The organism is Shewanella sp. KJ2020, assembly GCF_024197625.1.
GTDB lineage: Bacteria > Pseudomonadota > Gammaproteobacteria > Enterobacterales > Shewanellaceae > Shewanella.
On record NZ_JAKUKD010000013.1, the window covers coordinates 57,672 to 115,342 of the forward strand.

Here is a 57,671-nt window from a genome sequence, read left to right on the forward strand (position 1 = left end):
CAACCACTCGGGGATCGCCTTAGCTAACGGGCTATCCCTGAGATATGGGGGCACTTTTTTAATTATCAACTGCTGGTAACGAATTGTCAGTTCTAATCCCAGTTGACGTATTAAGGTCTCGTGCTCATCAATTAATGACTGCCACTCAGAGTCGGCAGCGACCGATATCGGCATCAATAAAGGCTGCCCAATCAACCCTGTGGCCAGTTTCATTTCAATTTCATGGCAGCGGATCGCTAATGCCGCAGACTCAATACGTAATAAACTTAATTTTGGCCCATCAGTAAATACCCAATAGTGACCATCAAGTATCGCAGGCATAGGTTGCGCTGGTTGATACACCTTATCCTGTACGCTGTAGGATGGGGTTTGCAATAACGCACCATAGCTTGCAATTGCGGCTTTTGAAGGCAGCTCAGTACGCGGGCGAACTCCCCCAGCCGCACCACTTCTAGCCTCCCTTGGCACAGCCATGCTGCCAAAGGCGTTGCTATGAATCGCAGTTCCAGAACGAGATCCAGCTAATGCCGTTTCAGTTTGACTCTCCCTAGACGTATCAACCCAGGCGAGGCTGTCTTTCGCATCTGAAGATTTAAGCTCGAAAGCAGAATGCGCTGGCTGGCTAACATGAAGATTATCTTCTAGTTGTGGCGAGTTTGGTTCAAAACTGAACTCGCCAGCTTCCTCTAGTGCCGATAGCAACGCCTGCAAAATATAATCATGCACATAACGGCTCTGATGGAACCTGACTTCATGCTTAGCGGGGTGCACATTGACATCCACTTGATGGGGGTCGATGTTCAACATCAGCACATAACCTGGCTGTTCAAGTTCAGCTTTTTGCGCAAAGGCTTGGCGCACTGCATGATTCACAAGACGGTCACGCACCAGTCGTCCATTCACATAAAAATAATGGGTGTCGGTTAACACGGTTGACCAAGGCGACTGCAAATAACCACTTAGGCGCAGATCATCATGCTGGCATTCAACCCGCAGCGCCTCATCGGCAAATTGCCGCCCGGCGACCTGCGTCAGCCGCTGTAAATATTGAGGCTCATTCATCGCGGGGCGATAGTTACGCACCGTTTTACCATTGTGAGTCAAGGTAAAATGGATATCTCCCCGTACGAGTGCGATACGTTTTAACCATTCATCGATATGGGTAAATTCGGTTTTATCACTCTTTAAAAAGCGTCTACGAGCTGGGGTATTGAAAAATAGATCCATCACTTCAATGGTCGAGCCCACAGGATGAGCGGCGGGCATCACCTTAACCGCCATATCGGCCCCTTCGGCCTGGGCTTGCCAAGCTTCGGTTTGTTCAACAGTGCGTGAGGTTAAGGTTAAGCGAGACACTGAGCTAATACTGGCGAGCGCTTCCCCACGAAAGCCAAAACTTAAGATAGCTTCGAGATCGTCCAGCGTATGTAATTTGGATGTCGCATGGCGCGATAATGCTAGGGCAAGTTCGTCCTTTGGGATCCCCGAACCATTGTCACGGATCTTTATAAGCTTACTGCCACCCCTATCGATTTCGATATCGATGCGCGTCGCCCCCGCATCTAAGCTGTTCTCGACGAGCTCTTTGACGACTGAAGCAGGCCTTTCAACGACTTCGCCGGCGGCAATCTGGTTTGCTAGTTGTGGAGGAAGGATCTGAATACCCATAGGTTTTTCCATGTTAGCTCTCAGGGATCACTAGGGTTTGGCCTAACTGCACCACATCGGATTTCATTCCATTGGCGCGTTTGATACTGGCCATTGAAACTTGGTATCTGAGTGCGATGGCTGAAAGCGATTCACCGCGACGGACCTTATGCTTAACCTTTGTCGGAGCAGTATCATCAACATAGGCTGTAGGGGTTCTTTCCGTCGACGTTTTTTCAGCTGATGCTTTTGTAGTTGTTTTTACTGGCTTAGCACCGCTGGAACTTCCACCCCGCCTTTGGGCAAGCAAGGTGTCCGCAGGTGGATTATTATGATAGTAACGACTCACACCCTTATAAATAGCATTGGCGATGCTCTCTTGATGACGACTACTCGACAACAAACGTTCTTCTTTGGGATTTGAAATAAAACCTGTTTCCACCAAGATTGAAGGAATATCCGGCGACTTTAACACGGCTAAACTCGCGGACTCGGGGCGACTCTTATGCAATTCTGTCACGCCGCCTAGATCTTTTAAAATATCCCCCGCAACAGAGTGGCCAATGGCCATGGAACTGTTCATGGACATATCGAGCAATGTCATTGCAAGATATTGTTCATTATCGGTATTTTGGATAATTTCCCCCGCGCCCCCAAGCAGTTCTGAATGCTTTTCTTTTTGCTCTAACCAACGACCAATTTCACTATTGGCACGACGCATGGAGAGCACCCATACGGAGGCACCACGGGGATTGGGTGAAGTAAAAGCATCCGCATGGATAGAAATCAAGAGATCCGCCTTACTGTTACGGGCCAGCTCCGAGCGTTTATTTAAATTCACAAAATAATCGCCGGTGCGGATCATCACAGCACGCATTCCAGGCGTGTCATTAATTTTACTCGAAACCCGCCGCGCAATTTCAAGGGCGACCTTCTTCTCGTATACCCCAGAAGGACCAATTGAACCGGGATCGTCACCACCGTGGCCAGCGTCTATGGCAATCACAATATCACGGGAGGATTGCGCCGCTTGGGTCACCGTTTTAACCGGGGTTGATGACACGATTGCCGTTGCCGTAGTGACTGTTTTATCTTCGAGGTCTACCACCAAACGATTGCCGTAAGGCGCGGTAACGGGCAGGGAAAATAAGTTGGCGTTTAACGGTTTAACCAGATCGATCACTAAGCGTAAATCACCTTTGGTCGGGGATTTACTCACCCGGATCCCTTTCACCAACTTGCTATTATTATCGATATTTTTAAGGTTTAGCTTAGTCGATGCCTTTTTAAGATCGACCACTAAGCGATTCGGACCATCGATGGAAAAGTGTGTGTAGTTTGGTGCTTCACTTAAGTCGAATACGACGCGGGTCGATTCAGGGGCGGCCCAAATACGTACGCCTTCTAACTGATTTGCCGCATGGGCAGACACAGTAAAAAAGGCACACAATAAAACAGTAATAATTTGAAAGTAATGCTTATTTTTAGTCATTGTTGTTTTTATTTTATCGCGGCTAATAGCTTTTTACCTGATTCTGATAAAGCTTGGATTTGGATTTCACGCCCAGTATTGGCATAACTTAAATGCAGGTGGATATCGGCATCGGGCAACAAACCTTCTCCTTTATCAGGCCATTCCACTATACACAGGCTCTTATGGGTAAAATAATCGCGGATCCCCATAAACTCGAGTTCTTCAGGATCGTTTAAACGATACAAATCAAAATGATAAACTTCGACACCATCAAGCTCATAAGGTTCAACTAAAGTGTAAGTCGGGCTTTTAACTGCACCTTTATGACCCAACCCCTGAATTAAGCCGCGACTCAAAGTCGTCTTACCGGCACCCAAATCACCCGTAAAATACAGAGTCAAAGGCGCTTGAACATGGCGAGCCAATTTTTGCCCTACCGCAATGGTGTCGTCTTCGTTTTTTAAAAAAAAGGTTAACTCTGTCATTTCTACTTATATCACTACTATTGTTGATGGCTGAAGTTGCTCAAGCATAAAAAACCAGCAATGGCCTATGCTTGAGTCTCACATACCGCCTAGAGTAAATCACTATTCACTAATTGGCGAATAAAAGGCATTAAATCACTCGCTAACATGCCCCGTTCACCTTGTACTGCGGCAAGATCCGCAGCGCAGCCATGGACGACAACCCCAACAACGGTTGCCTGCATATTATCCATTCCCTGCGCCATGAGCGCACCTATAATACCAGATAACACATCCCCACACCCACCACTGGCAAGCCCAGGGTTACCCACAGGTGCGACAATCATTTGCTTACCGTCAAAAATCACAGTGCCCGCGCCCTTTAAAAGCACTACACCACCATACTTCTGCTGCATTGCGCGCACGGCGGCAAATCTGTCCTGCTCAATCTCAGCGACAGAGCACCCCAACAAACGGGCGGCTTCCCCAGGATGGGGTGTTAATACCCAATTTGTTTGCCTGCGAGGTTCATTACTGAGCAAATTCAACGCATCTGCATCTAATACACAGGGTTTATCACTCAGGCCCACCGCTTTAAATAAGTTATAACCCCAATCATGTTTACCCAGCCCAGGCCCAAGCACTATAACTTGGGCCCAGCCAAGACGCAGATACACCTCCATATCCACGAGATCGCAGCCCCAAAACATCAATTCAGGACGGGAAACATTAACTGTCAGTTGATGTTCTGGGCGACTGATGACTGTGACCAACCCAGCACCTGCACGTAAACAGGCTTCACTGGCAAGACGTATAGCACCAGCCATACCGATATCACCACCAATCAGAGTCACTTTGCCCGATTGCCCCTTATGACTATCCCTCGCACGGGCGGCAAAATAGTCTTTTAGCATTTCTCTGCCAACACGTAAGGCGTTGCAATCTCTAAAGAATGGCGTTAAACCTAGATCGGCAAATTCAATAAAACCGCTATGGTGCCGCGCCTTGCTGGTGAGTAATCCCTGTTTTATACCACCAAAACAGAGGGTCACATCTGCCATAACAGCAACCCCCGCAACAGTCCCCGTATCGGCAATAATTCCCGACGGGAGATCTAGGCTCAATACCCAGGCAGCACTTTGGTTAACGGCGTGGATCAACTCTGCCATTTCCTCCCGAACACTGCCCTGCACGCCAGTCCCAAGCAGGCCATCAACTATGATCTCTGCCTGTAGAATATCTTCAGTTTTAATGGATTGAGCCGTACCACCTTGATTAAGGTAAGCCGTTAATGCCTGTTCAAACTCGTCACTGCCCGTGGTTTTGAGCAACATGACGCAAACCGAAATCCCCGCCTCAAGCAAAAGCCGAGCACAGACTAAGGCATCGGCACCGTTATTACCGCTGCCGGCGAGGATTGAGACTCTTTGGGATTGAATACCGACCCGCTCAGCACAATGTTTAACCAAACATTGAAAAGCAGCACTACCAGCCCGCTCGACCAAGCCATAAAATGTCGACTCACCTTGAGTCACTGCGAGCAACTCAGCTTCCCTAATTTGCTGCTGGGTATAAAGCGCCGTGGGTAATCTTGATAAATCTTGTGCCATAGATAAGCTCCTGCGCCACCAAAGAATAAATATCTTGCTTCATCGCTCAACCCATTGAACGCATTGATTCAATCGTCTTACTGATAAAGGACTAAACACCGTTCATTAGATCAAGAAAGTAGCAAAAACCGCTCCGCCAAATTATGACGTAAATCAGTTGCTGAGCGAAAATATCCACGGGATAGCAATAAAAAAGCAGCGATAGAAACAACAAAACCAGCAATCAGCTGGCTTTGTTAGAAGGAATGGCAATTTAAGCTAGATATCATCCATCCGAATGGTGCTATGGACTAAGCGTTGTTGCTGCGTTTTCTCCACCCGGATTAAGTCAGCCAATGCGCTACGGGCATCCTCTGCCGTAGTCGAATTAACGGTTTTCTCCAATAGGCCAATGAGGCGATTTTCCAAGTCGAGATGCAAATTAAGCACATCTTCCTCATTCATATTTGCGGGCAACATAGTGTCTTGGCAACGCTTAGTAAAATCTTCAAATACAAAGTCTTTATACCAAGTATCTAGGATGCGGTGAGGAGCATCATCCATATAATCACGCAGGTTCTCCGCCACCTTCTTTTGATGGGACTCAAAATATTCCAACATCATTTTCACTCGAGCCGAATCGGCTTGATTCATCAGTCGGCCATAGAGTTGCGCCATATCTAAGCGACAATTTGCCACATACTCGAGTAGATCACGCAATTGTTGAATACGCATATAATGCACTCCACTGTCAGGCCAACAACTTGGCGCTATTAACTTTGTCTGTGTTCATTATGTGAGTAAAAGCGCTAAGAATATTTGAACAAGGTCATAATTTAACTTTCGCAACGCTATCTAATTTAGGGAAACTTGAAGAAACAAGGCGCAGATCACGCATTAGCCTGGCTGTTTTAATTATCACAAAATGAAAAACATAGCCGAAAACAGCAACTGAGCTAATGTCAATTGAGTAATTTGATAATGGAAGATTCAGGGAATTTGGAGCGACATGATTTTAATCAAGAGCGGTTCGAACCGATGACCTATACCTTGACTAATTTAACAATCACAAAGGTATAGCCATATTAAGAGCGCAACTGAGCTAATGTTAATTGAGTAATTTGATAATGGAGGATTCAGGGAATTTGGAGCGACGTGATTTTAATCAAGAGCGGTTCGAACCGATGACCTATACCTTGGCAAGGTATTGCTCTACCAACTGAGCTAATGTCGCATAATTTGGAGCGACATATCGGGTTCGAACCGATGACCTATACCTTGGCAAGGTATCGCTCTACCAACTGAGCTAATGTCGCATAATCTGTATTAATGACTTGGTAAATCATTAAATTTTAATTTGGAGCGACATATCGGGTTCGAACCGATGACCTATACCTTGGCAAGGTATCGCTCTACCAACTGAGCTAATGTCGCATTTCACATTTTAAGACTGTGACAGTCTAGAATTTGGAGCGACATATCGGGTTCGAACCGATGACCTATACCTTGGCAAGGTATCGCTCTACCAACTGAGCTAATGTCGCATTTTTTATCGCTGCTACATTTGTCTTCAACATTAACAAAGGTATCGTCTTTCAACCTTTGCCAACTGAGCTAATGTCGCATAATTTTGTATTTAATGACTTGGTAAATCACTAAAATTGTATTTGGAGCGACATATCGGGTTCGAACCGATGACCTATACCTTGGCAAGGTATCGCTCTACCAACTGAGCTAATGTCGCCTTTTGTATCGCTGCTATATTTGCCTTCAACATTACCAAAGGTATCGTCTTTCAACCTTTGCCAACTGAGCTAATGTCGCCTTTTGTATCGCTGCTACATTTGCCTTCAACATTACCAAAGGTATCTCTTTCAACCTTTGCCAACTGAGCTAATGTCGCAATCACTTATATGTTCGGCGCTTCATGTCCGCATCAAAAAGTTGAGGCCGCATTATATGAAAAATTCATGCGGCTGCAACCCCTTCTTGCAGATTTATCTGCTGATCGGTCAAATTTTAAATACTTTGCTGCGATAATATTGTAATTCTGCGATCGATTCTTGAATGTCCTGCAGTGCTTGATGGGTTCCTTGCTTCTTAAAACCCGCCATAGTCTCGGGACTCCAGCGTCTCACCAGCTCTTTTATCGTACTGACATCAATGTTGCGATAATGGAAGTAATCCTCCAATTCACGCATATAACGATTTAAGAAGCGCCTATCTTGGCCAACACTGTTGCCACACATAGGGGAAGCGCCTTTGGGCACATATTGCTCTAAAAAAGCAATCGTCTTAGCAATGGCTTGTGCTTCGTTATCTTGGCTTGCACGCACACGATCAATCAGCCCAGATTCGCCATGGTGCTTTTGATTCCAATCATCCATGGCAGCCAGTACATCATCCGACTGATGAATGGCGATCACAGGGCCTTGACCGATAATATTGAGTTCTTGGTCCGTTACTAATGTGGCAATTTCAATGATCCTGTCTACATCGGGCTCTAGTCCCGTCATCTCTAGGTCAATCCAAATGAGATTATTTGCATCTGCCGCCATAAATCTGCCTTATTGTGTCAGTTAGCCTAAATTCAGGCATTTTTATTCAAGAGCGTGTATCATACTGCTTTTTTCCAACACAAAAAATCACCTAATTGACGAAGACGAATCAGTGAGTAAAAAGAAACCCCTAAGCCAAGGTCAATTACGCCGTATGCGTGCCAATCACGAGAAACGACTCAATCGTGACAACGGCGAAAAAAACACGCCAGAGTTACAGGATAGTTCACTCGGAGCCGAACAGAGCGGCACAGTGATTTCCCGTTTTGGCCAACATGCCGATATCGAAACCGAAGACGGCCAGATAGTACGTTGCAATATTCGCCGAACCATTAATAGTCTAGTCACTGGCGACAAGGTTGTTGTGCGTTTAGCCATTGAGAGCCAAGCCAACAGCGGTATCGCGGGTATCGTTGAAGCCGTTCACCCTAGACGCTCTTCGCTAACACGCCCAGATTTATACGATGGCGTTAAGATTATCGCCTCGAATATCGACCAGATTTTAATTGTGTCCTCGGTATTACCCAGCTTTACCACCCAAATTATCGACCGCTACCTTGTCGCCGCCGAAGATACCGACATTCCGCCTATCATCATTTTAAATAAAATTGACTTACTCAACCCAGATGAAGCCCAGGCAATAGATGAAGCGCTACAGCGCTATAAAGATATTGGCTATCCGGTTTATAAGGTCAGCAGCAAGTTAGGCGAAGGTATCGATACCATTAAGGGCTTACTTAAGGATAAAGTCAGCGTATTTGCGGGTCAGTCTGGTGTAGGTAAATCCTCTATCATCAATGCGCTCTTGCCAGATGCGGATCTCTTAGTGGGTGATGTTTCCGATAACTCGGGTTTAGGTCAGCACACGACTACCACGGCCAAACTACTGCATTTACCCAGCGGCGGCGATTTGATTGACTCCCCCGGCGTACGTGAATTTGCCCTATGGCACTTACCCGCACAGCGTGTAGGCTGGTGCTTTATCGAATTCCGTGACTTTTTAGGTGGCTGTAAATTCCGCGACTGCAAGCACGGTGATGACCCAGGTTGCGCATTAAAAGCCGCGGTGAATGAAGGTAAAATTAGTGAAGATCGCTTCAACAATTACCACCGTATTATTGCCAGCCTAGATGAGCAACGCCATGCGCGGCATTTCCGCGCGGCCACTGACGAATAACTATTTAGTGATAAATAACAACGGTCTCAGCACAGATTGAGCGGTAAGAAAAGGAATTAAAATTGGATAAAGTCAAAATTGCCCTGCAGTACATGCTGCCAAAACACTTATTATCACGTTTAGTGGGTAAGCTCGCCGCAGCGCAAGCTGGCGCCTTGACCACAGCCGCCATAAAGTGGTTTATCAAACAATATAAAATTGATATGAGCGAAGCGGCCCAGAGCGAGCCTGAGGCTTACAAAAGCTTCAATGACTTCTTTACCCGAGCCTTAAAATCGGGGATCCGCCCCATAAACCCAAATCCCCACGTTATGGTGCATCCGGTGGACGGCGCGGTGAGCCAATTGGGGCCAATCAAAGATGGACGTATTTTCCAGGCTAAAGGCCACCACTACTCTTCGCTCACCTTACTAGGCGATCAAGCCGAAGATGCCAAGCGCTTCGAAGGCGGTGATTTCGCGACTATCTACTTAGCGCCTAAGGATTATCACCGTATCCATATGCCAATCAAAGGCACATTATCGAAGATGACCTATGTGCCCGGCGAGTTATTTTCGGTCAATCCATTAACCGCAAGACACGTTCCCGGTCTTTTCGCCCGTAACGAACGTGTGGTGGCGATTTTTGAAACCGAGCTAGGCCCCCTAGCCATGGTATTAGTCGGTGCGACTATCGTTGCCAGTATTGAAACCGTCTGGGCCGGCACCATCACGCCGCCTACGGGTAAGCAAGTGTTTACTTGGGAATACCCAACTGTGGGGCCCGATGCCCTTACCTTAGAAAAAGGCGATGAAATGGGCCGCTTTAAATTGGGCAGTACTGTGGTGATGTTATTTGCTAAAGATGCGATTGACACCTTTGCCGAAGGGGTTGAAGCCGAGGCGGTAACCCGTATGGGCCAAGCCTTTGCCAACCTTCAAGATATCAAATCAGCGGACTAAGCATTTTTGAGTGCATCGAATGTGAATGCTGCTAAATCCTCGGGATTAATCGAGTTACATATTGCTGTGCTGATGTTTGGCGGCACAGCATTGTTCTCAAAACTCATTCCCTTAAGTGCACTCGATATCACCCTCTTGCGCTGCTGCGTCGCCTCTGTGGTTTTAGGCCTATTGGTAAAATTTCGTCGTCAGCACTTAACCTTAGCGAGCAAGCAAGATTATCTAGTGGCTATCGGTTTAGGCGTGATTGTGAGCCTACATTGGGTCACCTACTTTGCCGCTATGCAACTCTCCTCCGTTGCCATAGGCATGATTGCCTTTTTTACCTATCCTGTGATGACAGTGATTGCCGAGCCCCTGCTGACGGGGCATAAAATCAAATCCCAGGATATTGCTAGCGGCGTATTAGTGCTCATCGGGGTGATTTTATTGATCCCCGAGGCCAATCTTGGCAATGATACCACCCTAGGGATCGCTATCGGCATTCTCTCGGCCATGCTATTTACCGCCAGAAATTTGCTGCAAAAACGCTACTTTACCCAATACTCTGGCCCCCATGCGATGTTTTACCAGACCCTAGTAGCAGTGGTTTTTTTGTTGCCTTGGCATGAGGCCGAGCTTAACAGTATTCCATTAGATGTCTGGGGATTAATCATCCTGCTTGGTGTGGTATTTACCGCTGCACCCCACGCATTGTTTACCTCGGCACTGCGGCACTTAAGTGCAAAAACCGTCGGACTCGTCTCCTGTTTGCAACCCTTTTATGGTGCCATGCTGGCGCTGGTGATTTTGGGTGAAGAATTGAGTCTCACAACCCTGATTGGCGGCACGATAATCGTTGCCACGGCAATTTTTGAAACCCACCAGTCGCATCAATCACAGCGGTAAAAAAAGAAGCGCTGAAACATACCAATCTCAGCCTAAGTTGGCTAAGATGAGTGCGCCATTTTCCCCGAGTTGTTTTTAGTCGATATGCTACGTATTTTATTGTTCGTTATTGCTTTTTTCTCTTTCCACTCCTTAGCCAATTCGCCCTTGCAGTTGGATAAACGTCTTGGTTTAAACAACCAAAATCAGCAACAAGCCATTAGCATTGATGAACAAATTGCTGAGCTAAAAAACAACATAGATAGACTGGCGGCGGAGGCGGCAAGTTTCCAGCAGGCTCAACTGGATTTTGAAAAAAATAAAAAGACCATTAATCAAGATCTCAAAGAAGCAGCAGTACAACTTAAACTGAAAAAAGGCACAGATCTCAGCCAACAGGCATCGATGGCCTATTTACGCTTGTCGGAATTAAAGGAAAATGAGTCTACCTTAGGCAATCAAGTCAATGAGTTATTGCAGCGCCATAATCTTTTACCTTCTGTAATTGCCACGGCAAGGCAGAATGTACTGCAAAGCAAGAAGTCTGAACTTGCGCCCTTAGATACCCCAACGGGGGAATTGCAGCAAACCCAGCGGATCTTCTTAGAACAGACCCTAACGACCAATGAAGCGGAACTCGCCAGCAGCCAAAAGCGTATCGAACTGGCCCAATTACAATTGCAGTTAGTACGGCAGCAATTGATCCAACAGGAAGCCTTGATTGAAGCCATCAACAAGGCCATGAATAAACAGCGCCAACAGCAAACCGATGCAACCTTAGCCAAAAATCTGGTTGCGACGGATAAAGTCGTCGATCCTGTGACGCGCAATATTATCGATACCAACCAGATCTATGGCCAAAAACTGCAAACCTTAACCTTGCAAATCAACAATGTTATTGAGCAGCAGGAACAAGCTGAGATCCAATACCAATCCCAAGCTAAGCAACTGGCGAATATTCAAGAACAAATTACTTGGGTAAAAATGAATTCCGCCTTCGGTGAACGCTTCTTGCAAATGCTGCAATCACTGCCTAAGCCACCCAACCACGAAAAACTGCAAACGCTTATCGCCGATGCGCGCTTGGACAGATATCACCTAGAGCAACAACAAGCGCTTAATGAACAGGAATTAGAGCAGCCAAGCCACTACACTGAAGCCCAAATTAAGTTGCTTAATTCTCAGCAAGTGCTGCTTACGCAGTTAATGCAAGGTTATGATCAATATCTGAGTGAACTTGGTAAGCTTAAGGTAAATTATCAACAACTTAGCCAGCAAAACCTCACACTTAAAAATACCCTTAACGAACATTTATTCTGGGTGCCTAATGCGGCCAGTATCAATAAATTATGGCTGACAGATGTCCAGCGCAGCACCCTATGGCTAGTGCAACAAGCGCAGTGGGGGCAACTGAATGAAGCCTGGCAAGAGCAAAACGACTATTGGTCATGGTGGATCATTCTGTTAGTGCTGTGTCTCGTTATCCAAGATCTCGTGACACCTAAATTTAATCGGCTACTCACCTATTACGCCACCTATGTGGGTAACGTGACCCAAGATAAGTTTATTTACACCCTAAAAGCACTTATTTGCAGCATTGGCTATGCCTTAATAAAACCTCTGCCTGTGGTCATTGCCGGGTGGATTTTCTACCAATCCGACCGCAACTTCGTGCAGGCCGTGGGTATGGGGATTTTGGCCATTGGCCTAGTGTATTTATTGTATCGGTTGATTTTTATCTTGGCCCTCAATAAGGGCGTTTTGGTTGGACACTTTAAGCGTCCCTCAAAACTTATCCAAGCCGGCCAATTTAGGCTAAAGCACTTTGTGTTAGTCGTGAGCCCCCTACTGGGATTAATGGGGTTTACCGAAGTATTAGACGCCTCTTTAGTGCGTAACAGCATAGGCCGAGGCGCATTTATCCTCTTTTGTATTATGTTGTTCTTGCTCTACAAGGATATTCTCATTCTGAGCCGTCAAAATATCGATAGTCAAAAGGAGGGTAAGAATAAGAAACTGCTGCAAAAAATGCTCTGGGCCCTATTGATTTCGGTGCCGCTACTGAGTGCTGGGCTTGCCTTCAGGGGATACTACTTTACCGCCTTCCAGATGCTGCTACAGCTGCAACTGTCTTTAATATTAGGCCTAGGCTTTTTACTGCTATATCAACTCATTAAACGTTGGATGTTGATAGAACGCCGACGTATTGCCTTCGACCGTGCTAAGGCCAAACGTGCCGAACGACTAGCCCAACGGGAAAAAGGGGAAACACACCATCCATCCAATGATGGCCTAGACACCTACGAGGAACCCGTTGTCGACCTCGAAACTATTTCGAGCCAATCCCTAGGCTTAGTGCGATCTCTGTTGCTGCTCGCATTTTTAGCCAGCTTAATTGGTCTATGGACTCAAACCCACACGGCGCTGTTTTCCTTCCTCGATGGCATCACCCTATGGACCACTAACACTAGCATTAATGGTTTAGAACAACAGTTACCTATCACCATGAAATCCCTGATGTTTGGATTAATCATCGTAGGGTTCTCTTTAATGATAGCGACCAATCTTCCCGGGTTATTAGAGCTGATGATCCTCCAACGGCTCGACCTTACGCCCGGCACCGGATTTGCGATTACCACGGTGAGTCGCTACTTAGTGGTCTTTTTAGGCTTATTGATTGGCTTTTCAAACCTTGGGATGGAATGGTCCAAACTGCAGTGGTTGATTGCCGCGTTATCACTCGGTCTAGGTTTTGGTTTGCAGGAGATTTTTGCCAACTTTATCTCGGGTCTGATTATTCTGTTTGAAAAACCCGTGCGCATTGGCGATACGGTCACTATCCGCGATCTCACCGGCACTGTGAGTAAAATTCAGATCCGCGCCACGACGATTATCGACTGGGATAGAAAGGAAATTATTATTCCCAATAAAGCCTTTATCACCGAACAGCTGATCAACTGGTCGCTATCCGATCCTATTACTCGGGTGATAGTGTATGTCGCGGTTGCAAGGGACTCGGATCCCGCAAAAGTCGAGGCGACCCTCTATCAAGCGGTGCAGGAATGTGAAGATGCGCTGCCAAATCCAGAGCCAGAGGTTTGGTTTGCAGGTTTTGGTAAGCACACCCAAGATTACGAGGTGCGTGCCTACGCCAAAGATATGTCGGCTCGCTGGCCACTGCGCCATGATCTTCATAAACGTATCACTAAAAAGCTCAAAGAAAACAATTTAGAACTCGCCTATCCGCAGATGGAAATCCATATCAAAAATGGCCAGAATCGCGATCAGGTCGGCATTATTCGAAGTTAACAGGATTGTAGAACATGCTTATTTTTGCTCACCGCGGCGCCAGCGGTTACGAGGTCGAAAACACCTTAGCCGCCATGGCTAAAGCACTGCAATTAGGTGTTCAAGCTATTGAGCTTGATGTCCATAATGTCGAAGGCGAGCTGGTCGTATTCCATGACAGGCGGCTCGATCACAAAAGCTCAGGCACTGGCATCATCCATTTAATCGATCGCACCTACCTTGAAAGCATTAATGTGAAGGGTGAGCCAATCCCAACACTCTGGCAAGTGCTTGAACTGGTTGCGGGTCGCTGCATAGTCAATATTGAGTTGAAGGGCATAAATACCGTTGCACCTTTGCTCGACTTATATCCTAAGGCATTAAACGAACTCGGTTTTACGCCTGAGCAATTGCTGCTTTCCTCCTTTAATCACCCCTATCTGCAGGCAGTAAAGCAGGCATTGCCCGGGGCCCTAGTCGCACCACTCCTTGCCAGTATTCCCTTAGATGGCGCGGCGGTAGTCAGTGAACTGAATGCGTACTCGCTGAACTTAGATATCAGTTTTATCAGCCAAGCTCTGGTAGATGATGCCCACCACAGGGGCGCGAAAGTGTATGTCTATACCGTCGATCATCAAGATGATATTCATGCACTTAAGCAAATGGGGGTCGACGGTATTTTTAGCAATTATCCCGATAGGGCAATGAAAGCACTCACCCAAACCAGTAGCACAAATTACCAAGGCTATTTTGAGTAAGTGAGTTAAGTTTTCGAATTGTAGGTCATTTTATAGTGGCGAGCCGGATATCGGTAAGCAGGCCCTCCGCGCCACGGATGGCGCGGTGGAGCCCTAAGGGAAGAGTTAATGGTGTGCCTGCGTTCGATACCCTGCGATGTAACAAAATTAGGAACAGTTATTTAGGGTGATTAAGCTTGGTTATTTCGCTGTGCCCAATAGCCAATAAAAATAAACATGGCCAGAATGAGTAGAAACATCCAATGGGATGGCATAGCCACGATTTGCCTTGCCACCCAAGGGATGACTTTGACAATCAATAGACCGTAGCCGAAGGCATTTACAATAATAAAAACAACGGTTCGTAACACAAAGGAATGCCCCAAAAGATGGCGCCTGATCGTGCGGTTGATATCGGCCGAAAACACTAAAATCAGACACACCAACATAGCGGTGGCAATATCAAATGCCCAAGGGCGCAGCATATTTCCCAAGTGGGCAATAATCGCAACTAACTGTTCAAACATAATACTCAACCTAAATGGCGCTGCAAAATCAAAACAACTACAGCAGCATATTGAAAAATAACGATAACCAAGCATAAAGGGAGATGCCATGGGGCACAAGTTACTCTTACTCACTAAGGCAAATGAGCAGTATCGCCAGCTGATTGAGGCACAAAAGCTAACGGATCTCGTGTTACTCAGTGATGACCCCGCCAATATCGCCACTGCCGACATCTGGCTAGCTGAACCTAAACTCGCCGCACCTTTACTGCCCCACGCCAAAAAACTGCAATGGCTGCAGTCCAGCTTTGCGGGGATAGATGCGCTCCTCAGCCCAAGGGGAAGAAAAGACTATCAGCTCACTAATATAAAAGGAATTTTTGGACCGTTAATGAGTGAGTATCTGTTTGGTTATTTGCTTGCACATATCCGTGGGCACCATTTTTACCAGCAGCAACAGCGGCAAAAAAACTGGCAGGCTCTGCCCCCAATGCGCCATTCGACATTGCAGGGAATGCGGCTCCTGCTGCTCGGCACAGGTTCTATTGCACTGCAGGTTGCACAAACGGCAAAACATTTTGGAATGCAGGTGACGGGAATAAACCGCAGTGGCCAGCCCGTTGCAGGGTTTGATCGGATTGAAGTCATCTCAAGATTAGAGCAAGCCATAAGCGACGCCAATGTGGTGGTTAACTTGCTGCCAAGCACACCAGAAACACGCAATATTCTAAATGCAAATAGGCTATCAATGCTGAAGGAAGATGCCATCCTGATGAATGTGGGCCGTGGCGATGCATTAGATCTCGATGCACTCAATGCGCAGCTTATCGCCCGTCCGCTGCAGCAAGCGGTCTTAGATGTATTTCATCAAGAACCTTTACCCACAAACCACCCTATTTGGGACAGACCAAACGTTGTGATCACACCACACATTTCTGCGCCCAGCCATCCAGAGCAAATCGTTGATATTTTTAGCGATAACTACCATAGATTAATCAAGGGCGAGCCCTTGTTATCCCAAATTGACTTTATCAGAGGTTACTGAATCAACCAGAAATCAGTTGAACGAGCCATAACTACAATTGTCTTAAACTCCCCATTAGTACTGTTCAGTCATGGCTTATTGCCTTTCAATGGATAGGTAATGAGCCCCACGACCTTGATTCACCTCGGCCGTAAGGCTGTATGAAATCAGCAATTGCAAAGATTTTGCTGAATCTTCCAACGGCGTTGCATCACAGGGATCGAGAATCCATAGCAAATCACCACGATCACTGGTTGAATTTGAAAGCTCAGCTCAGGCCAGAGCAGAAAAGCTACCACACAGGCTAAGGTGCGCACTATCGCATGCACTATGGCCACCTTTTGTGCCGCTATCACGCCATGAACTAACCACATTAAGCCTGTCTGCACCGCAAGGGCGAAGGGAAGTGCTAAATAGTTTTCCATAAAGAATGGGATGCTGATGGCAAAGGTTAAAAAACTCATGCCCACACCCGCCAGAAACACAGTCTCAAACCAATTACGCTCAGCGCTTTTCTTAAACGAGATATTCTCTCTAGTCAGCCGCGAAATACCCATGGCAAGGTAGATAATAGAACCAGTACCGATAAATGTTGCCATCACCAGTTGCGATGCTGGCAATATAAAACTCAAAATAAACAATAGCATCCATACAATCATCCCAGATAGGGGCATAGCCAAGGCACGTTGTTGACGATATTCGATAAGCTGCTGGTCCAATGATTTGTGTTGCATGATTAAGCCTCCTTGTTGGTATGGCTTAAGTATCAGCGCAAACCGCGTGCCATGGCAGTGCAACTTGTCAGCAGTTATAGGTGACAAATGTCATCTCTATTCCTACGCCCTAATCCTAGCAAGGGACTCATAACAATGCCGAATGACCTGACCAAACCGGAGATAACAAAACAACATCAACGACTGAGGTAAGCATCCCACTGCAACCCCGTGAGGGTCATCATTGGCTTAAATCAGCGGATAAACTAGGTTCGCCATCATCAATATGGAACAGCAAGCTTGAAAATAACGACGATAAGACATACCTAAAGCGTAACTTTGCGGGCCTTCCCCCTAAAAAAACGTGGCATAACAGTGTGCAACTCACGCCATTGCCATTCGCCCATGGCGTGCATAAAGCGCATTATGCTACTGTTTCGCGATAAGTGACTCGATTTTTTTACCGAATTTTAGATTAAGGGTTTAATGGATGATGGAAAAAATATTTGAAAGATTAATGTACGCATCACGCTGGATTATGGCGCCAATTTATTTGGGATTAAGCTTAGTATTGTTAGGCTTAGGCATTAAATTCTTCCAAGAGATCTTCCATATTCTGCCCATCATTTTTGAGATGCGCGAAGTGGACTTAGTGCTAGTCACGCTATCACTTATCGATATCACCTTGGTCGGCGGTCTTATCGTGATGGTGATGTTTTCAGGCTATGAGAATTTTGTCTCACAGTTGGATGTGGGAGAGGACAGTGAAAAACTCAGTTGGCTTGGCAAGCTGGATTCGGGCTCCCTTAAAAACAAAGTGGCCGCTTCTATCGTGGCGATTTCGTCTATCCATCTGCTGAAAATTTTTATGAATGTGGACAATATCGCCAATGACAAAATCATGTGGTACTTGTTAATCCACATCACCTTTGTATTGTCAGCCTTTGCCATGGGATATCTGGACAAAATTACCCGCAAATAAACACCTTTATAAACGTGCCAAAGTAGATGCACTGTTTGAGCATTATCCCTTGGCAGAGTAGCTAAAGGACTAGGCCATAAATACCTAAATTCAAGCCACTGATATCAGTGGCTTTTTATTTTATAACCCACATCGCTCCCTCGCACTTTTGTATTAAATGCATCTAAGCACTGTAACATTATGTTTAAATTGAAATTGTTACTTGCGATAATATTAAGCAACCCAGAGATACCTAGCTAAAGCTGCAAAACGCGGCTATTTTTCTAGCGAATAAGGGATTACGTCATCTAAAAGGGTTATTCAAAATCGTCAAAAATCTTTATAATTGCCAACATTTTGACGATATGGTCACCAAAGCGACAATTTGTATTAATTCGCTGAAATCACAAGGTTGTAAAGTGAAAACAAAGTTACTGGTCCTCATGCTTGTCGGCCATTTAGGCTATGCCCACGCCAAGGAAGATTTAGCCACGGCATTAGACACCACACTCACCCCAAAGAGTCATAGTATCGATTTTATCGACAAAAACCTTAAACTGACGTTAGCCTGCACCGAGGGAAATACTCAGCCAATTTTAAACGTGACTATGGCAGAATCCTTTGCATTGAGTGGCGATCCCAGTGTGTTGATAATTAGTAGCGACAAACAAAATAGGGTTAAGTTACGGGGCACTGCCACACTGATGAATTTCACCAGTGGAGATAAGACGGACCCAGATTTGTGGGAAAATTTAAGTAAGCTCCAATCCCCCGCGTTACACCTCGAAGTCATCTCATTCCGTTCGAGCAAATACACCAGCTCAGACATAGCCGCTGCAGGTTTTACCGCTGCAGTAGCGAAATTAAAACAAGATTGTATTCAATAATTGGCCCTATGCTGATATCGAGTCGAAGGCGGGGACACTCCCGCCATCGACTCACAGCCCCATAGGTTGAAGTTTGCCAAACCTTAGCTCGGCATCAACATCTGTGGTTATCAACGTCTATGGCTATCAGCCGCTTATAACCTAAAGCCACTCAGTGACTTTTTCATATCATTAGCCATTTCCCGTAGTTGATGGCTGGCAGTCGATAGTTCTGAAGATTTTGCATTCGTGTTTTCCACCGCTTGCGCAATATTCTCCATATTCTGATTAATAGTACCCGACACAACTGCCAACTGTTCAGTGGCGCTGGCCAGTTGATCGTTAACATCGGTAATGCTCGACACGGCACTGTTAATCCGAGTTAGCGCCTCACTGGCACGCTGTGAACAAACAATGGTTTGCTCCGTTTCGGTTCGGCTTTGTTCCATAGATTGCACTGCGTTAGCCGAGTCTTGCTGAATACCTTGAATACGCCTATTAATATCCTGAGTCGACGCCTGAGAGCGGCTGGCAAGGGTACGCACTTCATCTGCCACAACGGCAAATCCACGTCCCATTTCTCCGGCCCGCGCCGCTTCTATCGCAGCATTTAATGCCAACAGATTGGTCTGCTCCGCAATCGCACCGATAACATCCGTGACCGCACCTATTTCATCGCCACGTTTAGACAACTGCCCTATCACATCAGAGACTTGCTCCAGTTTCACTTTAAGCGCATCAATTGCCGTAATCGTTTGGCCGACGGACGTCACGCCATTTTGGGCCTCAGTGTCGGCATCCCTAGTCGCTTTGGCTGCCATAGTCGCGTTGCGGGCCATGTCCTCGCATGTTGAGGTCATTTCATTGACCGCGGTAGCCACTTGGGCGGTTTGGTCCATCACATTTTGTAAAATATGCTGTGTCTGTTGGCTGGTATCCTCAAGCGCCTCAGATTGCGCGACCAATTGCTCAGCCATGGCCGATTGCTGGCCGAGAATACTGCGCAGTTGGCTGATAAGGCCACTTAATGCCGCCAACAAGCTGTCGTTATCCCCCGGTTTCAACGCAAAGTTCACCGAGAAATCACCGCCCGCAACCTGCTGCACCAGTGCTTTTGTGGTCGCCAGCTCTCCCCCTAATGCCTGCAATAACCAGCGGCGGATATACAAGGACACACCGACAGTCAAAGCCATAATCACCAGGACAACCAATCCCACTTGCATAGCGACTTCCCAGAAGGCCGCCTTTACATCATCAATATAAATACCGGAACCGAGCACCCAGCCCCATTTGTCATCTTTTGCCACATAGGACAACTTGGTATAACGCTCCTCAGTGACACCTCCGCCTTTTAATGGTTTAGGCCACTCATATTCAACAAAGCCATTGCCATAACGGGCGATAACATCAACGAAACTGACAAACAAGTTAGCGTTATTCAGCGTCTGTTGCTGACTGCCATCACGGTTGCGCATTAAGGTGGCGTGATGAAAGTTTGGTTTGTCCAGTACTGTGCCGTCTAAAGTGGATACGGTTGGATGCATGACCATTTTGGGGATAGGCCGACCGGTATCGTTAATCCAAATATATTCAGTACCGTCATAACGAACGGCCTTAATGGTCGCCATGGCCTGCTGCTGCGCCTGCTCTGTGCTTAACGCGCCGCTTTGCTCCAGAGTCTGAAAATGTTTAACGATACTCAGGCCACTATCAATAATCGCCACAACGCGATCTTCCCTCCCCTTGATCAAACTCTGGTTAAGTGCATTTAGCTCCATGATGCCCAGCACCACAAAACCCAGCAATGCCAGTAACGGAATGCTGAGTAATCGACCACCCACTGTCTGCAAAAATCCAGTCATGGCGTCTCCTTATTTTCCAAATGATTCAAGGTTATAAACCAGTATGGTTGAAATTTGATTTATTTAGCCAGCTTTTAATGTGATAAAAGCATGATCTACATCTGTATGTGAGTCAGTTTGGGGCTATTCACTTTTTAGGCGCGGCCCAAAGCGCAAGTAAGCTTACAAGGTGCACAATAGTCACCCCTGTAGCAAAGGCTAAAGGCAGATGAATGTCAATTCGACTTAGATATCACTTAATAAAAAAGCCACTGATATCAGTGGCTTTTTATAATTTATCTGTATTAATTTAGCTCTTCGCCAGCTCAACCTGATGCACTTTCTCGGTTTGATCCACTATGGTCAACACCGCGGTATCACCGACGACATTGCAGGACGTCAGCACCATATCGATGATGCGATCCAACGCTGCCACAATCGCAAAAGCTTCTATGGGTAATCCCATTTGATGGATTAATACCCCTATCATCACCATGCCACCACCGGGAACGCCGCCTGCGCCAACGGAGAGTAAGAAGATACTGAATAGCAAGGAGGGCAATTGCTCAGAGGTGATTGGCATACCAAAGGCGTTGGCGACAAAGAAAATCGCAATAGTGATATAAATCGCCACGCCGCCCATGTTCATAGTGGCGCCGAGCGGCACACCAAAACCAGCGACAGCGCGGTTCACGCCTAACTTGTCGGTTAAGGTACGCATAGTCACAGGAATAGTTGCATTTGAGCTAGCGGTCGAGAGTGAAAATAGTACTTGCTCTTGGGTCTTCTCGCGGAAGGTTTTGGCTGAAATCGGGGTAAAAAATCCCACCGCCATGGGATACACCACAAAAATCCACACTAGCAGCAGCGCAAGGATCAGCACCATATACTCAACCACACTCATAAACACAGCTGCATCTAAGGTCGCGCCGAGTTTAAACATCAGGGCAAATACACCGTAGGGCGCTAGACTCATCACCACAGAAATCAATTTCATCATGATTTTATTCGCGGTTTGAAAACCTTGCACAGCACCAGCCACATGCTCACCGAGAGACTTAATCACACCGCCGAGCAACAGGGCCATAAAGATTACTTGCAGCATATTGCCCGACATAAAGGCCGCGACAGGATTACGCGGGACTATATCGACAACTAATGCCATCAGACTTGGCAGCTCTGTTGCGGTAATGGCGACACCATCCGTGCTGCTCATATCCACGCCTTTACCGGGTTCGAGTAGCAGTGCCACTAATAATGCGGTCGCGATTGCGACAAAGGTATTGATGATATAAAAACCGAAGGTTTTGCCGCCCAAACGACCAAAGCTTTTAAGATCTTGCAGCTCACAGACACCACAAACGATGCTCACGAACACCAGTGGCACCACTAACATCATGATCATATTGACGAACATAGTGCCAACGCCACCGGCAAGCTCGACTAAATTGCCCGAGAAAAAACCGATATCGTTTAAGAAGTATTGCACTATTGTGCCGAAAATAAGGCCGGCAAACAGACCCATAAAGATCCGCGTCGAAAGTGATTTCATCATGCTTGTGGTTTCCCCCAAAGGTCATTTATTTGTTATTCATCTTCCATGATGAGCACAATTGCCAATCCATTTTTGGCTCAGGCGGGGGATAGTGAAACATGCTAGCAGTAAATTCAATGAATAAATTTACTTATTTAATTTCAAATTAAGCAAAGCACATCACAAAAAACTCATATCAACATGATTTTAAAGAAAATAAAAACAACTGAATAATAAACACTCAGTTATCCATTTTATTTTAAAACATAAATAGCAACAGTATTAAAACAAAAAAATTACTATTAACGGGCTTTATTTGGATAATGCCAGATTTAAAAACTGAATAAATACTTTAATTAGCATTTAAAGCTGGATTAATCGCATTTTACAGAGAGATGGGGAAGGATAAAGGTTAACTGTATGCCAGTAGTACTAGCTCAAGCCGATGACGCAGCAGGTGCTGCTGTTTGATACTAATACGGTGTTGATTTAACCAAACGGCTAATTTCTGCCAATGCTTTAACTCGGCATTTTGCAAATACTTAGCCTGTTTCGCTTGCTTGTCGAAATCATCAGTAGAATTAATTTGTGCCATCGCCAATAACTCAGCAGGAGCTATCAGCGCAAGGTGTGGCGCGACACAATGAGTCACGCCGATTAAGGTATGGGCGATTTGCAGCCCTGCGGGATCTAAATCGGTAAAGGCGATAATCGGCAGTTTCCCTGCCATCGCTTGCAAAAAGTGCCGCATGCCAATCGGTGAATGATGGCCGCTGCCACGATAGATAACCATCACACGGGTTAAGTCCTGTGGCAAACGCGCTTGATGGATAACATCAAATACATCCAAATTTTCAACCACTAAGATGGCTGCGACATTGAGTTCATGGCAATGCTTTTGTGCTTCATCCAATGGAATACGCAGTGATGTGCGAGTTGAAATCCCAGTTGGTGAAAATTCGAAACCTAGATACTTCATCAAAACGTATTCGGCTTCGGGACGGATCTTAGCGAGTTTCTCATCGTGACTTTTGCCGGACATCGCCATGCGATCGACATTGAAATCTAGATCCCTAAGATCAAGTCCCATTAAGGCCAACACGCTTTGCCTTAAGAGATCAAAATCACGGGGCGCAAAACACAAATACTTTTCAGACTCGTCTAACTCGCCCACTTCTAACTCGCGATAAATCGCGCGCCAGTTAGCCGTGAGCTTAACCCTTGGAGAACGCTTAATAAAAGCGTTCTCCAACAGTTGTAATTGTTGCTGGCCTAGGCGAGCCATAACTCAACATCGCGAATGATAAAGTTACCGCTATAGATGGGATGCGGTTCGCCCAATGGCTCAAGCTCAAAATAAGCCTTGTGTTCATCGGGCAGACCTTCGTAACCGCCAATCACTTGATAAATCCAGCTTTCAGCGTCCCAAGGCAGGGCTTTATCCGCCAGATATTCCAGCGCCGATTGGCGCAGGCCAGACTCAATCACATCGACGAAATACTCATCCACCGCCTGTTTAAGCGGATTATCCGGCACATCGAAGTCTTCACTTTGGGTGATAGACACAGATACATCATGCTCACGTACCGCCGCAATCACCGGATGACGACTAATGGCCTTGATATGGGCGACAATATTCATTAACTCCAGCTCTTGGCTGGCGTTATGTACATCGACCGATGCGGGCGCAAGCAAGACTTCGGCGCGATTGAATAGGCTCGGGATTTCCTTGTGGGACACATGATCCGCAGGGCGATAATCCGGATGCAAGTCAGTGTAGAGTAACCAGCCTTTGAGCAAACGGGTACGGCCACGGATTTGCCTAAAGCGGCCTAAGAGTTCGAGTAAACGCCCCTGCACTACGCTCAATTCCTGGGCGCAGTCGCTCATGGTTTCTTGCAGAGTCGTCACTAAGAGCTTACGCAGTTCACGGATATCGCCGGCGATTTCACCAAGCTCACTAAACTGGAACATCTCTAAGCCATTAAGTAATTCAGACACTTGGCTTTGGGCTAATTCATTTTCGCGGATCTTAGCGTTGATCGTACCCACATAACCGAACTCGTTGTTGATCCGGCCCCAGAGCACACGGATCGAATAACGCAGACTGTCGGCGAAACTATACACATGCTCGCTCAAATCCGACAAATAGGCCTCGGCGGCGCTGTAATCTGAGCTATGACGCGCTTCTTTGTAATGGTCGGCCAAGGTTTTAATGGTTGCTAAGGCTGAGCCGACATTAGAGTCGATTTGGCGATTGCGCTCGTCACTTAAGCCTTCTTCGAGCAAGGCACGCACAGAACGCTTAAGGCGCAGCTCCTGATCTGGCTCTGGCCGCCATAAGATCCCGGCCTGTTTAAGTTTTTCAACCACGCTTGGATCGTGGGCATCCTCGCTAAGAGAGCCCGCCAAATAGGTGTCCATAATGATGTCAGCATGGCGACCTAACTGCTTAAGCAGCTTAACCCCCGCCTGATGCAAGTTACTGCTCATCATGGCCTCCTTGGTTTATGCCACGGCTTGTGTTCCAAAGCATCATAGTAAATCCCGCTGAGTCGCCGTTTCTGCCTGGGCTTCTAGGCTTAAACCTTCGGTTTCATCGATAAAACGAATGACTTCATACAGATAATCCAGCTTGCCCGTGGCAATATAGATTTGCTTCTCGGCATTGGGTCGCACTAAATAGCCGAGTTCGACTAAGCGTTTGAAGACTAATTTGATTTGCGCATCGCTGTTAGTGCTGGTCGAGCCAAATAGACGATATTGGCTGAGTTTGGCTAACTGCTCGCGAAACGCCGGCGTGTCTTCAATGCGGCTTTGCAATTCAGTTAACCGCACTGGCGCACCTTCACTCAGCGGTGCATCTTGGCCACTGGCCTCTTGTACTAATACCAACCATTCCACCAGCGGAATAAGTGCCTGACAGATATCTTTAAACTGCGATGAAATCACTTTACGTTCGGCATCGCCTAACTGTAAGTAACCGCAGAAGAACACATCACCTTCGGCGGCGGATGCCACGGTACGGTTGATTTGATTGAGATAGGCCTCTACCCGCTCGCGGGTGCTGTTATTTTTAAGGGCGCGCCAGCCTTCTTCATTGGTGGTGCGGCAAATAAACTCGCCCTTAAGTAACAGCTCAATTAACGCGCCAGTACCGACTAATACGGTTTGGTTCGATTCGTTCATGGCGCTCATTAGATGGCCTCCTTCGACAAACGCTTATTCAACATATCGGCAATTGGGTTGACCTTAGGTTTTACCACCTGCAACTTCTTGGTTTGTTTGTTGATAATGTAACGGTTGGCGAACAAGTTCAGCACCTCAGACTCAGGGTTCGGGAAAGCCCCCAGCACAGAAATATTGTTGTTTTCACAGGCATCGAAAATCTTCTTCACGTTGGTATGATGCAAAGTACCCAGCTCATCGATAGGCCAGTGAATGGTCACATCGCTGCGGCCACGCAATAAGCGCGTGAATGCCAACAGGAACTTACACAAAATCAGATACGCCATACCGTGGCTTGAGGATTCGTTAAGCTGCCTGTCGGTGCGGATGATCAAGTCGCTATTACCTTCTTTAAGGCGCAGCTCGATTTCCAGTAACTTAGAGATGCCCCCCGTTAACGCGGCGCGGCCGATAATGTCTAAGGCGCGGCGCATACTATTGGTGTAATCCTCATCGGGCAAGCCATTAAAGCCATCTGCTTTCCAATGTTTAAAGGCTTTGACGAACTGCTCAAGCTCGGGCCAGAACTCTAACTCGCTGATGCGCGAGCGAATTCGCACAGCCGATTCAGACACGCCATCGAGGAATAACTCTTCGCCCACTTCGCGGGTAATACGTGCACTTTGAGAGGCGATACGGCGGTCAATATCGGCTAACACATCGTAGAAGGCGGTTAAGTCGACACCGAAGATCCGCCCCTGTTCACGCAGCGCCATAATGGATTGCGGCACTATTACGTTCAGCAATTGCTCAAGCTGTGGTACTAATTTGCGGTAATCCAGCAAACGAATGCCTTTGTCGTTGATAAAGCTCGATTCTTCGCGAGCACGCTCCCAGGTTTCGGCTAGGCCAGAACCTGATTTACTGGCGATCACTGAGTCGAAATGCTCCACATATTGCTTAACCGAGCCCATCAAGTAATCGCGTTTTAGCAGCAAGTCTTCACCTTGGCGCAGACGCTCGCCTAGGCTGCCTTGGGCTTCTTCGTTATTGGCGGGTAGCTTCAGCTCGGCGAGTTTACGCATCACGGCGCGTAATTTAGTTAAGTTTTCTGAGGCTTCTACCTGCGCGGCATTGGATGCCTTAAGCTCGGTATCCAATTTCTGCCTACGGGTCTTCACCTCTAAGGTTTTGGCCTTAAGCTGTTGATCGATTTCCGATACGGCGCGCTTCACATCGGCAAGCTGGGTTTGCAGCTTAGGTTTACGTATCAGCCAAGTGTGCTGATACCAGTCGTCGAAGCGCAATACGTCGCTGCGCCGCTGCTCGGCGCGGCTGATTTTGGTTTCTAACTCACGAATTTGCTGCTTAAGTTTGAGGATATTGTCCTCATCCACGCCACGGGATTTAAGCTCATTTTTGTACCATGTTTCGCAGGCTTTCTGCTCGATTTTGGCGCTTTCACGGCGCCCTTCAATGGCCGCTTTAATTTGCCCGAGTTGATTGTCGAGCGCGCCTATCACTTCCTGCCAGTAAGCTTGTTTTTCCATGCGCGCTTCTAGCGCTTGGGATTGAAGCTCTTCGAGCCAGAGTTCGTGCTGATGTTTAAGCTGTTTTAGCTCGCCATCGAGTTGAGTCAGTCTCTGTCCCGCATGGGCTTTACGCTCACTCAAGGCTTTGTTGATTTTCTCTTGCTCGCTGCGCTTTTCATCGAATAGGCGACGCAGATCGTCACGGCTATTTTTGTAGGCGGTGCGGGCAAAGGTCAGTTCACGGCTAAGATTGTCCAGCTCGCCATTAATCGCGATTAATTGTGATTCCGCCTCGGTTTGTAGCTCCTGAGCACTTTGTAACGCTTCTTCGGCTTTGCTTAAACGAATACGTAGCTCTTGCTCGGAGGCAGCATATTCAGGCACATCGATGGCTTTAAGATCTAAATGCACGCCAAAGAAAGCTTCGCTCGATTCAGTCACTAAGCTTGGATGTAAATCGGTGCGATGCAACAGTTCTGGCGCAATCACTTTCCCTAAACTTTGCTCCCAACCTTGGGCTTCTTTACGCAAGAATTCCAATAGGGTGTGGGACTCGGGGAACAACATATGGTGCAGTTCATCCAATTCGGCTTGGCGCTCATTCACCCTTAAGGTGGCGATACGCAAGGCTTCGTTGGCTTGATCGCGCTTAGATCTGAGTTTGCGCTCATCGCTGGCGAGACGCTCGACCTTCGCATTGCAGCTTTCTTGCTCTTCATCGGCGCGGTGAATACGTTCGTCGAAAATCGCGAGGCTTAACTTTTCTTCTTCGGTGTAAGTCACACCATCGACACGCAATTTAAGTTCGGCGGCTGTGAGTTTAAATTGGTATTCCTGCTCGCTAAAGCTGGCCTTGCCCGCATCCATTTGGTTGCGCCATTGGGCTTCTAAGGCGTCAATATCGGCGCGCGCGACTTCGCGCTGTTTATCCCGGGCTTCGCGCTGTTTGTCTTGGTCGCTATGCAGACCTTCTAATTCGCGGTTTAACTGCTCGCCAATCTTACTGCGACGGGCATTGTAGGCCGCCTCAATGTCTTGGTGCTTCTCGGTTTGCAGCTTATGACGTTCACTTAAGTTTTCAACATCGGTGCGCCAGTTTGGCAGCATCTCAAGGGAGGCTTTAGCCTCTTCGATATTGGCATCTAAAAAGGCGGCGTGCTGACCTTCAATGGCATCGAGTTCATACTCGCACTTAGCCACATCGCCCTTAGCGGCGGATAAATCGAGGTTCAGCTCATCACGCTGCTCTTTCCATTCATCGTCAAGCAATCTGAGTTTTAAGTTCAGTTCCTTAGCTAGGGTTTGTTCCCTATCTTGACGATCGGCTTCTAAGGTTTCATCGTTGCGATAACCACGGGATAGGCTCGATAAACGCAGCTCGGCGCTAAGCAGTTGGTTAAATTCTTGTTCGAGTTTTTCAAACTCTGGGCGAATAACTTCAAAGCCTTGGATAAGTTGGCTTTCACGGATCCACGCTTCGACGCGCTGTGGATTTAAACGTGAGCTGGGCGGATTAACTCCGTCCTCCTCTAAAATAGCGGCGATCATGGATTTGACCGTCTCCATCTTGCCTTCTTTAGAGTGCACCGCTTTAGCGAGTTTTTCGATGTGGCGCAGGGAATGCTCGCCCTCACACAGGGCAAATTGACGCGCATAACCGCGCAGCTCGCTACGGTTGCTGCCCGTGCTTAATAGGGTGCGATCATTTTGAATAATGGCGCGATATTCGCGGGTGTTGAGTAAGTTAGTGGTAGCGATGCCGGCACGTTTTAAATCTCGGCCAAGCTCAGCCATGGTATGGCAGAGTACAGTATCGCCATTTTGCGATTTAATATAATCGCTTAGCTCAAAACCTTTGGCGATAAAGCGATAGTTAACGCCCTTTCCATCGCCCGCAGAGGCCAGCACGGCTTGGTACAGTAAGCCATCGGCCTTTTGATATTCGTAAATAATGTAGCTTGAATCGTGTGGCAAGTACCAACGCTCGAAACTGTCGCGGGTCGAAGGCACCACGCGGCTTGGGTATTCACCATAAAAAACAGGTACTAGACGTTGTAATGTCGTCTTACCCGAGGCGTTAGTACCACAAATATTGGTATGGCCATTGAGGGCGAGTTCCACAACGCCCGGAAGGTGCGTATCAATCAACACAATACGAATCAAGCTTGGCATTTCATTCCTTATCCAAACGGGAAAGCTTTATCTTTAGAACGCAGCCTTATATGGCTGGCAAGACAAAGACAATCAAATATGGCCCTATGATAGTTAACTATGATGTTTAAAAATCGTGGCCCAAAAAATCGTGCCCTTAACATAAGGCAATCTCATAGCATTGGCAATTCAGCGGCGATGCACTAATGCCATGGCTCACATCTCAGCCCATTGCTCAGCAAAAACATAACCCTATAGCTAGGCTCAAATCAAACGGCCAATAATACGATAACTTAGCCAAAATAGGCGGCTAACAAAGCGGCAGTTAGTACAGTAAAAGGTAAATTTTAATGGCTTTTATAGAACTCAACATTAGATTTGCCCGTAGAAAAAAGCCACTGAAGGTAGACCTCAGTGGCTTTTGTTAAACTCGTTTTTTATATCAACGTGGCAAAGGGTTACAGGCTTGGCAACACTTCGCCGCCATCACCTAATTCCACACTATCGACCCGTTGTAATCCCCGTGGCAGCTTAGCGCCACGGCGGCCGCGCTCGCCGCGGTAATGTTCTAGATCGCTCGGTTTCAGGGTCAGCTTACGCTTTCCGGCCCAGAGCGTCACAGGAGTATCACTGGGCACTAACTGCAGATGCGTCATCAGCTCATCACGGCTCTTAGCACGTTCCGTTGGGATCCCAATAATCTTATTGCCTTTACCCTTTGAGAGTTGCGGCAAGGCTTCAAGGGAAAACAGTAGCATCCGCCCTTCGTTGGTGATCGCTAGGATAGACATCTCTCGATTTCGATCAATAAGCTTAGGCGGCAATGACTTAGCATTAGTTGGTAAACTGAGCAGCGCTTTACCGGCCTTATTGCGTGACACCATATCGTTATAGGTGCAAATAAACCCATAACCCGCATCGGTCGCTAACAGGAAGCATTGCTCCTCTTCCCCCATGATGACATGTTGCATGGTCTCACCCGGCGCCATATTAAAGCGGGTAGTGATGGGCTCACCTTGGCTGCGCGCCGAGGGCAAACTGTGACTATCGGTCGCAAAGGCCCGCCCCGAGGAGTCGATAAACACGGCGGCCTGATTACTGCGGCCCATGGCACTACAGAGATATTGATCGCCAGCCTTATAGGATAAGGACAAAGGATCGATATCATGGCCCTTGGCACAACGCACCCAGCCCTTTTCAGACAGCACGACCGTCACTGGCTCACTCGGCGTTAACTCTTGCTCTGTTAATGCACGGGATTCATGGCGTTGTACTATGGGTGAACGACGTTCATCGCCATAGGTCTGTGCATCTTGGAGCAATTCTTTCTTAATCAAGCTTTTTAAGCGACGCTCAGAACCCAGCAATTGCTCTAACTTTTCGCGCTCAGCTTCAAGCTCATCCTGCTCAGCCTTGATTTTAAATTCTTCTAACTTAGCTAAATGGCGTAATTTTAACTCGAGGATCGCTTCGGCTTGTTTATCCGTTAAGGAAAAACGCGCCATTAACTCGGCTTTCGGATCATCGTGGAAACGAATGATTTCAATCACTTCATCAATATTGAGGAAGGCGATCATCAAAGCTTCAAGAATATGCAGACGTGAAAGCACTTTATCTAAACGGTATTCGAGACGGCGCCTGACGGTATCGACACGGAACTCTAACCACTCGGTTAATAAGGTTTTTAAGCCTTTTACCCTTGGCCGGCCGTCTAGGCCAAGTACGTTTAAGTTTACCCTAAAGCTTTTCTCTAAGTCGGTCGTGGCAAACAAGTGCGCCATTAACTGATCGCAATCGACACGATTGGAACGGGGCACCACTACCAAACGCACTGGGCTTTCATGGTCTGATTCATCCCGCAGATCGGCCACCATAGGCAATTTCTTGGCCTGCATTTGGGCCGCGATTTGCTCTAGGATTTTACCGCTGCTGGCCTGATGTGGCAGCGCGGTAATGATGATCTCCCCCGCCTCCACAGTGTAAACGGCGCGCGCCTTTAACGAGCCGCGGCCCGTTTCATACACTTTGGCAATATCGGCAGACGGCGTAATGATCTCGGCTTCGGTGGGATAATCAGGCCCAGGCACATAGCTCATCAATTGCTCGAGTTCGAGCTTAGGATCATCGAGCAAGGCCACGCAGGCGGAGACTAATTCCCTGACGTTGTGCGGTGGAATATCCGTCGCCATCCCAACCGCAATACCGGTAATCCCATTGAGCAGAATATGCGGTAAACGTGCTGGCAGTACCTTTGGCTCCTTTAAGGTGCCATCAAAGTTAGCGCCCCACTCGACCGTGCCTTGGCCAAGCTCGGATAATAACACTTCGGAGAACTTAGATAGCCGCGCTTCTGTGTATCGCATGGCCGCAAAGGATTTAGGATCATCGGGCGCACCCCAGTTACCTTGGCCATCAACCAATGGATAGCGGTAGGAAAACGGCTGCGCCATCAGCACCATAGCCTCATAACAGGCGCTATCTCCGTGGGGATGGTATTTACCTAATACATCACCGACGGTGCGGGCAGATTTTTTATGCTTAGATTGGGCCGATAAACCTAACTCACTCATGGCATAGATAATACGGCGCTGTACAGGTTTAAGCCCATCACCAATATGTGGCAGGGCTCGGTCCATGATGACGTACATGGAATAGTTCAGATAAGCCTCTTCGGTAAAGCGCCGCAGTGGCATTTGCTCTACCCCATCTAGGCTTAACTTGATTGCGTCACTCATTTTCTTCTAGTTCCTGTGTCTCTTCAGTACTATCGCCATTTTTAAAGAACAAGCGATACACGTTACCTTTTAAATCATCTGAGATGTACATGGCACCATCATCGGCCGATAACAAGGCATAGGGGCGAGCGACGGGAAATTCACCATCGAGGAAACTCACTATCGTTTCACGTCCCACCACTTGTTGGTTTTCAAGCTTAAGCATCACCACTTGATAACCCACTTTGCTCGAACGATTCCAGGAACCATTCTCTGCAACAAATAATTGATTATGATAAATTTCAGGGAATTTATCCCCGCGATAAAATGCCAGCCCCGTCGGTGCAACATGGGCGGGCAACTCATACACTGGCACTGTAACCTTTAGGTTTTTCGGCTTTTCATAGGCGGGTTCAACAACGGATGTTGCATGTAGATAAGGGAAGCCATAGTGACTCCCCACAACATCGACACGGTTGATTTCATCTGGGGGTAAATTATCCCCCATCCAATCTCGGCCCTGATCGGCAAACCATAATTTACCGTCGACGGGCGACCAATCAAACCCAGTCGCATCACGTACCCCAGAGACTATCTGCTCACTCGCACCGGTATCGACATTGATCGCAATAATGCTGCTATAGGGCGCGGCCGCCTCACAGACGTTACAGGGGGCACCGATGGAAACATACAGCCTATCATCGGGACCAAAATGCATCGCACGGGCGCTTTTCTTGTCCGATTCGGGCAAATCGCTGTAGATTTCCTTCGGACGACTCGGGCGGCGTAAGCGCTGTTCTATATCAGCAAAACGCAGGATTTTATTTTCACTGGCAACGAAAAGATCGCCATTATGGAATGCAAGGGCATTGGGATATTCCAGCCCTTTTGCAATAACGTAACGTTTATCTACACGGCCATCTTGATTGCTGTCGACGAGCGCATGCACTGTGCCGCTTTTATGGGAACCCACAAACAGGGTGCCATTGGCGCCCATGGCTAGCTGCTTTGCATCGCCAACATCCGAAGCGAATAGGGATAAACCAAATCCCTTGGATACGGTAATCATGATCGACTGCGACCCCGCGATGGCGTTCTGGCTCGGTCCAAAAGCCATACATGCCAGCAGGAGAAGATAGGCAGACAATAGCTTTAAGTATTTATAATTATTAGTTTTAATACACAACATTGTAATATTCTTTATGCCTAAGTTTTATTGTTATCGGCAATCTTGCACAACATTAAAGTAACGCCATGTCGCCCTTATCCTCGAGCCAAGATTTACGATCGGGCGAACGTTTCTTCGCAAGCAGCATATCCATCAAAGAATCCGTTTCTTCAACATCATCAATCGTCAACTGTACTAAACGACGGGTGTTAGGGTCCATAGTCGTTTCACGTAATTGGAGTGGATTCATTTCACCCAAGCCCTTAAAACGTGTCACTTGGACCTTACCTTTCTTATTTTCCGCGCTAATACGGTCGAGAATACCTTCTTTTTCGGCTTCATCTAAGGCGTAATAAACGTCCTTACCAATATCGATACGAAACAGTGGTGGCATGGCAATGTAGACATGGCCCTGTTCGACGAGTATGCGATAATGCTTTAAAAACAAGGCGCACAATAGGGTAGCAATATGTAATCCGTCGGAGTCAGCATCGGCGAGGATACAAATTTTGCCGTATCTTAACTCCGAAATATCACTGCTATCGGGGTCGCAACCAATAGCGACCGAAATATCATGGACTTCCTGAGAAGCAAGCACTTGTGATGCATCCACTTCCCACGTATTCAGGATCTTCCCCCGCAGCGGCATAATGGCTTGAAATTCACGGTCCCGCGCCTGCTTAGCACTGCCGCCCGCAGAATCCCCTTCCACGAGGAATAGCTCCCCGCGCATGGGATCTTGGCCGCTACAATCGGTGAGTTTTCCCGGTAATGCAGGGCCAGAAGTCACCTTTTTACGGGCCACTTTTTTCGCGGCTTTTAAGCGGCGCTGGGCATTGTTAATACACATTTCGGCCAAGGATTCGGCCAATTCGGTATTTGAGTTTAACCACAGGGAAAAAGCATCACGTACTATGCCAGAGACAAAAGCCGAACACTGGCGGCTGGAGAGTTTCTCTTTAGTTTGTCCTGCAAATTGCGGATCCTGCATTTTCACCGACAGGATAAAAGCCGCCCTGTCCCAAATATCCTCCGGTGATAATTTAATCCCTCGGGGGATCAAATTTCGAAACTCACAGAATTCACGCATGGATTCGAGCAGGCCCTGGCGAAAACCATTCACATGGGTGCCACCAAGGGGGGTGGGAATGAGGTTAACATAACTCTCGTTGATCGACTCACCACCTTCAGGCAACCAAGTGATGGCCCAGTCGGCCGCCTCAATTTGCCCCTTAAAGCTGCCAACGAAGGGTTCTTCGGGTAACATCAGGTTATCGCCGACAGCGGTTTTAAGATAGTCAGTTAAACCACTTTCATAAAACCATTCATGTACTTCATTAGTATGCTTATTGGTAAATTTGATCCGTAAACCGGGGCAAAGTACGGCCTTAGCACGCAGTAAATAAATCAGTTTGGAATTAGAGAAATTGGCCGAATCAAAATAACTCGGATCGGGCCAAAAATGCACGCTAGTACCAGTATTGCGTCGACCACAGGTACCAGTGACTTTAAGATCTTCAACCTTAAAACCATTTTCAAAAGCAATATCATAGACTTGACCATCACGCCTTACCGTGACTTCGACCCGGCGAGATAACGCATTGACGACGGAAATCCCCACGCCGTGCAAACCACCGGAGAACTGGTAGTTTTTATTGGAAAATTTACCCCCTGCGTGCAATTTAGTCAGGATCAACTCTACCCCAGGAATACCTTCTTCGGGATGGATATCCACAGGCATACCACGGCCATCGTCGGTGACTTCGAGGGAATTATCGGTGTGCAGAACAACTTCAATTTTAGTGGCGTGGCCCGCTAAAGCTTCATCGACACTGTTATCTATGACCTCTTGGCCTAAATGGTTAGGTCTGGAGGTATCGGTATACATACCTGGACGGCGTTTAACAGGATCGAGTCCATTAAGGACTTCAATGGCGTCAGAGGTGTATTGATTCGTCATAGTGTACGCTATAAGTTGTTATATCCGGCCATGTTGCGGCTCTGGATGACTGTTTGTCAAGGTAAGTGTAAAAAATGGCTTACAGTTTGCAAATGCTGCCCATAACCCACAAAACTGTGATCGCCCCCCGCCTCAATCCGTAATTGGCAATGGTGATATTTGTTCAGGGCTTCACGGTAGTCCAGCACTTCGTCGCCCGTTTGTAATAGTACCAAAAAACGATCCGGATTGCGGATAACAGCAGTATCAAATTCAGCCACTTCCAGCTTATGCTCAGGCAAAACCTGATAATGCTGCCCAGTGTACGGGTTAAACTGGGGCCCCATAAATTCGTCGAATAACTCGAAGGGTCTCACCGCAGGATTAACTAGCACAGCTCGGCCACCGTAGTGCTCGGCCAAATAACTGGCGAAATACCCACCCAAGGATGAGCCTATATAAGTGAGGGGCTCATTTGCCTCTCGCGCCGCCATCACATATTCCAGCAACAGCGACATCGCGGCCTTAGGGGTATTAGGTAATTGGGGCTGATGAAAGACTAGCGACGGATGATGCTGCGCCATATATTGCGCAGTCATCACCGCTTTATCGGAAAAAGGTGAACTGTTGAATCCGTGAATATAGAGCAGCATAGTTCCTCAAGCTGCGGTCACTCGCGTTAATAACCGCTGGAATCGTTGTCGGGGGAAAAATGGTTACCCGGTACGCGATACACATTGGTGCCGATGCTACCATCGGCCTTCAACTCCAGCAAACGATAACCCGGTTGCAGTCCGTCTAAGGCAAAATAAGGTGATAAAGGCTTAAATTGAATACAAGTAGAAGGTGTTGCCATGAGTTTCAATGCGCCATGGGGCCCATCGTAGTGGGTGTCGATTTTCTGGTGTACGTGCCCCCAGAGTAAGCCTTTTACCTGTGGATACTGGGACACTCGCGTTAAAAACTCGGCACCGTTGTCCATACAATGTTGATCTAGCCAAGTGCAGTTCACTAAAATGGGATTATGGTGCATCACCAGCAAGGTATGGTGCTCAGGGTGAGCTGCAATAGCCTGTTCAATCAGCTCGAACTGACTCTCGGCCATGCTGCCGCCGGGCTTTCCCCGCACAGTTGAGTCCAACATCAAAATTTGCCATTTACCCGCCAAAATGCGCTGCTGACCGAAGATTTGCTCGCCCTGCATATGCAGAAACATGATCCGAGGATCGTCGTGGTTTCCGGGGAGATAATGGCAGGGTAAATTAAGTGGCGTCACTGCTGTAACAAACTGACGGTATGATTCGGCCGAGTAATCTTGGCTTAAATCACCGGTAGCTAACATCAAATGTGCAGGATAGTCGACAGCCCTAATCGTATTAAGCACAGCGGCAAAACTTTTGCCTGTGTTGACTCCTAATAGCTGGGCCTCAGGATCGGCAAAAAGGTGCGGATCTGTGACTTGCACGATACGCACACTTTCTTCTTCAGCTATGGAGTAAGAGACAGCCTCTTTCAGCACATTGAATACCCAATTCTAAGATTGGCACACCAAACGTTGTTGGCATCCAATCTTCAATAACTCTTCCAGGAATGCATTTACCTGGTACTTTTCATCACTATGATACATGCGTAAATTGGGGTAATCATACACTGGGCGTAATTGGTAAATCTGTTGGCCAGTTAACACTTCTGCTAATTTAGCATCGTGGTAAATTCTCACTAACACCTTGGGAGTATTAACAAACTCTAGAATTTCGAGGGGGCGAGATATCTCAACCAATTGAGTATATTTGGTATTCTCTAAAATACGTACCACTAATATACCGAACTCACCTTCAAGCTGCCATGATTGATCAACGGCAATATCCAGTGGTAACCACTTCAGCATATAACCATAATTACGGCCGCACAGTGCTAGAAAGTCACTGACGTTCGGTTGGTAACGCGGTTTTTGATGCGAAGTCGAAGTAGCCAAATGTTTTTCCAACTTAAACCAGTTGCTGATAGTTTAATTGCAACCATTGCAATCCAATTACGGTCGATGCATTGTCTATTTCCCCCGCAACCACCCTATTATAGGCCTGTTCACGGTCTAAAACATGCAATCGAATATCTTCATGTTCTTCTGCCAGTCCATGCAATCCACGGGCATGAGTGGAATCTACCTCGGCCCAATAGAAATAAAATCGCTCGGTGCTGCCACCTGGGCTCGCTAAATAACTGTTCACAAAGTGCATATTACTAGCAACTAGGCCAGTTTCTTCTAACAATTCACGGTGAGCGACATCGAGCGGCGATTCTTCGGGCGCAATCATACCTGCGACTAACTCCATAAGCCAAGGAGATTTAGAGGTTGCTAATGCAGGAAAACGCACTTGCTCAATCAATACGACCTGATCACGCTTGACGTCATAGGGCAACACGACCACAGCATGCCCCCGTTCAAATACTTCACGGGTGACGGGCTGGCTCCAACCGCCGGCAAAGAGCTTATGCTTAAACGTAAACTGTTCTAACGCAAAAAAGCCTTGGTACAAGGATTTTTTTTCGAGAACTTCAATATCCGTTTGCGAAAAAACAGGTGGGGTCATACTCTATCCTTAAAAGTTGAATTTGCGTCTATTATCAAGGCAATTTGACACATTTTTAAAATAAAATCTGTTACACTTCGCATTTGACTTGAAAGTGTCGGAGTTTTTAGACTCTACGTCATTAAGTTTTAGCTGTATCGGGAAGCGTCGGGAAGCGCAAACCGCCTTGGTAAAGGCATTACTTAGTCTAAACGAAGTTAAAATATTTCTCCTTTGGGAGATTTTGTCTAATAAGGACAGCAAATGAAATTTAAGATCCGTTCTTTATGCGTAGCATTGACTCTCGCCGCTTCCGCTCAAGCGGTACAAGCAGATGATTTACTGCAAATTTATCAACAGGCACTGACTAACGACCCGCTCGTGTTGCAAGCCCAAGCCCAGCGTGATGCATTGTTCGAGAAAATTGAACAAAACCGGGCACCGCTGTTGCCAACCATTAGCGCCAATGTCGGCTATGACAAGGCGTGGAATGACCCACGGAATGACACTAGCGGTTTAACGGGTAGTATCAAACTTAACCAAGTGATCTATGATCACAGCGCTTGGGTGGGTTTAAGCCTTGCGGAAAAAGCCGCCTCTCAAGCTGATTCGAGCTATGCATCCGCTTTACAAACGCTTATCTCTAGAGTAACTCGGGCATACTTCGATGTATTAACCGCTAAGGATAACTACGAGTTTCAGGGCGCCGAAAAACGTGCAATTGAACGTCAACTCGAACAAACCAAACAACGTTTCGCCGTTGGTTTGACCGCGATTACCGACGTACATGAGGCCCAGGCTCAATATGACTTAGCCTCAGCCTCTGAAATTTTAGCTGAAAATACTTTAGCCAATAGCTATGAAGCCCTGCGTGAAATCACAGGTATCGATCACAAGACATTAAACGTGCTCGATACCAACCGTTTCTCTGCCGTGACACCCGCACCAACGTCTTCAAGCGAATGGTTAAAGATCGCTGAAACCAACAGTGTCGATCTTATGACCCAACGTATTGGCAAAGATATCGCTCAAGAGACAATCAGCCTCTACAAAGCGGGCCATATTCCATCGCTGAGCTTAAATGCAGGTTACAACAAAGGCCTTGAGCAAAAAACAGGTAGCATTAACGAGCCTGATTTTGACGATGTCAATGTTGGCGTAAACCTAAGCATTCCTATCTTTGAAGGCTTTAAAGTGACTTCACAAGTCAATGAAGCGCAATATCAATTCGTTGAAGCCAGTGAAAGACTAGAGCAAACCTATCGCAGTGTTGTGAAGAATATTCGCAATAACTACAACAACGTAGGTGCATCTATCAGCTCAATTCGTGCCTATGAGCAATCGGTGATTTCATCCGAGAGTGCGTTAAAAGCGACTCAAGCAGGTTTTGAAGTGGGTACTCGTACTATCGTTGACGTATTGAACCGTACCCGTGATTTGTACGACTCAAAACGTAAATTATCCGATGCACGTTATAGCTATATCTACTCGATTGTCGCCCTAAAACAGGCGGCGGGTACATTGAATGAAGATGACGTTATCGCCATCAACAATGGCCTAAGAGCCGAGTAAGAGTAATAGCCCCATAAAAAAACCGCCAACTGGCGGTTTTTTTATGGGATTTATTAATGGGGAGGATTAAAAATCAATTTCTACACCCGCAAAATAACCATCGAACTTAGTGTCGGCACTGATCCCTGAGAAGTTATTCACATCGAATAAAAATTCGCGGTAACCCACGCGTACACGAGTGTCGACCGCAACACCATCAAACTCCCAGCCAAGGCCAACAGAGTAATCGTGTACATTCGACTCATTAACACCGAGCATTAAATCCGCAAAACCAAATAAACCTAAGCCTGGCATACCAATATGAGTACTGGCATAGCCCATCACGATACCGCTATCGACATCTATTTCTTCTGGATGGCCCGCGTCTTGTACGCGCATTGAACCATGCATCAGCTTATAAGCTGCGCCGAGATCGAATGACACTATGTCGTTGTCCAGTAGCTCATAATAAAGTACGAAGTCTGTATTGCTCAGATCGGTATAAGCAGTCACATTGCCTTCAAAGTCATGGCCATTGAAGCTGAAGTCCGCACCAGACATACTGCCTTTCTGATCTAGGCTGTTTTCACGAATTTTAACATTCGGAATAAAAGGCAGCGGATGTTCAACCGCGAGCCAATAACTGCCTTGGGCCGATGAACTGTAGTCAAAAGTTTGCTGCGCTTGGCCATCATCGGCAAAAGTACCGCTAGTATCGGCATCCCAATAGTCACCACCAATTTTAAACCCAACCACAGTGGCCGCTTGGGCCGAGGTGGCCATAAAAAATCCTAATACCGCACTGGCGAGGAGTGTTTTTTTCATAATTAACCTTGAGATAGCAAGTTCGTTAAGTCAATCACCGCGGCATTTGCACGGGATACATAGTTAGCCATAACCAATGAATGATTAGCGACTAGACCAAAACCACTGCCATTTAATACAACAGGGCTCCAGACAGTTTGCTGAGTCGCCTCTAACTCACGAATGATTTGTCTTAGGCTCACTTCAGCATTTTTCTTTTTCAAAACGTCGGCAAAATCGACTTCCACGGCACGCATAAAATTCAGCAATGCCCAAGAAGCACCTCGGCTTTCATAGAAAACATCATCGATCTTCCACCAGCTAGTCTTGACCTGATGGCTCGCTAAATTGGGGGTCGATTGGCGGGCAGAGTTATCACCAGCCAAATCGGTATTAAGACGTTCCTGACCAACACTGGCCGATAAACGCTGAGACATACTGCCTAACCGCTTTTGCACCTCTTTTAACCATTCATTGAGATTATCGGCACGGGCATAAAACTGCGCATCTTGGTTATTAGGATCCATCATCCGGGCGCGGTACAATTTCAGTAGCTTAACACCATCGCGGTATTCGCTTTCGGCGCTCGGTACTAGCCAACTTGTATGGTCGATATTGAGCTTAGCTTGCGCTTCACCTAAATCTTTATCGGCGGCCGATTGGGATTGGGAGCGACTAAACTCTTTGCGCATGATCAGCGCCAGATCGCGCGCCTGCTCGAGTGCGCCGTACTCAAAGGCGGGCATGTTATCCATAAAAATAGATGGTGGCATCACATCATTGGATAACCAACCACCCTGTTTATCTAGCAGGGTTTCTACCGTCAAAATCAAAGAAGTTGTCGTAGCATAACCAACGACATTTTTATCTGTGGCCGTAAGCTGTTGAGGATTGATAGGATCGGGTTCGATACTCCACCACACACTCACGCCATAACCAATTAAGACTAAAAATAAACCGACTCCGGTAACTTTTTTCCATGTAATTTGCATCAAGCGACTCCTTAATGATGGTGATGATGCTCTTGCTCTGCAGTATTTTCAGCTTGTTTGCTCACGGGCAATGTGATCGACATTTGTTCGCCGTCGTTAAACTGTAATTGCAGCTCCACTTTTTGATCCAAAACGAGGGGGGCCTTTAACCCCAACAGCATAACGTGCTCACCCGATGGTGAGAGTATTAGTTTGCCGTGGGATGGGATATCAAAACCTTCGACCTGGCGCATTTTGACCATGCCTTGTTCTTCAATAATAGTGTGTAGCTGGGCTTCCTTTGCCACACTGGTTGATACGCCCGTCAGGCGGACGGCTTTCTCGGTGTGGTTTTCGAGCGTAAAGTAGGCTGCGGTATTGGGTACAGTATCCGGCATAGCTCGGACATGACCTTCGGTCATAACTACACTCGCCAAAACAGAAAATGATGCACAGGATAATGCGAGACAATTAAACATCTGTTTGAATATTGGTTTCAATGTCTTAAACTCCATGTCTACCCAATGTCGTCGTAAAGGAAACAACCCATGAGTCATATACAGGTTCGGGATGATCAGGGCGTACGTATTATCAGCTTTAATCGCCCCGATAAACGCAATGCACTTGATCTTGATATGTATAAACAACTGACAGAATACCTGATCGAAGGTGAGGCAGACAACGACATTCGTGCCTTTATGCTCCACGGCCAAGATAATTGCTTTACCTCAGGCAATGATATTGCAGAATTTTTAAAAAATAGTGACTTAGGGCCAAATCATCCCGCAGTACGTTTCTTATTTTGTCTATTAGAACTCAAAAAACCTCTGGTCGCCGCCGTGTCAGGGGCTGCGGTTGGTATTGGCACTACGGTACTGCTGCACTGTGATTTAGTGTACGCCGATAACACCGCAAAGTTTCAACTGCCCTTTGTCAACTTAGCACTGGTTCCCGAGGCGGGCGCAAGCTTACTTCTGCCTGAACTTGTGGGTTACCAAAAGGCGGCAGAACTACTGCTGCTCGGCGAAAGCTTCGATGCCAATACGGCCCACAGACTCAATATGATTAACGATATCATTGCCCAGGAAGAACTATTGAGTCATGCCCTCGCCCAAGCTAAAAAGCTGGCGAATCAACCACCACAAGCCCTGCAAACCACTCGCCAATTGATGCGACCACATAAAAACCGAGTTCAGCATCAAATGCATCAAGAGTTAGAGCAATTTAGTGTTAGGTTGAAGAGTGATGAAGCGAAAGCCAGATTTAAGGCTTTTCTTAAAAAGTAATGCTCACTTAAATCGCAAAGCATTGACTATTGGCATGGGGGTCTAAGCGCCCTCTTGTTGATAGCATCCCGCTACCCCATCGAAGCAATGGCAAAGTCCAATATGCCGCTCTGTATCAAATAATCTCAACATAACAATCTATTAGCCGATATTTATCCCCATGGATTTATATCGGTTTCTTCCATTGGTCAACTAATAGCGCCAATACAAAGTAAATCAATAAACTCACACCAGGCATAAATACAATGGCTCCAGCCCATACTGCGCGAGTCCAAAAACAGGACCACCCAAATTGCCACGCCATTCCAGCGGCAACACCACAGACTAACCGTTCTGGATTGTCCATCCGCACTTTAGCTCGTTTCATTTTAATCTCCCACATAGCAAGAATTCTCACTCATTTATCGCTGTAACTATGCCACTGAAACCAGCAGATAATTCCTGAAAACAACGCAAGGCTAATCACTGGTAGCAGTAGCAAGGTCATTAGAGGGGCTACAAACCACATAGGCAGCTCCTATTACTTAGCGCTATATTCATCGCTTGTGACCGATTCGTCTTTATTGTCGGCACTGAGGCTAAGCTGGCTATTAAAGTCATAGATACTTTCAGCAAGCTGAGTTTGTAGCGATAACACTAACTCACGTTTGGTGCTGGCGAGCAGTTCTTGTGCCTGGGTGCTCAGGGTTTGCTCAATGGCGCCCATAACATCCGATACAGGGGCTGCTTCGGCATGGACCGCAACGCTACCCACTAACGCACCGATTAACATACTCACTTGAACTGATTTTTTAAGATTTAACGTAAACATGATGTCGTCCCTTTCGATTGATTAACTTGACATAGGGACTATTACAAAGGGCGTGCCAACTTATAAAAACATTTTTAATGCATTGATATTATTAGAAATAACACCAATGAATCACAAAACACCATTACGAGCATAGCGTGAAAGAATAATGAAGTGGTGAAAAATGCTACTAACTTTAGCTAATTTCACCATCTTTTGATATGAGCGAAAATCAATCAACAATCTCAGTCTGAATACTCTGCAATGCTTGTCTAACCACTTCAACACCCGCACCATTTTTATGGGCATTTTCGCTCAAATAACGACGCCAAGCGCGTGCACCGGGCAAACCTTGGAATAGGCCTATCATGTGGCGAGTAATATGATTGAGCCGCCCACCGGATTGAAGATGGGCTTCAATATAAGGCAGCATTGCCTCAATAACGGCTTCCCGGCTGATCACCTCTCTTTGATGACCGCAGAGCACTTGATCCACCTCGGCGAGAATATAAGGATTCTGATACGCCTCACGCCCCATCATCACCCCATCGAGTTGTGCTAAGTGTTCTTTTGCCTGTGCAAGTGTTGTCACGCCGCCATTGATACTGATGTTTAGTAAGGGGTAATCACGCTTGAGTTGATAGACACGCCCATAATCGAGCGGCGGGATCTCGCGGTTTTCCTTTGGACTTAAGCCCGAAAGCCAAGCCTTACGGGCATGAATGATAAAATCGCTGCACCCTTTTGCCTGTACAATATCAATAAATTGAGTTAGAAATTCATAGCTATCTTGGGCATCAATCCCAATGCGAGTTTTTACGGTAACTGGAATATCAACCACTTGCTTCATGGCATCGACGCATTCTGCCACTAATTCGGGTTCAGCCATCAGACAGGCACCAAAGCGGCCATTCTGTACTCGATCCGAAGGACATCCCACATTGAGGTTAACTTCATCATAACCACGCTCGGCTGCCAGTTTAGCGCAGCGCGCTAGCTCAGTGGAATTGGAGCCCCCTAACTGCAACGCCAGCGGATGCTCTTCTTGGTTATAGGCTAGGTAATCCCCACGACCATGCAAGATCGCCCCTGTCGTCACCATCTCGGTATATAACAGGGCATTTGCCGACATTAAACGGGCGAAATAACGGTAATGGCGATCAGTCCAATCCAACATGGGTGCAATGGAAAAGGTACGATCGAGCCTGAAGTTATCAATATTACTATTTTTCAACACGTTACTATCAACTCTGGTGATGGGAATTCGTCAGTCATGGTTCCGTTTATACGGATGAGGCATTCTAAGTTAAGGCGTCAAATTCGTCTTAACTTAGGGGTTAACCCCAAGCTTAAAAACGGAAAAACAGCAAACGAGCTAACGTTTGCTGTTTTATATGCCCCACAAGGCTCGCGGCAGTATAACCTAAATTGGCCGTCTTGGGGAGGTTAAGCCCCATCGCAAATCATCTTCTACCTAGGAGCTTGGAGCCATCATTCCTCGCCTTGACGACTCCCTGATTGACTGGGTGAGCAAAATGCAAAAAACCATGCAATATCAGCCTATGGTTAAACTTGTTGTTAATTGAAAAATACATGAAAAGCCAAAAACTTTGCAGCATCGACTCTTATGCGTCACTATGAATAGGGCTAACGGTATCAATATCTAGACTGTTTTTTTGATTTATAGGGACCTAAAACATTAGATAAATCGTTAAATTAGGCGCACATTTCTATTTGTCTCATCTAAGCTGATAGAGTGTGATCAAGATTGCTGTGGTTAAGCGATTTTTCTACTAGCCTTAAACGTATCATTAGTCGGTGGCTTAGACTCAAAAGAGGACAAACTTAGGCATGAACGTCAATTTTATTAATCCTTTCCTGCAATCCCTACTCAATGTCATTTCAACTATGGCGAGTATGGATTTAACGCCAGGTAAACCCCAAGTGAAAACCGACAACTTAGCCAAAGGTGACGTTTCTGGTTTAATCGGCATGGTGGGGCCACAGACTAAGGGTTCGCTGTCGATTACGTTTGAGCAAAAGCTCGCTCTGCAAATTATGCAAAATATGCTGGGAGAAAACCCAGGCAAGATTAATGAGGAAGTGACAGATCTTGTCGGAGAAATAACCAATATGGTTACAGGTGGTGCTAAAAACCTTTTAGGGCAAAAAGGCTACGAGTTTGAGATGGCCACCCCTATGGTGGTTTCAGGAAAGGGACATACCATTTCCCATAAAGCTAACGGCACTAAAATTATCATGCCATTCACTAGTCCTTACGGCACTGCCTTTATCGAAATTTGTTTTGAAAACTAATTTTCAACATTAGCTTTTATCGCCGCTCAGTCTAGGGCAATCCTGTGCCCTTATCTTAAAAATAGCCCCAAGCTACTGTATGCCAGGGCACCACACACGGGCACTCGCGAGCCAAATGCATTAGTCACCCTGTCTACTCAGCATCTATGCTCATAAGTGCACAGCTCAAAGCTATGCTCTTCTAATATAAAGTGAATTGTCCCTTTATAAAATGAAGCACACCTTTATAAAGTAAAGAGCCCCTTGTGATACTAAATTCTTCTATAGCACGACTATTCAAACCCTATGATTAAGCCAAACACACAGCAACCCTAGGGGTGAGCTTAGTCACTAATTCGTAAGCGATAGTGCCAATATGTTCGGCAACTTCTTCGACCGGCAGTGCTTGGCCCCAGAGTAAAACATCGTCGCCGACTTTATCCTGGGCACCCTGACCTAAATCGACGGTCAACATATCCATAGACACTCGACCAACAATAGGAACCCTGCGGCCATTGACCCACACGGGCGTCCCTTCGGGCGCATTACGGGGATAACCATCACCATAACCAATAGCGACAACCCCTAAACGGGTATCTTGTTTAGCCGTCCAATAACAGCCATAACCTACGGGTTGATCCGCTTTATGCTCACGCACGGCGATAAGCCGCGAGACGAGATTCATCGCAGGGATAAGCCCATGATTTGCACCACAATCCCCCGCAACGGGTGATACACCATAGAGGGCGATACCGGGTCTAATCCAATCCCCTTGGCTTTTAGGCCAATAGAGCGCTCCCGCCGAGTTCGCTAAGGTCCTAAACCCCGGTAAACCTGCGGTTAAGGCGTTAAAGGCCGCCATTTGTACTTCTGTGTACGGTTTTTCTGGCTCATCGGCACAGGCAAAATGGGTCATCAGATGAATGGGTTTCGCCACATTAGCGCACGCGACCAAGCGAGCATAAACCGCAGGAAATTGCTCAGGCGTCACCCCTAATCTGTGCATGCCAGAATCGACTTTAAGCCAGACTGTGACGGGTTTGCTCAGTTTGGCCTGCTCTAACATTTCAATTTGCGACTCATGGTGAACCACAGTATCTATATCGTGGGCAACCAGTAAGGGTAAATCGGTACTGCGAAAAAAACCCTCAAGCAACAGCAGGCGCGCCTTTACGCCACCTGCACGCAATTCCAAGGCTTCTTCTAAACGGGCCAAGCCAAAACCATCGGCACTGACTAAACAGTTAGCAACATTCAACAATCCATGACCATAACCATTGGCCTTAACAACAGCCATCACTTGGCTTGCGCTTGCCTGTTGACGCAGCACAGCCAAGTTATTTTGCAGTGCACTACTGCTAATTTCTGCACGGGGAAAAGGTTTCAAAATTTACTTTGCCTATTTTGGAAAAAGTCAGGAAATAACAAGCCAGAGAAATAAAAAGAATACATAAGCTTTGCTTATCTTCTATCGCCACACACTTAATCTTCTTCAAACTGCGGACCAGCATAATTATCGAAACGAGAATACTGACCTTGGAAAGTTAAGCGCACCCGGCCGATGGGGCCGTTACGCTGCTTACCGATAATGATTTCGGCCGTGCCTTTGTCTGGAGAATCGTTGTTATACACTTCATCACGGTAAATAAACATGATGAGATCCGCATCCTGCTCGATAGATCCCGATTCACGTAAGTCCGAGTTGACCGGACGTTTATCGGCCCGCTGTTCAAGAGAGCGGTTAAGCTGAGACAGGGCAATAACGGGGATCTCAAGCTCTTTAGCTAATGCTTTGAGAGAGCGAGAAATTTCGGCAATTTCTAGGGTACGATTATCCGATAAAGCGGGCACTTGCATTAGCTGCAGGTAGTCGACCATGATCATCGACAAGCCGCCATATTCACGGGCGATACGGCGGGCGCGGCTACGCACTTCGGTCGGAGTGAGCCCCGAGCCATCGTCGATATACATTTTACCCTGTTCGAGCATGATGCCCATAGTCGATGACACCCGCGCCCAATCTTCATCATCGAGTTGACCGGTACGGATTTTAGTCTGATCGACGCGCCCCAAGGAGGCGAGCATACGCATCATAATCTGTTCCGAGGGCATCTCGAGACTGAAAATAAGCACAGGCTTGTCTTCGTTCATCGCCGCCTGTTCGCAGAGGTTCATCGCGAAGGTGGTTTTACCCATAGATGGACGGGCTGCCACGATAATCAAGTCACCGGATTGGAAGCCTGCGGTCATTTTATCCAGATCGCTAAAACCACTCGACACCCCAGTCACCCCATTGTGTGGGTTATTATAGAGCTGCTCTATCTTATCGACGGTTTTTTCAAGAATGGTTTTAATGCCTTCGGGACCTTCGTTGGCATTGGTGCGTTGCTCGGCAATTTTAAACACTTTACTTTCAGCCAGATCGAGCAAGGCACTCGAGTCTCGACCTTCGGGATTGTAGCCCGCATCGGCAATTTCATGGGCCACGCGGATCATCTCCCGCACAACGGCCCGCTCGCGGACAATTTCAGCGTAGGAGACAATGTTGCCAGCACTGGGAGTATTCTTAGCAATTTCACCTAAGTAGGCAAAACCGCCCGCCTCTTCAAGCTGATTTTCAAGCTCAAGTTGTTCGGATACTGTGATCAAATCAATCGGCTGACTGGTTTCCACTAGGCGGTGCATCGCCGCGAAGATCATCCGGTGCGAGCGCGAGTAAAAGTCTTCTTTTACTACGGTTTCAGCCACTTTATCCCAAGCATCAGCGTCTAACATTAGGCCGCCTAATACCGATTGTTCAGCCTCAATAGAATGCGGTGGCAGCTTGAGTCCATCGAGCTGCAAATCCCTTGGCTTACTTTTAGGCTTAAAAGCACCTTGTTGTGACATTAACACTCCCGATTTCCAACAACTTAACAAAATATGATATAAAACCCGTGTCAAGCAACAGGTGGTTTACCTGTTATCCTGTTTCAACGGACACTCTAACAATCAATAAGGAAAGAACATGCGTATTGCATTGGTTGCAGCCTTAGTTTTGACATCCGGCATAGCAAATGCCGACGAAGGGCAATGGCAACCTTATCAAATGCCTTCAATTGCAGACAAACTCAGTGAACGCGGAATCGATATTCCTGCTGAAAAACTGGCCGATCTTACAAGTTATCCCATGAACGCCGTTGTAGGGCTGGGCTATTGTACCGCCAGTTTTGTCTCCCCCCAAGGGCTAGTTGTAACAAACCATCATTGTGCCTATAAGGCGATACAATATAACACTAAGCAAGAGCATAACTATCTCGAACAAGGCTTTTTAGCCACCTCAATGGATAAAGAACCGTCGGCCGGTCCCAATGAGCGCTTATACATCACCGAAGCTGTGACCGATGTCACCAGCGACGTGACAAAAGATTTAAGCCAAGATCCTTTGAAACGCTACGAAGAGATTGAGAATCACAGTAAAGCCTTAATCAAAAACTGTGAGGCCGATGATAACTACCGCTGTAATGTTCGTAGCTTCCACAATGGCTTGGAATATTACCTGATCAAACAATTGATGATCCGCGATGTGCGCCTAGTGTATGCACCACCTGAGAGTGTTGGTGGCTACGGTGGTGATATCGATAACTACGAGTACCCACGCCACTCGGGTGATTTTGCCTTCCTACGCGCTTATGTGGGTAAAGATGGTAAGCCCGCAGCTTACGCGGAGGATAACATTCCCTACAAACCCAAAAGCTATTTAAAAGTGAATGCCGATGGCGTAAAGGCCGGTGATGGCGTGTTTGTGGCGGGCTACCCTGGCACTACCAGTCGTTACAATCTCACCAGCGAACTTAAATTTGCTAGCGACTGGCTCTACCCAACACAGGCAAAACGTTATCAATTACAGATTGATACCATCGAAGCCATGGGTCAGGAAGATGCGGATATCGCCATAAAATATGCCGGTAATATGGCATCGATGGCCAATCGGATGAAAAAGCTCAACGGCCTACTCGCTGGCTTTAAAGCCACAGATATTGTCGGCATTAAGCAAAGCCGTGAAGATAATTTTTTAGCTTGGCTTAAACAAAACCCTAAACTAAATCAAAATCTGATTGCTGAGTTAGAAGTTTTATTGGCTGAGCAGCAACTGCAAACTCAAACCAATTATTATTTCACCAATGCCCAATCGAGCACTTTGCTCACCGCGGCAAACAACCTCTATCGCTTAGCCAAAGAAAAGCAAAAGAGCGATGCGGAACGTGAAATCGGTTACCAAGAGCGCGACTTAGCCATGTTTAGCTCACGCCTGAAGCGTATCGACTCTAGCTTTCACATTAATGTCGATAAAACCCTTTGGTTACAGGACTTAAATGCCTATTTGTCACAGCCAAACCGTGTCGCAGCTTTAGACAATATGCTTAAACTCGACGATAAAAATGTCAGTTTAGAGGCTAAACTCGATGGCTTATATTCGCTGACTACGCTGACAGATCAGGCTCAACGTCTGGCATGGATGGACGCCGATGCCAAAGCCTTTGAAACCAGTAGCGATCCCTTTATCCGCCTCGCCGTCGCCCTTTACGACACCAATATGGCACAGGAAAAAGCAGAAAAAATCCTTGCGGGTAAATTGTCTACCGCTCGCCCTGCTTACATGGCTGCCGTTATCGACTACTACAAAGCCAACAACTGGCCAGTGTATCCCGACGCTAACGGTACGCTACGCATCAGCTATGGTATGGTCGATGGTTACCAATCCCGCGATGCGCTCTATAAACAGCCCTTTACTCGCCTCGATGGCATAGTCGCCAAACACACGGGCATTGAGCCCTATAACGCCCCGAAAAAACTCCTCGATGCGATTAGTGAGCAGCGCGTTGGCGATCATCTAGTGAAATCGGTTTATCAAGATCCCCGTGGCTGGATTTGCCGTCTGTTCTCTTGCTTAGATAAGCCAGAAGAATTTAACTCAGTACCTGTTAACTTCTTATCGAGTGTGGATACCACGGGTGGTAACTCGGGCTCACCCGTCTTTAACGGTAAAGGAGAACTCGTTGGTCTTAACTTCGACTCTACCTATGAAGCAATTACCAAGGATTGGTTCTTCAATCCAACCATCACCCGCGCAGTTCACGTGGATATACGGTATATCCTATGGATGATGGATGAAGTCGACCATGCCGATAATCTGATTAAAGAACTGGATTTAGTGAGAAATTAACCTTCTAAGCTAAATCAGTTTATCTAGACAAAAAACCGCTCACTGTTATGCATTGAGCGGTTTTTATTTGGGTGAGCACTTTCGCCACTTATCTACGGTAAGATTGAATAAGTACCGACATGACTCCCCGCATTCATTCCCTATCGAGCTATATCATGGCGCCCAACATTGAATTTCAGCCATAAAAAAACACCGCCGAAGCGGTGTCTTTTTATATTTAAAGCGAGTCGTAATTAAGCTTCAGCAACGATAGAAACTTTAACAACAGCTTTAACTTCAGTGTGTAACTGAACTTCAACTTCGAAGTCGCCAGTAGTACGCAGAGCGCCTAATGGTAAACGAACTTCTGATTTAGCCAGCTCAACACCAGCAGCAGTCACTGCATCAGCGATGTCACGGTTGCCAACTGAACCAAACAGTTTGCCTTCATCACCGGCTTTAGAAGCGATAACAACCGCTTCTAGTGCAGCGATTTTCTCAGCACGTTGGTTAGCAGCAGCTAAGTCAGCAGCTAATTTAGCTTCTAATTCAGCGCGACGAGCTTCAAATACTTGAGTATTTGCTGCGTTTGCGACTACCGCTTTACCGTAAGGTAAAAGGAAGTTACGAGCATAACCCGCTTTAACAGAAACTTGATCGCCTAAGCCACCTAAGTTTGCAACTTTATCTAGTAAAATAACGTTCATTATCAAATCCTCTATATTCGATTAGGAATACTGCAATTACTGATGTAAATCAGTGTATGGCAGTAGAGAAAGATAACGAGCACGCTTGATAGCGCGAGCTAGTTGGCGCTGATATTTAGCACTAGTACCAGTGATACGGCTTGGAACGATCTTGCCGCTTTCAGTGATGTAGTTCTTTAAAGTAACGATATCTTTGTAATCAATTTCTGCAACACCTTCAGCGGTGAAACGGCAGAACTTGCGACGACGGAAATAACGTGCCATGTGACAGTCTCCTAAGTTTTCAATTCGACATTTTCGGCATGGATGACTAAGCGATTTTGACCATTTCTACCCTGTTGAAGGGTCATAAAGCCTTGCACTTGCACTTCCACACCTGCTTTCAGATTGTCTGCGACGCTTTCAAAGCGCGGGCCACTCAATATCACTTGTATTTGTACGTAGACGTTGCGAAGCATTTCGGCTTCATAACGCTGCGATTTGTGTTCCAGCATAATCACACTATGTGCAATCCCCGCTGGGCTTTTAAAGCGTCTGGAACGGGTTATGGTTCCGGACAACACCAAGCTATTGGTGGTCACAGATAAACTTACTCACCGATTTCTTCAGCGTGAGCTTCATCGTATGAGCGTTCGCCAGCTGGGCCACGACGTGAATCGCGCTCATCTCTAGCTCTAGCCATTGGAGATGCTTCAGTAACGGCAACTTTAGTACGCATTACCATGTTACGCAGAACTGCGTCGTTGAAACGGAAAGCTGTTTCTAGCTCTTCGATCGTCTCTGCAGGCGCTTCAACGTTCATCAGAACGTAGTGAGCTTTATGCAGATCTTGGATTGGGTAAGCCAGTTGACGACGGCCCCAATCTTCTAAACGGTGGATTGTGCCGTTAGCTTCGGTGATAACACCTGTGTAACGCTCAATCATACCTGGTACTTGTTCACTTTGATCTGGGTGAACCATAAATACGATTTCGTAATGACGCATTTATTGCTCCTTACGGTTATGTAGCCTCGTTATTGGCTCAGTCAAACCAAATGGAGGCAAGGAACGAAAAATAGTGACTGATTTGAGCGCGAGATAGTACAGAAAGCAGACGCGAAACTCAAGCAATAACTTTGCCTCGAGTGTCAATACGGGTATGATGACGCCTCACCTACATTCGGACCTCTAAAATCAGCCAACCAAGAATAAAATACAATGCTAAAAGTTATCGCTCCAATGAGTTTGTTTTGCCTCTCTTTCCCAGCAGTTGCGCTCGTTCCACCCGATTATCAGGAACCGCCCAGCGATTTTACTGCTGAAGTCGAAGCGGGCTTGCAACTGAATACGGGCAATACTGAATCCAGCAGTTTTAATGGTCGAACCCAACTGATTTACGATACTAAGCAAACCAAACAAGAAGCCACACTCAAGGCTTACTTTGCGTCCGAAAAAAGCGAAGTCACCTCAGAAAAATATGAGTTACAGTTACAGACCAACTATAAGCTCACTAAGGGTTATATCTTTGGCCGCGGAGATTTTACTTGGGATCAGTTCGGTAGTTACACGCAAATATCCACACTTTCAAGCGGTTATGGTTTTAACGCTATCAGTAGTTATAAAACCAAGCTCAGTCTCGAAGTCGGCCCTGGTTATCGATATAACATGCCAGCCGAGTCGGTCACAATCCCAGATCCTGATGCCGAAAAAGATGTCATTCTTCGTACCGCAGCAAAGTTCTCTCAAAAACTGCAAGAATATAGCAGTCTCAATGCCGATCTCACCGCCGAGGTGGGCGAGAATAACAACACCCTCACATTAGATATGAACTATAAAAATCTGGTATTTCAAGACTGGGCATTTAAGATAGGTATGAACATCAAATATACCGAAATCGTACCAGAAGGAAGCCAGCAGACCGACACTATCACCACATTCAACCTGCTCTATACCTTTAGATAAATCCGATAGAAAGCGGCTTGACTGAAATAATAATCCCCCTCGGCCAAATCCCGTTGCAACACAATTTAGTGATCAACACATAAAAACGCTAACTTAATCGATAAATACCAACAATTTGCAACACCGAATAAACACTAACTCCTGATATACTCAGCCGAGCAATCTTACAAGGAGTCGTTTATGGCTAATCCGCTACGTACTTTCGCCTCTTTATATAGCACCACGTTATTAACTGTGCTGGCAGGCGGTTTACTGACGACCTATTTGGGACTCAGACTCTCGGTCACCCATGTTCCACAGCTTTGGATTGGCGCCATGATGTCAGCCTATTACGTGGGTCTGGTGGCGGGTTCCAAGATCGGCCACAGACTTATCGCCCAAGTTGGCCATATTCGTGCCTTTGTCGCTAGCGCCGGGATTGTCGCCGCTTCGGCCTTAGGTCATGCCCTTGTCGATCAATTAGCCGTTTGGATATTACTCCGGCTTATCGTCGGCATGGGCATGATGTGCCAGTATATGGTGCTCGAAAGCTGGCTGAATGAACAGGCGGAGAGCAGCCAACGCGGCACAGTGTTTGCCAGCTATATGATAGTCTCTTACTTTGGCTTGATATTAGGCCAAGGCGCCATCAGTATTTACCCCGAACTGGGCTTAGAGCCGCTGCTTCTTATCGCCATTTGTTTTGCCCTATGTATCGTCCCTATTTCATTAACACGCCGCATTCATCCCGCCCCCTTAGTCCCAGCACCGCTGAAAATTGCCCATTATTGGAAAAAAGCCCCACAGGCCCTGACAACTATTGCCATAGGCAGCATGATAGTAGGCTCCTTTTATGGTCTCGCCCCAGCCTACGCCAGCAATTTAGGGTTACCCCCAGAGAAAGTCGCCACTTATATGACGGCCACTATTCTCGCGGGTCTGTTGGCGCAATGGCCAATGGGAAAACTGTCCGACATTATGTCCCGCAGCCGACTTATCCGTATCAATTGCATTCTCTTGGGGATTCTAGCGTTAGGCATAGCCATCATCCCCTATCACCCCGTGGTTTCACTGGTGATGACGTTTCTATTCGGTATTTTAGGCTTTACCTTCTATCCGCTCGCCACCGCACTCGCCAACTCTCGGGTTGAACAGAGCGATAGGGTGGGATTATCGGCCACTATTTTGCTCACCTTTGGCCTAGGTGCCAGTATCGGCCCCCTTATCGCCTCGACACTGATGCAGTGGCTTGGCAACAGCATGCTCTATGGCTTTATGTCGGCCTGCACCTTAATCCTGTTTTTACGCCTGCGTTATGTACATTCACAGCAAAAGGCCGAAACCCATGTGACCCAAGACTATATGATGGCAACGGGGGACTTAGTGTCATCGCCCCTTGCGGCAGCCCTCGATCCTCGGGTAGATGTTGAATCGATTCAAGAACATATGACCCCCACAATCAACGAAGACGAAGACGAAACGGAATTTGACTTAGGTGCCGATGGTGTGGGGGACGAAATTATTGAAAACGACAGAGATGAAGAGCAGCTCGCCTTCTGTTTCGATATTGAGCAAGCAGAGCCAGAGTCAGAGTCAGTTCCGGAGTCAGTGCAAACAGATGATGCCGATAATGGCCAAACTACCCAAGAAAAAACATTGACTTAAAATGGACAATAAAAAACGGGTTAACTTGATACCAAGTTAACCCGTTTTTTATGCCAGCCATACACGCTGAGGAACAGTCGAGTGCTGACGTATTAGCTGCGGCGTTGACGCACTGCTTCGAATAAACAAATGCCAGTAGCTACCGACACGTTCAAGCTCGACACACTGCCCGCCATCGGAATGGAAATCAACGAATCACAGGACTCGCGGCTTAAACGGCGCAATCCTTTATCTTCAGCACCCATAGCAATCGCCAGCGGCCCCTTAAGATCGGCTTGATATAACTCACAATCCGCCTCGCCCGCCGTGCCCACGATCCAAATGCCTTTTTCCTGCAAATGACGCATAGTGCGCGCAAGGTTAGTCACTTGAAATAAGGGTACAGTTTCGGCTGCGCCGCAGGCCACTTTACTCACGGTAGCAGTTAAACCAACGGAATTATCCTTAGGAACGATAATCCCCTGTACACCCGCCGCGTCGGCATTACGTAGGCAAGCACCTAGGTTATGGGGATCGGTAACACCATCTAAAATCAGCAAAAAGGGCAATTCTGTTTTAGCCAATAAATCGTCTAAATCATGCTCACTCAATACCTTTGCCGCTTTTACACGTGCAACTATGCCTTGGTGTTGGCTGCTTTCAGCCTTGTCGTCTAACGCTTTACGGGAAGCCACTTGGATCGTCGTGCCAAAAGTCTTGGCCTGATTAGCCAACACAGTTAAACGCTCATCATCACGGCCCTGCAATAACCAAAGCTCAATAATCCGCTCGGGGCTATGCTTTAACAGGGCTTCAACTGCGTGGATCCCAAAAATAATATCTTGTTTTTTCATTTATTTCTTTCTCGTGCTCCGCTTAGCGGCCTTAGGCTTTTTAGCCGGACTTTTTACATCTTTCTTTACTTTGGCACTCGCCTTGGGTTTAGCCTTAGCGGAACTGGTTTTCGATTTAGCCGTCCCAGTTTTAGTCGCCTTAGCCAGCTTTGCGCCTTCACGATTGACGCGCTCACGGGCCGTTAGCGGCTTATCGCGGCTGGCAGACGCTTTACGCTTGCCGCCTTTACTGTCATCGCCAAGCATAAGCAAATCAATCTGTCTGTCATCTAGATTAACAGCTGCAACCTTAACGGTCACAGGATCGCCAACCTGATAGATCTGCCCAGTATTCTCACCGATAAGACGTTGACGCATAGGATCAAACTGATAGTAATCGCTACCTAGGCTAGAAATGTGCACTAAGCCATCGATAAATAGCTCATTGAGGCGAACAAACAAACCAAAACTGGTTACTGAAGCAATCACAGCATCAAAAGTATCGCCAACGTGATCCTGCATAAACTCGCACTTGAGCCAATCGCTAACATCACGAGTCGCTTCATCGGCACGGCGCTCTGTGGTCGAACACTCTTCACCTAATTGATCGAGTTCATCGAGCTGATAGTGATAACCGCCATCCTGCGTCCACTTCTCAGTGGCTTCGCCTCTTTCCTTCGCCAGCAAATAACGGATCACACGATGTAACACTAAATCCGGATAGCGGCGAATTGGCGAGGTAAAATGCGCGTATTCTTCTAATGCCAAACCAAAATGGCCTTCATTATCCGGCGTGTAAATCGCCTGGCGCATTGAGCGCAGCAACATCACTTGGATAAGTTCGGCATCGGGACGGTCGGCGATTTGTAACATGACGTTCTGATAATCCGATGGCGTAGGTTCAAGGCCACCGGTCATTGTCAAACCCCGTTCAGCAAGGAACTCTTTAAAGTTCGCCAATTTTTGCTCAGATGGCGCTTCGTGCACACGGTACAAGACTTCGCCTTTGTGCTTTTTCACAAATTTGGCCGCAGAAACGTTAGCCAAAATCATACATTCTTCAATGATTTTATGGGCTTGATTGCGGCCTCGCGGCACAATTTTCTCAATCTTGCGCTGCTCATTGAAAATGAACTGCGTTTCCATGGTCTCAAAGGCAATCGCACCACGCTCGGCTCTTTGCTCATCGAGCGCGAGATACAATGACTGTAAACACTGCAAATGCGGGAACAAGCTTTCATGTTCAGGCGCAATCGGCCCACCTTCTAACATGGCTGCCACTTGGGTATAAGTAAAACGCGCGTGTGAGTGCATCACCGCTGGGTAAAACTTGTAACCCGATAACTTGCCTTTCGCAGACACAGTCATCTCGGCGACCATACATAAACGGTCAACATTGGGATTGAGTGAACAGAGGCCGTTGGAGATTTTCTCCGGCAGCATAGGGATCACTTGCGACGGGAAATATACCGAGTTACCCCGGGCACGCGCTTCGGTATCTAAAGCCGAATCGGTACGCACATAATAACTCACATCTGCAATCGCCACCCATAAACGCCAGCCACCGCTCGGCTTAACTTCGGCATAAACCGCATCGTCAAAGTCGCGGGCATCTTCTCCGTCGATAGTCACTAATGGCAGATGGCGTAAATCCACACGACCGACTTTATCGGCTTCAGTGACTTCATCGGGGATACGGCGCAGTTTTTTCTCGATCGCGGCAGACCAAGTATGGGGTAAATCATAGTTGCGCAGGGCAATTTCGATTTCCATCCCCGGCGCCATTTGCTTACCGAGTACTTCGGTGACTTTACCCGCAGCTTTAACAAAACGGCCTGGGCGACGCGTTAATTCCACCACGACCACATCGCCCTGACGGGCGCCATTGCGGTCTTCATTGGCGACTAAGATTTCTTGGGTAATTCGCTTATCATCGGCAATAACAAAGGCCATGCCGCTGTCCACATGGTAACGGCCAACAATCGCGGCGCTGCGTGGCTGAATAAGTCGCACGATACGGGCTTCACGGCGGCCTTTACGGTCCATGCCCGCCTTTTGAGCCAGCACTTTATCGCCGTGGAAATACATCAGCATATCGCGGTTAGAGATAAATAAATCATCACCACCTTCATCGGGTTTGAAAAAGCCGAAGCCTTCTCTATGCCCAAGCACAGTGCCGGAAATAAGATCCATCTTCTCGGGTAAGCCATAGCTCTGCCCACGGGTGAACACGAGTTCGCCATCGCGCTCCATCG

49 protein-coding genes and 5 tRNA genes (2 of these 54 cut by a window edge) are annotated in these 57,671 nt (G+C 47.0%); 14 read left to right on the forward strand and 40 right to left on the reverse strand.

All coding sequences use genetic code 11. The features are described 5' to 3' along the window. The 11 genes from mutL to orn form a co-directional block, all read right to left on the reverse strand. A protein-coding gene (gene mutL, locus MJO46_RS08345) for a DNA mismatch repair endonuclease MutL (RefSeq protein WP_253988925.1) crosses the window boundary here: on the reverse strand, positions 1-1,668 show its 5' portion. 198 nt of this gene lie to the left of the window's left edge; 1,668 of the gene's 1,866 nt are visible here — the first part of the coding sequence; its start codon is at positions 1,666-1,668; its stop codon lies beyond the left edge, outside the window. Positions 1,669-1,681: 13 nt separating this feature from the next. Then, positions 1,682-3,139 (reverse strand): N-acetylmuramoyl-L-alanine amidase, encoded by a 1,458-nt coding sequence (locus MJO46_RS08350; RefSeq protein WP_253988926.1) that lies wholly within the window; start codon positions 3,137-3,139, stop codon positions 1,682-1,684. A gap of 8 nt (positions 3,140-3,147) precedes the next feature. After that, complete coding sequence (gene tsaE / locus MJO46_RS08355; protein WP_253988927.1) at positions 3,148-3,606, reverse strand: tRNA (adenosine(37)-N6)-threonylcarbamoyltransferase complex ATPase subunit type 1 TsaE; 459 nt, start codon at positions 3,604-3,606, stop codon at positions 3,148-3,150. Positions 3,607-3,695: 89 nt separating this feature from the next. Beyond that, positions 3,696-5,195 (reverse strand): NAD(P)H-hydrate dehydratase, encoded by a 1,500-nt coding sequence (locus tag MJO46_RS08360; RefSeq protein ID WP_253988928.1) that lies wholly within the window; start codon positions 5,193-5,195, stop codon positions 3,696-3,698. A 258-nt stretch (positions 5,196-5,453) separates the two neighbouring features. Further along, positions 5,454-5,909 carry a hypothetical protein gene (locus MJO46_RS08365; RefSeq protein ID WP_198782263.1) on the reverse strand — a complete coding sequence of 152 codons (456 nt, stop codon included), beginning with the start codon at positions 5,907-5,909 and terminating at the stop codon, positions 5,454-5,456. Between the two features lie 434 nt (positions 5,910-6,343). Further along, positions 6,344-6,400: transfer RNA gene (locus MJO46_RS08370), tRNA-Gly, on the reverse strand. 14 nt (positions 6,401-6,414) lie between these two features. Further along, positions 6,415-6,490, reverse strand: a tRNA-Gly gene (locus MJO46_RS08375). Positions 6,491-6,532: 42 nt separating this feature from the next. Continuing rightward, positions 6,533-6,608, reverse strand: a tRNA-Gly gene (locus tag MJO46_RS08380). Between the two features lie 34 nt (positions 6,609-6,642). Continuing rightward, positions 6,643-6,718 (reverse strand) — tRNA-Gly (locus tag MJO46_RS08385). Between the two features lie 124 nt (positions 6,719-6,842). After that, positions 6,843-6,918, reverse strand: a tRNA-Gly gene (locus MJO46_RS08390). A 268-nt stretch (positions 6,919-7,186) separates the two neighbouring features. Next, positions 7,187-7,732, reverse strand: a complete 546-nt coding sequence (orn, locus tag MJO46_RS08395) for an oligoribonuclease (RefSeq protein ID WP_253988929.1) — start codon at positions 7,730-7,732, stop codon at positions 7,187-7,189. A 112-nt stretch (positions 7,733-7,844) separates the two neighbouring features. Between orn and rsgA the strand changes: the two genes are divergently transcribed. The 5 genes from rsgA (at position 7,845) to MJO46_RS08420 (ending at position 14,763) form a co-directional block, all read left to right on the forward strand. Then, a complete protein-coding gene (gene rsgA / locus MJO46_RS08400) occupies positions 7,845-8,909 on the forward strand; it encodes a small ribosomal subunit biogenesis GTPase RsgA (protein ID WP_253988930.1) in 1,065 nt (354 codons plus the stop codon). Positions 8,910-8,971: 62 nt separating this feature from the next. Next, positions 8,972-9,850 carry an archaetidylserine decarboxylase gene (gene asd / locus MJO46_RS08405; protein ID WP_253988931.1) on the forward strand — a complete coding sequence of 293 codons (879 nt, stop codon included), beginning with the start codon at positions 8,972-8,974 and terminating at the stop codon, positions 9,848-9,850. Positions 9,851-9,871: 21 nt separating this feature from the next. Then, positions 9,872-10,738, forward strand: a complete 867-nt coding sequence (locus MJO46_RS08410) for a DMT family transporter (protein WP_253988967.1) — start codon at positions 9,872-9,874, stop codon at positions 10,736-10,738. A gap of 84 nt (positions 10,739-10,822) precedes the next feature. Further along, positions 10,823-14,026: a mechanosensitive ion channel domain-containing protein gene (locus MJO46_RS08415; RefSeq protein WP_253988932.1), complete on the forward strand. Its 3,204-nt coding sequence runs from the start codon at positions 10,823-10,825 to the stop codon at positions 14,024-14,026. Positions 14,027-14,040: 14 nt separating this feature from the next. Continuing rightward, positions 14,041-14,763: a glycerophosphodiester phosphodiesterase gene (locus MJO46_RS08420; protein ID WP_253988933.1), complete on the forward strand. Its 723-nt coding sequence runs from the start codon at positions 14,041-14,043 to the stop codon at positions 14,761-14,763. Positions 14,764-14,933: 170 nt separating this feature from the next. Here MJO46_RS08420 and MJO46_RS08425 read toward each other — a convergent pair whose 3' ends face one another. Next, positions 14,934-15,269 (reverse strand): DUF3392 domain-containing protein, encoded by a 336-nt coding sequence (locus MJO46_RS08425; RefSeq protein ID WP_253988934.1) that lies wholly within the window; start codon positions 15,267-15,269, stop codon positions 14,934-14,936. A gap of 88 nt (positions 15,270-15,357) precedes the next feature. Between MJO46_RS08425 and MJO46_RS08430 the strand changes: the two genes are divergently transcribed. Then, complete coding sequence (locus MJO46_RS08430; protein WP_253988935.1) at positions 15,358-16,293, forward strand: D-2-hydroxyacid dehydrogenase; 936 nt, start codon at positions 15,358-15,360, stop codon at positions 16,291-16,293. 146 nt (positions 16,294-16,439) lie between these two features. Here the strand turns inward: MJO46_RS08430 and MJO46_RS08435 are convergent, their stop codons facing one another. Then, the gene (locus MJO46_RS08435) at positions 16,440-17,006 is read right to left on the reverse strand and encodes a hypothetical protein (RefSeq protein WP_253988936.1); all 567 of its coding nucleotides are present in this window, start codon (positions 17,004-17,006) and stop codon (positions 16,440-16,442) included. Positions 17,007-17,478: 472 nt separating this feature from the next. Between MJO46_RS08435 and MJO46_RS08440 the strand changes: the two genes are divergently transcribed. Together MJO46_RS08440 and MJO46_RS08445 are read left to right on the forward strand one after the other, a co-directional pair. After that, complete coding sequence (locus tag MJO46_RS08440; RefSeq protein WP_198781084.1) at positions 17,479-17,967, forward strand: TIGR00645 family protein; 489 nt, start codon at positions 17,479-17,481, stop codon at positions 17,965-17,967. 398 nt (positions 17,968-18,365) lie between these two features. Further along, positions 18,366-18,833, forward strand: coding sequence for a hypothetical protein (locus tag MJO46_RS08445; RefSeq protein ID WP_253988937.1), 468 nt, complete (start codon positions 18,366-18,368; stop codon positions 18,831-18,833). Positions 18,834-18,967: 134 nt separating this feature from the next. On the opposite strand, the gene MJO46_RS08450 is transcribed toward MJO46_RS08445, so the two are convergent. From MJO46_RS08450 to nudF, 13 genes are all read right to left on the reverse strand, one after another. Continuing rightward, a complete protein-coding gene (locus MJO46_RS08450; protein WP_253988938.1) occupies positions 18,968-20,674 on the reverse strand; it encodes a methyl-accepting chemotaxis protein in 1,707 nt (568 codons plus the stop codon). A gap of 289 nt (positions 20,675-20,963) precedes the next feature. Further along, complete coding sequence (locus tag MJO46_RS08455) at positions 20,964-22,208, reverse strand: dicarboxylate/amino acid:cation symporter (protein ID WP_253988939.1); 1,245 nt, start codon at positions 22,206-22,208, stop codon at positions 20,964-20,966. Between the two features lie 391 nt (positions 22,209-22,599). Next, a complete protein-coding gene (locus MJO46_RS08460) occupies positions 22,600-23,472 on the reverse strand; it encodes a Wadjet anti-phage system protein JetD domain-containing protein (RefSeq protein WP_253988940.1) in 873 nt (290 codons plus the stop codon). Then, positions 23,460-24,680: a phosphoenolpyruvate carboxylase gene (locus MJO46_RS08465; RefSeq protein ID WP_253988968.1), complete on the reverse strand. Its 1,221-nt coding sequence runs from the start codon at positions 24,678-24,680 to the stop codon at positions 23,460-23,462. The genes MJO46_RS08460 and MJO46_RS08465 overlap by 13 nt, the downstream gene beginning before the upstream one ends. A gap of 42 nt (positions 24,681-24,722) precedes the next feature. Beyond that, on the reverse strand, positions 24,723-25,376 hold the full coding sequence (locus MJO46_RS08470; protein ID WP_253988969.1) for a hypothetical protein: 654 nt from the start codon (positions 25,374-25,376) through the stop codon (positions 24,723-24,725). Between the two features lie 8 nt (positions 25,377-25,384). Further along, a complete protein-coding gene (locus MJO46_RS08475; protein ID WP_253988941.1) occupies positions 25,385-29,059 on the reverse strand; it encodes an ATP-binding protein in 3,675 nt (1,224 codons plus the stop codon). 437 nt (positions 29,060-29,496) lie between these two features. After that, a complete protein-coding gene (gene parC / locus MJO46_RS08480; protein ID WP_253988942.1) occupies positions 29,497-31,773 on the reverse strand; it encodes a DNA topoisomerase IV subunit A in 2,277 nt (758 codons plus the stop codon). Next, complete coding sequence (locus tag MJO46_RS08485; RefSeq protein ID WP_253988943.1) at positions 31,766-32,941, reverse strand: sorbosone dehydrogenase family protein; 1,176 nt, start codon at positions 32,939-32,941, stop codon at positions 31,766-31,768. Before MJO46_RS08485 ends, parC begins: the two co-directional genes overlap by 8 nt. Before the next feature lie 52 nt (positions 32,942-32,993). After that, complete coding sequence (parE, locus tag MJO46_RS08490; RefSeq protein ID WP_253988944.1) at positions 32,994-34,880, reverse strand: DNA topoisomerase IV subunit B; 1,887 nt, start codon at positions 34,878-34,880, stop codon at positions 32,994-32,996. A gap of 56 nt (positions 34,881-34,936) precedes the next feature. Next, on the reverse strand, positions 34,937-35,512 hold the full coding sequence (locus MJO46_RS08495) for a YqiA/YcfP family alpha/beta fold hydrolase (RefSeq protein WP_253988945.1): 576 nt from the start codon (positions 35,510-35,512) through the stop codon (positions 34,937-34,939). A 26-nt stretch (positions 35,513-35,538) separates the two neighbouring features. Next, on the reverse strand, positions 35,539-36,378 hold the full coding sequence (cpdA, locus tag MJO46_RS08500; RefSeq protein WP_253988946.1) for a 3',5'-cyclic-AMP phosphodiesterase: 840 nt from the start codon (positions 36,376-36,378) through the stop codon (positions 35,539-35,541). A gap of 15 nt (positions 36,379-36,393) precedes the next feature. Next, a complete protein-coding gene (locus MJO46_RS08505; RefSeq protein WP_253988947.1) occupies positions 36,394-36,834 on the reverse strand; it encodes a DUF1249 domain-containing protein in 441 nt (146 codons plus the stop codon). 13 nt (positions 36,835-36,847) lie between these two features. Continuing rightward, positions 36,848-37,450, reverse strand: coding sequence for an ADP-ribose diphosphatase (gene nudF, locus MJO46_RS08510; protein WP_253988948.1), 603 nt, complete (start codon positions 37,448-37,450; stop codon positions 36,848-36,850). 243 nt (positions 37,451-37,693) lie between these two features. Between nudF and tolC the strand changes: the two genes are divergently transcribed. Continuing rightward, entirely contained in the window at positions 37,694-39,001 is a 1,308-nt protein-coding gene (tolC, locus tag MJO46_RS08515) for an outer membrane channel protein TolC (protein WP_253988949.1), read from the forward strand. 66 nt (positions 39,002-39,067) lie between these two features. Here the strand turns inward: tolC and MJO46_RS08520 are convergent, their stop codons facing one another. From MJO46_RS08520 to MJO46_RS08530, 3 genes are read right to left on the reverse strand one after another with little or no spacing between them, the layout of a single operon-like run. Next, positions 39,068-39,805: a TIGR04219 family outer membrane beta-barrel protein gene (locus tag MJO46_RS08520; RefSeq protein ID WP_253988950.1), complete on the reverse strand. Its 738-nt coding sequence runs from the start codon at positions 39,803-39,805 to the stop codon at positions 39,068-39,070. 2 nt (positions 39,806-39,807) lie between these two features. Continuing rightward, the gene (locus tag MJO46_RS08525) at positions 39,808-40,776 is read right to left on the reverse strand and encodes a DUF2333 family protein (protein WP_253988951.1); all 969 of its coding nucleotides are present in this window, start codon (positions 40,774-40,776) and stop codon (positions 39,808-39,810) included. Positions 40,777-40,787: 11 nt separating this feature from the next. Next, positions 40,788-41,270: a copper chaperone PCu(A)C gene (locus MJO46_RS08530; RefSeq protein WP_253988952.1), complete on the reverse strand. Its 483-nt coding sequence runs from the start codon at positions 41,268-41,270 to the stop codon at positions 40,788-40,790. A 33-nt stretch (positions 41,271-41,303) separates the two neighbouring features. Between MJO46_RS08530 and MJO46_RS08535 the strand changes: the two genes are divergently transcribed. After that, positions 41,304-42,041 carry an enoyl-CoA hydratase gene (locus tag MJO46_RS08535; protein WP_007650366.1) on the forward strand — a complete coding sequence of 246 codons (738 nt, stop codon included), beginning with the start codon at positions 41,304-41,306 and terminating at the stop codon, positions 42,039-42,041. 166 nt (positions 42,042-42,207) lie between these two features. On the opposite strand, the gene MJO46_RS08540 is transcribed toward MJO46_RS08535, so the two are convergent. The 3 genes from MJO46_RS08540 to dusA all read right to left on the reverse strand — a co-directional run bounded on the left by MJO46_RS08540 (position 42,208) and on the right by dusA (position 44,068). Beyond that, complete coding sequence (locus MJO46_RS08540; protein ID WP_253988953.1) at positions 42,208-42,408, reverse strand: PspC domain-containing protein; 201 nt, start codon at positions 42,406-42,408, stop codon at positions 42,208-42,210. Positions 42,409-42,561: 153 nt separating this feature from the next. Next, positions 42,562-42,852, reverse strand: a complete 291-nt coding sequence (locus MJO46_RS08545; RefSeq protein WP_253988954.1) for a hypothetical protein — start codon at positions 42,850-42,852, stop codon at positions 42,562-42,564. 211 nt (positions 42,853-43,063) lie between these two features. Next, positions 43,064-44,068 (reverse strand): tRNA dihydrouridine(20/20a) synthase DusA, encoded by a 1,005-nt coding sequence (dusA, locus tag MJO46_RS08550; protein WP_367880916.1) that lies wholly within the window; start codon positions 44,066-44,068, stop codon positions 43,064-43,066. Between the two features lie 614 nt (positions 44,069-44,682). On the opposite strand from dusA, the gene MJO46_RS08555 reads away from it, so the two are divergent. Next, the gene (locus MJO46_RS08555) at positions 44,683-45,147 is read left to right on the forward strand and encodes a chemotaxis protein CheX (RefSeq protein ID WP_198781110.1); all 465 of its coding nucleotides are present in this window, start codon (positions 44,683-44,685) and stop codon (positions 45,145-45,147) included. A gap of 289 nt (positions 45,148-45,436) precedes the next feature. Here the strand turns inward: MJO46_RS08555 and alr are convergent, their stop codons facing one another. Both alr and dnaB read right to left on the reverse strand, forming a co-directional pair. Next, positions 45,437-46,513, reverse strand: coding sequence for an alanine racemase (gene alr, locus MJO46_RS08560; RefSeq protein ID WP_253988955.1), 1,077 nt, complete (start codon positions 46,511-46,513; stop codon positions 45,437-45,439). Between the two features lie 95 nt (positions 46,514-46,608). Beyond that, the gene (gene dnaB / locus MJO46_RS08565; protein ID WP_007650417.1) at positions 46,609-48,015 is read right to left on the reverse strand and encodes a replicative DNA helicase; all 1,407 of its coding nucleotides are present in this window, start codon (positions 48,013-48,015) and stop codon (positions 46,609-46,611) included. A 118-nt stretch (positions 48,016-48,133) separates the two neighbouring features. On the opposite strand from dnaB, the gene MJO46_RS08570 reads away from it, so the two are divergent. Continuing rightward, positions 48,134-50,332 (forward strand): S46 family peptidase, encoded by a 2,199-nt coding sequence (locus MJO46_RS08570; protein ID WP_253988956.1) that lies wholly within the window; start codon positions 48,134-48,136, stop codon positions 50,330-50,332. 233 nt (positions 50,333-50,565) lie between these two features. Here the strand turns inward: MJO46_RS08570 and rplI are convergent, their stop codons facing one another. From rplI to rpsF, 4 genes are read right to left on the reverse strand one after another with little or no spacing between them, the layout of a single operon-like run. Continuing rightward, the gene (gene rplI / locus MJO46_RS08575; RefSeq protein ID WP_253988957.1) at positions 50,566-51,018 is read right to left on the reverse strand and encodes a 50S ribosomal protein L9; all 453 of its coding nucleotides are present in this window, start codon (positions 51,016-51,018) and stop codon (positions 50,566-50,568) included. 36 nt (positions 51,019-51,054) lie between these two features. Continuing rightward, complete coding sequence (rpsR, locus tag MJO46_RS08580) at positions 51,055-51,282, reverse strand: 30S ribosomal protein S18 (RefSeq protein ID WP_006083042.1); 228 nt, start codon at positions 51,280-51,282, stop codon at positions 51,055-51,057. 11 nt (positions 51,283-51,293) lie between these two features. Continuing rightward, the gene (gene priB / locus MJO46_RS08585; protein ID WP_198781113.1) at positions 51,294-51,599 is read right to left on the reverse strand and encodes a primosomal replication protein N; all 306 of its coding nucleotides are present in this window, start codon (positions 51,597-51,599) and stop codon (positions 51,294-51,296) included. A gap of 8 nt (positions 51,600-51,607) precedes the next feature. Next, positions 51,608-52,003, reverse strand: a complete 396-nt coding sequence (gene rpsF, locus MJO46_RS08590) for a 30S ribosomal protein S6 (RefSeq protein ID WP_011790676.1) — start codon at positions 52,001-52,003, stop codon at positions 51,608-51,610. A 213-nt stretch (positions 52,004-52,216) separates the two neighbouring features. Here rpsF and MJO46_RS08595 point away from each other — a divergent pair, with 213 nt between their 5' ends. Then, positions 52,217-52,960, forward strand: a complete 744-nt coding sequence (locus MJO46_RS08595) for a YdiY family protein (protein WP_253988958.1) — start codon at positions 52,217-52,219, stop codon at positions 52,958-52,960. Positions 52,961-53,140: 180 nt separating this feature from the next. After that, complete coding sequence (locus MJO46_RS08600; protein WP_253988959.1) at positions 53,141-54,604, forward strand: MFS transporter; 1,464 nt, start codon at positions 53,141-53,143, stop codon at positions 54,602-54,604. Between the two features lie 92 nt (positions 54,605-54,696). Here MJO46_RS08600 and rlmB read toward each other — a convergent pair whose 3' ends face one another. Both rlmB and rnr read right to left on the reverse strand, forming a co-directional pair. After that, entirely contained in the window at positions 54,697-55,437 is a 741-nt protein-coding gene (rlmB, locus tag MJO46_RS08605) for a 23S rRNA (guanosine(2251)-2'-O)-methyltransferase RlmB (protein ID WP_253988960.1), read from the reverse strand. Beyond that, positions 55,438-57,671, reverse strand: the 3' portion of a protein-coding gene (rnr, locus tag MJO46_RS08610) for a ribonuclease R (RefSeq protein ID WP_253988961.1). It continues 181 nt past the right edge of the window; 2,234 of the gene's 2,415 nt are visible here — the last part of the coding sequence; its start codon lies beyond the right edge, outside the window; the stop codon is at positions 55,438-55,440.

Bases quoted from the DNA above. Each gene is read 5' to 3' on its own strand.
- MJO46_RS08350 (WP_253988926.1), bottom strand. From the start codon at position 3,139: ATGACTAAAAATAAGCATTACTTTCAAATTATTACTGTTTTATTGTGT.
- tsaE (WP_253988927.1), bottom strand. From the start codon at position 3,606: ATGACAGAGTTAACCTTTTTTTTAAAAAACGAAGACGACACCATTGCG.
- MJO46_RS08360 (WP_253988928.1), bottom strand. From the start codon at position 5,195: ATGGCACAAGATTTATCAAGATTACCCACGGCGCTTTATACCCAGCAG.
- MJO46_RS08365 (WP_198782263.1), bottom strand. From the start codon at position 5,909: ATGCGTATTCAACAATTGCGTGATCTACTCGAGTATGTGGCAAATTGT.
- orn (WP_253988929.1), bottom strand. From the start codon at position 7,732: ATGGCGGCAGATGCAAATAATCTCATTTGGATTGACCTAGAGATGACG.
- MJO46_RS08415 (WP_253988932.1), top strand. From the start codon at position 10,823: ATGCTACGTATTTTATTGTTCGTTATTGCTTTTTTCTCTTTCCACTCC.
- MJO46_RS08420 (WP_253988933.1), top strand. From the start codon at position 14,041: ATGCTTATTTTTGCTCACCGCGGCGCCAGCGGTTACGAGGTCGAAAAC.
- MJO46_RS08425 (WP_253988934.1), bottom strand. From the start codon at position 15,269: ATGTTTGAACAGTTAGTTGCGATTATTGCCCACTTGGGAAATATGCTG.
- MJO46_RS08430 (WP_253988935.1), top strand. From the start codon at position 15,358: ATGGGGCACAAGTTACTCTTACTCACTAAGGCAAATGAGCAGTATCGC.
- MJO46_RS08435 (WP_253988936.1), bottom strand. From the start codon at position 17,006: ATGCAACACAAATCATTGGACCAGCAGCTTATCGAATATCGTCAACAA.
- MJO46_RS08440 (WP_198781084.1), top strand. From the start codon at position 17,479: ATGGAAAAAATATTTGAAAGATTAATGTACGCATCACGCTGGATTATG.
- MJO46_RS08450 (WP_253988938.1), bottom strand. From the start codon at position 20,674: ATGACTGGATTTTTGCAGACAGTGGGTGGTCGATTACTCAGCATTCCG.
- MJO46_RS08455 (WP_253988939.1), bottom strand. From the start codon at position 22,208: ATGATGAAATCACTTTCGACGCGGATCTTTATGGGTCTGTTTGCCGGC.
- MJO46_RS08460 (WP_253988940.1), bottom strand. From the start codon at position 23,472: ATGGCTCGCCTAGGCCAGCAACAATTACAACTGTTGGAGAACGCTTTT.
- MJO46_RS08465 (WP_253988968.1), bottom strand. From the start codon at position 24,680: ATGAGCAGTAACTTGCATCAGGCGGGGGTTAAGCTGCTTAAGCAGTTA.
- MJO46_RS08470 (WP_253988969.1), bottom strand. From the start codon at position 25,376: ATGAACGAATCGAACCAAACCGTATTAGTCGGTACTGGCGCGTTAATT.
- MJO46_RS08475 (WP_253988941.1), bottom strand. From the start codon at position 29,059: ATGCCAAGCTTGATTCGTATTGTGTTGATTGATACGCACCTTCCGGGC.
- parC (WP_253988942.1), bottom strand. From the start codon at position 31,773: ATGAGTGACGCAATCAAGTTAAGCCTAGATGGGGTAGAGCAAATGCCA.
- MJO46_RS08485 (WP_253988943.1), bottom strand. From the start codon at position 32,941: ATGTTGTGTATTAAAACTAATAATTATAAATACTTAAAGCTATTGTCT.
- parE (WP_253988944.1), bottom strand. From the start codon at position 34,880: ATGACGAATCAATACACCTCTGACGCCATTGAAGTCCTTAATGGACTC.
- MJO46_RS08495 (WP_253988945.1), bottom strand. From the start codon at position 35,512: ATGCTGCTCTATATTCACGGATTCAACAGTTCACCTTTTTCCGATAAA.
- nudF (WP_253988948.1), bottom strand. From the start codon at position 37,450: ATGACCCCACCTGTTTTTTCGCAAACGGATATTGAAGTTCTCGAAAAA.
- tolC (WP_253988949.1), top strand. From the start codon at position 37,694: ATGAAATTTAAGATCCGTTCTTTATGCGTAGCATTGACTCTCGCCGCT.
- MJO46_RS08520 (WP_253988950.1), bottom strand. From the start codon at position 39,805: ATGAAAAAAACACTCCTCGCCAGTGCGGTATTAGGATTTTTTATGGCC.
- MJO46_RS08525 (WP_253988951.1), bottom strand. From the start codon at position 40,776: ATGCAAATTACATGGAAAAAAGTTACCGGAGTCGGTTTATTTTTAGTC.
- MJO46_RS08530 (WP_253988952.1), bottom strand. From the start codon at position 41,270: ATGGAGTTTAAGACATTGAAACCAATATTCAAACAGATGTTTAATTGT.
- MJO46_RS08535 (WP_007650366.1), top strand. From the start codon at position 41,304: ATGAGTCATATACAGGTTCGGGATGATCAGGGCGTACGTATTATCAGC.
- MJO46_RS08540 (WP_253988953.1), bottom strand. From the start codon at position 42,408: ATGAAACGAGCTAAAGTGCGGATGGACAATCCAGAACGGTTAGTCTGT.
- MJO46_RS08545 (WP_253988954.1), bottom strand. From the start codon at position 42,852: ATGTTTACGTTAAATCTTAAAAAATCAGTTCAAGTGAGTATGTTAATC.
- MJO46_RS08555 (WP_198781110.1), top strand. From the start codon at position 44,683: ATGAACGTCAATTTTATTAATCCTTTCCTGCAATCCCTACTCAATGTC.
- dnaB (WP_007650417.1), bottom strand. From the start codon at position 48,015: ATGTCACAACAAGGTGCTTTTAAGCCTAAAAGTAAGCCAAGGGATTTG.
- MJO46_RS08570 (WP_253988956.1), top strand. From the start codon at position 48,134: ATGCGTATTGCATTGGTTGCAGCCTTAGTTTTGACATCCGGCATAGCA.
- rplI (WP_253988957.1), bottom strand. From the start codon at position 51,018: ATGAACGTTATTTTACTAGATAAAGTTGCAAACTTAGGTGGCTTAGGC.
- rpsR (WP_006083042.1), bottom strand. From the start codon at position 51,282: ATGGCACGTTATTTCCGTCGTCGCAAGTTCTGCCGTTTCACCGCTGAA.
- rpsF (WP_011790676.1), bottom strand. From the start codon at position 52,003: ATGCGTCATTACGAAATCGTATTTATGGTTCACCCAGATCAAAGTGAA.
- MJO46_RS08595 (WP_253988958.1), top strand. From the start codon at position 52,217: ATGCTAAAAGTTATCGCTCCAATGAGTTTGTTTTGCCTCTCTTTCCCA.
- MJO46_RS08600 (WP_253988959.1), top strand. From the start codon at position 53,141: ATGGCTAATCCGCTACGTACTTTCGCCTCTTTATATAGCACCACGTTA.
- rlmB (WP_253988960.1), bottom strand. From the start codon at position 55,437: ATGAAAAAACAAGATATTATTTTTGGGATCCACGCAGTTGAAGCCCTG.